Source organism: Klebsiella sp. M041 (assembly GCF_059759695.1).
The window spans coordinates 112,834-163,862 of the sequence record NZ_JCAXWU010000014.1; the positions used below are offsets into that span (position 1 = coordinate 112,834).

Sequence of the window (51,029 nt, forward strand, 5' to 3'; positions counted from 1 at the left end):
TCCGACACTTCCGCCGGCAGGTTGATCTGCTTGATACGCACGTCGACGACTTCAATACCCAGCGCCGCCATACTGTTCGGGTTGATCACCTGCACTTTGCCGTTGGTTTCAGCTTCCACGCGCTCTGCCGCTTTGGCAATCGCGTCGTCAGCTGCCGGCGTGCTAACCTCGTCTTCCGTACCGGCCGACCCTGAGTTCAGCGCATCACGCACTTCCAGCGTCAGACGGCCACGGGAGTCGGTGACGATGTCTTTCACATCCAGACGGCCGATTTCAGAACGCAGACGGTCAGAGAATTTACGCTTCAGCAGCACCTCTGCCTGGGAGACGTCGCCGCCGCCGGTGGCCAGGTAGTAACGGCTGAAGTCGCTGATGCGCCATTTAATATAGGAGTCGACGATCAGGTCTTTCTTCTCTTTGGTGACAAAACGGTCAGCCTGGTTATCCATGGTCTGAATACGCGCATCCAGCATTTTCACCGATTCGATAAACGGGATCTTGAAGTGCAGGCCTGGCGCATATACCAGCGGCTTATTTTCGTCGTCGCGCAGAACTTTACCGAAACGCAGCGTGATACCGCGCTCGCCCTCCTTCACGACAAAGACTGACATGTAAAGCACTACCAGCACGATGACAATGATCGCGATAACAGATTTACGCATCGTTATTCCCCCTGACGCTGGTAGTCGTTACGCTGCGCGTTAGCGCGGCGTTGGTCCATAATGCTACCCCCGGTTGAGCTCGAGGTTGATGAGGTGCTGGCGCTGCCAGTGCTGGATGCAGGCGGCAGACGCAGCAGATCGCTGGCGTCACTGCTATCGCTCTTTGCTGCCGGCGCAGCGGCGCCTTTCAGCATCTGGTCCAGCGGCAGAACCATCAGATTGCCGTTTTTGCTGTCATTAACCAGCACTTTACGGGTGTGGCTCAGCACTTTTTCCATCGTTTCGATGTACAGACGCTCGCGGGTAATCTCCGGCGCGGCTTTGTATTCCGGCAGGATCTTAGCAAAGCGAGCCACTTCACCCTGGGCTTCCAGGACGGTCTGGGTCTTATAGGCGCGTGCCTCTTCGAGGATACGCTGCGCCTGACCATTCGCGCGCGGCTGGACTTCGTTGGTGTATGCCTCCGCTTCACGAATGTACTGCTGTTCGTTCTCACGCGCGGCAATGGCATCGTCAAACGCGGCTTTCACCTCTTCCGGCGGACGTGCCGTCTGGAAGTTGACGTCCAGCAGAGTGATGCCCATGTTGTACGGGCGAATCGTCTCTTCCAGCTCACGCTGAGTATCGCTACGGATCACGGTACGACCTTCGGTCAGAATGCGATCCATGGTGTATTTACCGATCACCCCGCGCAGCGCGCTGTCGGTGGCCTGACGCAGGCTGTCGTCCGCGCTGGTGACGCTAAACAGATAGCGCTCCGGATCGGTGACGCGGTACTGCACGTTCATCTCAACGCGCACCACGTTTTCGTCAGAGGTCAACATGACGCCGGACGCCGCCAGTTCACGTACCGACTCCACGTTTACTGCCTGCACGTTATCGATAAAGGTCGGCTTCCAGTTCAGGCCCGGCTCAACCAGATGGCTGAACTTACCAAAACGGGTGACCACGCCGCGTTCGGCTTCTTTAATAGTATAGAAACCGCTGGCCGCCCAGATAATCACTGCCGCCGCGGCAACGATGCCGACAATACGCCCGCCCATCGGTCCGCGAGGTCCCTGTGCGCTATTGCCGCCGCCCAGTCCGCCCTTGCCGCCGCCGAGCCCGCCAAGTTTTTTACTTAACTTGCGGAAGATATCATCCAGATCCGGCGGCCCCTGCTCGCGACCGCCTTTGTTGCCATTTCCCTCAGAGTTGCCGCCAGGTTTGCTGCTCCCCCACGGGTCGCGGTCCTGTCCGTTATTACCGGGCTGATTCCACGCCATGTATATGCTCCATATTTGTTTTTGATATCCCCACAGGGGTCAATATCTTCAGGCAAGCTGCAAGGTCAAACCACATAGTCAACAAGCGTTGGCTCTTGCTTACAGAGGCGCCGCCAGTCAACGATCGGCATGCGCACCTGCAGACTCACGCTGCCGTCATCCTCCATCCACTCTTTTTCTATCGCCTGAAGCTGATAGAAACGGCTTCTCAGTCGCCCTTCTTTCGGCGGTAAGCGCAGCGTATGCTGGGCCACTTCACCGGAAAGGCGCTCCGTTAACGCCTGAAAAAGCAGTGGTACGCCAACCCCGGTCTGAGCGGAAAGCCAGACCCGAATCGGTTTATTTTCATCGTCGCGATCGATGCGCGGTTCAAAATCGTCCAGCATGTCGATTTTGTTCATCACCAGCAGCGCCGGGATCTCATCGGCCTCAATTTCAGCGAGAACCGTATTTACCGCATCAATGTTTTCCTGCACGCGGACATCCGCCGCGTCAATCACATGCAGCAGCAGCGTCGCCTGACGCGTCTCCTGCAACGTCGCTTTAAACGCGGCCACCAGATCGTGCGGCAGGTGGCGAATAAAGCCGACGGTATCGGCCAGCACCGTTTCGCCGACGTCAGGGACGTCAATGCGGCGCAGCGTCGGGTCCAGGGTCGCGAACAGCTGGTTCGCGGCATAGACCTCGGCGGCGGTGATCTGGTTAAAGAGCGTTGATTTTCCGGCGTTGGTGTAGCCCACCAGCGACACGGTTGGAATATCGGCTTTCGCGCGCGACCGCCGCCCCTGCTCACGCTGCTTTTCGACTTTTTCCAGCCGCGACAGGATCTGCATGATGCGGTTACGCAATAAACGACGGTCAGTTTCGAGCTGGGTTTCACCCGGGCCACGCAAACCGATCCCGCCCTTTTGTCTTTCAAGGTGGGTCCAGCCGCGGACAAGGCGGGTCGCCATATGGCGCAGCTGCGCCAGCTCGACCTGCAGTTTCCCTTCATGGGTGCGCGCGCGCTGAGCGAAAATATCTAAAATAAGACCGGTACGATCGATAACCCGGCATTCGCACAGGCGTTCCAGGTTGCGTTCTTGCGCCGGACTCAGGGCATGATCGAAGAGCACGACCGAAGCGCCGGTCGCTTTAACGGCTTCCGCAATTTCGACTGCCTTACCTTCACCAACAAAATACTTCGGGTGCGGTGCTTTACGGCTACCGGTAATCACCTGCATTGCTTCGACACCGGCGGAAGAGGCCAGAGTTTCAAACTCCTGGAGGTCTTCCATATCTTTGTCTTGCGAAAAATAGATGTGTACCAGTACCGCCTGCTCACCGGCGTCATAACGGTCAAACAAGCGTAAACCCCTTATAAAATACCAGCGGGGAACGCAGAAAACCTGGCTCCCCGGCGTGGAAAAACAGCACTAGCCTTATTCGGCGTCGTCGCTGTCTTGTTGTGGCGCAGAAGAGCCCTGCGCGCTACCACCGTGGTGATAGTTACTGGAACCGCCGCCAGCATTGTTGCTGTGGTGAGACACCGGGCGAGACGGGACAACAGTAGAAATTGCGTGCTTATAGACCATCTGGCTGACCGTGTTCTTCAACAGGATCACGAACTGATCGAAAGACTCAATTTGCCCTTGCAGCTTGATACCATTCACCAAATAAATAGAAACCGGAACGCGTTCCCGACGCAAAGCGTTCAGGAACGGATCTTGTAAAGATTGCCCCTTAGCCATTCTCTCTTTTCCTTATATGTATGCTTGTTTTGTACTCAGAACCTTACGATTCTCAAAAAAAATTACGCACGATACCGTTTAATTGTACACGTTCAGTTCTGGCTCGCACCAACAACCTGTAATACTTTGTTGAGCGCTTGTTCAGGTTGTTCACTGTCTAACCAGTGCACACCTTCCCAACCGCGCAGCCAGGTGACCTGACGTTTGGCTAACTGTCTCGTGGCGCAAACACCTCGATAAACCATCTCATCATATGGGATCTCGCCATTGAGATATGACCACATCTGGCGGTATCCGACACAACGGATGGAAGGCATATCCGTATGCAAATCTCCGCGGGCAAAAAGCGCCCGTACTTCTGCTTCAAAACCTGAAGCTAACATCTGATGAAAACGCTGTTCTATGCGTTGATGGAGCAGTTCACGGCTCGCCGGGGCGATGGCGAACTGATGCACCTGATATGGCAGAGCGTCTCCTGACGTTTGCGTCAGTTCCGTTAAAGTTTTACCCGAAATGAAAAAAACTTCCAGTGCCCGGGAAAGCCTTTGCGGATCATTTGGATGAATACGCGCAGCCGCCACGGGATCGATCTCCTGTAACTGCTGATGTAACGCGTTCCACCCCTGCTCTGCGGCCTGTTGCTCAATCCGCGCTCTGACCTCTGGGTCAGCGGACGGTAAGGGCGACAATCCTTCCAGCAACGCTTTGAAATACAACATCGTCCCGCCGACTAACAGCGGAATTCGCCCGGCGGCGACAATTTCCGCCATCGCCGCCAGCGCATCGCGGCGAAAATCCGCCGCGGAATAGGCCTCTGCAGGATCCAAAATATCCAGCAGCCGGTGCGGCGCGGCGCTCAGCTCTGCGGCATCCGGTTTGGCGGTGCCAATATCCATTCCCCGATAAATGAGGGCGGAATCAACACTAATCAACTCTACTGGCAAAACTTTACGTAAGGCTATCGCCAGCGCGGTTTTGCCGGAGGCCGTCGGGCCCATTAAAAAAATTGCCTTGGGCAGGCTCGCCTCGGTTACATCATTCATCTTTCAGGGCATTCATCGCCGAATGGAGATCTACAGGTTGTAACAGGCCACCCGGCGGCGTTCTCACCAACTGCGGGCAAAGACGCTCAACGTCCGCCAGCAGCGCAATCGCCTGCGCCATATTCCATGACGTCTGTTCGCTCGTCAGATTACGCGCCATCCATTGGGCGATATTGCCGACGTCGAATGCGTTTTGCTGCGCCAGGTAGCCTATCAGTTCAGGAATCAAGATTTGTAAATTTTGTTGTCTTAAGGGTAAAGGGACCGCGCGCACCGTCACGTGCAGGGCATCGGTATGCATATCGATCCCCAGCTGCGTCAGCGCCGACTGCGCGGCGGCCAGCGCCTGTTTTTCCCCTTCCGTCACTTTTAACCGCAGGGGGATCAGCAGCGGCTGGGCACAGACGGCCTCTGCTCCCGGGGTCAACTGCGCCTGGCGCAGCCAGCGCTCGGCAACGGTCAACGACAGCAGCGCCAGTCCGCCCTCGCGCTCGAGCAGCGCGCAGTCGCGGCTCACAATCGTCAGCACTCTGCCAAAGCTCTGGCTGTGACCGGCCAGTTCCGCCGTGCCCGGAGTCTGTAACGCGGGCTTTGGCGCCGTTGGCGTGTCGAGCAACTGACGATAAAGCGCCCCTTGCTGCTTCTGGTAACCCGGCTGCGCGTGCGGCCAGCTCGCGCCGCCCGGCCTGCCGCTGGAGGCCGCAGGCTCACGCGATGGCGTGATGCTGAAACGGGTTGCCGGTTCACGCGCTTCCGACGGCCGCGCAAACTGGTTGCCGCCCGCCGCGATCCGGTTCTCCGGCATCGCACGGGGCGCCGGCGGGTCGTCTTTTTCCGCCAGCGGCGCGTCAAGTTGCTGCTGCAGCACGCTCAGTACGCCCTGGTAGATAAAGTCATGCACCAGGCGCGACTGATGGAAACGCACCTCATGCTTGGCCGGGTGGACGTTCACATCCACCTGATGGGGATCGATCTCCAGATACAGCACAAACGCCGGCTGCTGATCGGCCCCCAGTTTGTCTTCACAGGCCTGGCGGATAGCGTGGTTGATCAGCCGGTCGCGCATCATCCGCCCGTTAACGTAGCAATACTGAATTTCCGCCAGCGCAGGGGTGGTATGCAGCGGATCGGCGACCCAGCCGCGCAGGGTCAGATCGCCATGCTGCCACTCAATCGCCAGGGCATGTTCAAGAAAGGCGGCGCCACAGATGGTTCCCAGCCGCCGCTCCCGTTGGCCATCCTGAGCGACTGCCCGATACTGGCGCATCACCTTGCCGTTATGGCTGAGGTTGATGGTGACGTCGAAGCGCGCCAGCGCAATGCGGCGGACCACCTCGTCAATGTGGCCGAACTCGGTCTTTTCGGTACGCATAAATTTGCGCCGCGCCGGGGTGTTGTAGAACAGATCGAGGACTTCCAGGGTGGTGCCGACCGGGTGCGCCGCCGGCTTCACCGTCACCGCCTGATCGCGGCCTTCGGCATACGCCTGCCAGGCTTCCTGCTGTTCCGCCGTGCGCGAGGTGAGCGTCAGACGCGCCACCGAGCTGATACTGGCCAGCGCTTCGCCGCGAAAACCGAGGCTGATAATGGCTTCGAGATCGTCGAGCGAGGCGATTTTGCTGGTCGCGTGGCGAGCCAGGGCCAGCGCCAGCTCGTCTTTTTTGATGCCGCAGCCGTTATCGCGAATGCGAATGAGCTTCGCGCCGCCGCGTTCGATATCAATATCAATTCGCGTGGCGCCCGCATCAAGGCTGTTTTCAACCAGCTCTTTCACCACCGACGCGGGCCGTTCCACCACTTCGCCGGCGGCAATCTGGTTGGCGAGCTGCGGCGGCAGAACCTGAATCGGCATCCCCTGCTCCTTAGTTAATCAACATCCCGTCTGGCGCTGCGGCGCTGGCGGTCTGCGCCGCCTCGCCGCGAGGCGCCGACTGCAGCGGATGCTGCATAAAGTAGTTGCGCAGACCGTTGTAAATCGCCTCCGCAATCTGCTCCTGGTAATCATCGCTCCCCAGCAGCCGTTCTTCCCCGTTGTTACTGATAAAGCCTGTTTCCACGAGAATCGATGGAATGTCCGGCGAGCGCAGTACGCCGAGGCTGGCATGCTCAGGACGGCGCTTATGCAGATTGCCAATCCGCTGCAGCTGGCTGAGTACGTTGGTCGCCACATCGTAGCCGACGCGCTGGGAGTGACCGAACTGCAGATCCAGCACCGCCTGGCTCAGGTAGGGATCGGCCTGGCTGTTCGCCAGCACATCGCCCGCGCCGCCGAGCAGTTCAGACTGCTTCTCATGCTGCTCCAGCCAGCCGGCCATTTCACTGTTGGCGCGACGGTTCGAGAGCACCCATACCGAGGCGCCGGTGGCATCGCGGTTTGGCGCGGCGTCGGCATGGATTGAGACGAGGAAGTTGGCGTTTTGCTTACGCGCCACATCCGAGCGCCCCATTACCGAAATAAAGTAATCCCCGTCACGGGTCAGCACCGGTTTAAACTGCGGATCGGCGTTCAGCAGCGCCCGCAGCTTGCGCGCGATAGCGATAGTCACGTTCTTCTCTTTGGTGCCATTCGGGCCAATCGCGCCAGGATCCTGACCGCCGTGCCCGGCGTCGATGGCGATAATCACCTTATCCTGCGCCGACACCGTGCGGGCCGCCGGACGGGTCACGGTCTGATTGTTGGTCATCGCCGGCTGAGAGGGGGTCATCACCGTCTGCCGATCGTGGCCCGACGAGCTAAACGGATTGCGTCCCGCCGTCGCCGTCCGGGAAGGCATTACCGGCGGCGGATCGGCCCGTTTCACCACCACAGGAGGCGGCGGCGGTGGCGGCGGCGGCGCGTCGGCGTTGATGGTAAAGACCACCGTGTAATTCGCCCCGTTCTGCTGCTTCACCGCCCGGGTTTTGCCATCTTCCGTCAGATCCACCAGCAGACGCAGCGTCTGCGTATCCTGCGGCGTACCGGCGCGAATACTCTTCACCAGGTTGCTGCCGCTAAATTTCAGCGGCAGTCCCTGCAATACGCCGGTCTGCTTGATATCCAGCGCCACCAGTCGTTTGCCCTGCGGGGTAAAGGAATACTCCGGTTCACCGACAAAGCTAAGAGTAATACGGGCCTGCTGGTCTCCATTGGAGACCTGGATATCGGATAAACTCGCCGCAGTGGCGTGAAGACTCGACAGCATCAGCGCAGCGGCAAGCCAGGTGGTTATGCGATACTTCATCCCGTCATCCTTCAGGCTAAATGGCTAAACGCGCCAGTAAAGAGTCACCCCGTGAGGAGATCGCGGTAATGCGCGCCTCACGCCCTTGTGCCTGGTAATCAAGGTGAATTTCAACGTCCGGGTCAGGCAGGACACCTGCGCCTTGCTGCGGCCATTCCACCAGGCAGATGGCATCGTCGGCAAAATAATCGCGGATCCCCATAAATTCCAGCTCCTCAGGATCCGCCAGGCGGTAGAGATCGAAGTGATACACCATCAGTTTGTCGAGGGTGTACGGCTCCACCAGGGTATAGGTTGGGCTTTTGACATTGCCGCGGTGACCGAGCGCCTGTAAAAAGCCGCGGCTAAAGGTGGTTTTCCCCGCGCCTAAGTCACCATACAGGTAAATCACGGTGGCGCCGGTACAGGCCTGCGCAATACGGTCGCCCAGGGCCAGCGTGGCCTGCTCATCGGGTAAAGGAATCACTCGGTTAATCATGGTCTACGTCAATCACATCCGGGTTAACAACACGCCTGAGCGTGGAAAAGAGATCGGTCGCCAGCATGCCGCGGGTGCCCTCGCGGGCGGCCAGTCGGTCGGCGGCATCGCCATGCGCGACGCACCCGGCACAGGCAGCATCATACGGCGTCAGGTGCTGTCCTAACAATGCGGCGATAATGCCAGTGAGCACATCGCCCATTCCGCCGCTGGCCATCCCGGCATTGCCGGCGTCGATAATGCCCATCGCCCCGCTTTCACTGGCCACCACCGTGCCCGCGCCTTTTAGCACGACCACGCCGCCATACCGTTTTACCAGACGCTGCGCAGAAAGTAAGCGATCGCTTTCAATTTCTGCCACGCTGACGTTCAGCAGACGGGCCGCTTCGCCGGGGTGCGGCGTCAGCACGCGATTGTGACGTTTATCGGGATTGAATGCCAGCAGGTTCAGCGCGTCTGCGTCCCAGACCATCGGTTTGTTAACACTTTCCATCATGCGCAGGGCGCTGCGTCCCCACTCGTTCTGCCCCAGTCCCGGGCCAATCGCCACCACATCCGCCCATTCCAGCGCGGCTTTCAGGGTCTGCGGCGTCAGTTCATCCACCATTAATTCCGGCCGGGCGGTGACAATGGGCGCCACATTCTCAGGGTGAGTGAGCACTCGCACCAACCCTGCGCCAGCGCGTAAAGCCGCTTCACCGCACATGCGAATCGCGCCTGCCGTGCCGCGATCGCCGCCGACGATCGCCAGCTTGCCGTGATCGCCCTTATGGGAGGTAGCCCGGCGCGGCGGCAGCCAGTCGGCAAGGTGGGCGGCGCAAAATCGCGTCAGGGGGGTACTTTGTCCGGCGAGCCAGCGCTCAAGCCCCAGCGCATGATGGTGGAGCTGCCCGACGACATCCCGCGCCTTGCCGGTCAGCAGCCCCGGCTTGAGCGCAATAAACGTCAGCGTATGGTCGGCCTGAATGACCGCCCCCGGCGTCGCGCCGGTCTGCGCATTCAGGCCGGAAGGGATATCCAGAGCCACCACCGGCGCAGGATGGTGGTTCGCCTGGTGGATGAGCGCCGCGATGGATTCGCGCGGCGCACTGCGCAACCCGGTGCCGAGCAGGCCGTCAATAATCAGTGAGATATCGTCTGGCCAGGGGACAGTGTCCGCATGGATCACGCCGCCGGCGTTAAGCCATGCCTCCCGCGCCGCCTGCGCCTCTTCCGGCAGCGGGTTGTCACTCTCCACCGCCAGCAGCGTCACCCGCCGCCCGGCGGCCTGGGCCAGACGCGCGACGACATATCCGTCGCCGCCGTTGTTGCCATGCCCGCAGAGGATCAGCCAGTGCGCGCTGTCAGGAAAAGCGCGGCTGGCCAGCTGGAACGCCGCCTCGCCCGCGCGCTGCATCAGTTCAAACAGCGTCAGTCCCAGGCTGTCCGCCGCCTCTCGTTCGGCCAGGCGCAGCGCCTCCGCAGGCCAAATGTTGTATGGTATACTGTCAGGGTTTTTCGTCATTGTATGGTCCATCATGTCACAGCCCCTCGATCTCGTTCAGTTAGCGCAACAAATCAAACAATGGGGCACAGAGCTCGGGTTCCAGCAGGTCGGTATCGCCGATACCGACCTTAGCGCCAGTGAACCCAAACTGCAGGCATGGCTGGATAAACAATACCACGGCGAAATGGAGTGGATGGCCCGTCACGGTATGATGCGCGCCCGCCCCCACGAACTGCTGCCCGGTACGTTACGCGTCATCAGCGTGCGGATGAACTATCTGCCCGCCAACGCCGCCTTTGCCCGCACCCTGAAAGATCCCGCGCTGGGTTACGTCAGCCGTTATGCCCTTGGGCGTGATTATCATAAGCTGCTACGTAATCGCCTGAAAAAACTGGGTGAGAAGATTCAGGAACAGTGTGCTTCGCTCAATTTTAGACCGTTTGTCGATTCCGCGCCTATCCTGGAGCGGCCCATCGCAGAAAAAGCGGGCCTTGGATGGACAGGTAAGCACTCACTTATCTTAAGCCGCGACGCCGGCTCCTTCTTTTTCCTCGGCGAACTGCTGATTGACCTGCCCCTGCCGGTCGACAGCCCGGTCGCGGAGGAGTGTGGACGCTGCGTCGCCTGCATGACCATCTGCCCCACCGGGGCCATCGTCGAGCCCTATACCGTCGACGCCCGCCGCTGCATCTCCTATCTCACCATCGAACTGGAAGGCGCGATCCCGGAGGAATTCCGTCCGCTCATCGGCAACCGGATCTATGGCTGTGACGACTGCCAGCTCATCTGCCCGTGGAACCGTTTCTCACAGCTCACCGATGAAGAGGATTTCAGTCCGCGCCAGGCGCTGCATGCCCCGCCGCTGGTGGAGCTGTTCGCCTGGAGCGAATCGTGGTTTCTGAAGGTGACCGAAGGGTCGGCGATTCGTCGCATTGGTCACCTGCGCTGGCTGCGTAATATCGCCGTCGCGCTGGGTAATGCGCCCTGGGATGAAGCCCATCTTCGCGCGCTGGAGAGTCGCCTGGGCGAGCACCCGCTTCTCGACGAACACATTGAGTGGGCGATGGCCCAGCAGCTGAAAAAACGGAGCGCCGACGCCGTTGAAGTACAGCTGCCGAAAAAATTACGTCTGGTCAGGGTGGTAGAGAAAGGGCTGCCGCGCGACGCCTGATTCATTCACAGGCTGTGAATAAAATCTAAAACACATTGCGTTTCAAGGCGCAGACCGAGGTCAAGTGATCGGATTAACATTTCGAAATGAAATTTAATTGTTAAATTTCAATTAGATATAAAGATATTATTTACAAAGCGAAGCATTTACGCCGTCAGAGACGAAACGACAACCTGTGGATAACTCTGTTCACAGTATTTCTGCAGACCAAATGAAAATCATCCCCGGCGCTGGATTGCACTGTGGATAAATAAGAGATGGAAGAAAATTTGGAGCGGGAAACGAGACTCGAACTCGCGACCCCGACCTTGGCAAGGTCGTGCTCTACCAACTGAGCTATTCCCGCTTAATCATCGTCATTCAAGCTACTGTGTAGCAACCTGAAAACTGCGACTGGTGTGGTGTGTCATTCAAATTTTGGAGCGGGAAACGAGACTCGAACTCGCGACCCCGACCTTGGCAAGGTCGTGCTCTACCAACTGAGCTATTCCCGCTTAATCTTTGGCTTTCGCCCCGCATCTGCGAGATGAAATCCTTTGATCAGGATGGTGCTTTCAAATTTTGGAGCGGGAAACGAGACTCGAACTCGCGACCCCGACCTTGGCAAGGTCGTGCTCTACCAACTGAGCTATTCCCGCGTTACTGCATTTTTTGCCATATTTTGATGGCGTCGTAATTTGCATTTCTGCGTCGTTACGGGAGGCGCATTATACGAGAATTCGATGCACCTGCAACCCCCTGTTCATCACTTTTTTGCGTTTTTTGTTTAAATGGATATTTTCTCGCCACCTACGCTGCTGAATTGTATAAATAAGCGTCATTTCGGGCAAAATCGCTTTTTCCGCCCGCCTGAATGACGCAAAATCGCTCGCATCATACAGCGGTGGCGCGACGTAAAACGAGGCCACCACGCCGCCAAACAGGGAATTAGCATGAGAAAAGTCCTCACCGTCCTGCTGCTGAGCACGCTGGCCATCGGAACCGCGTCAGCCGAGACGCTCCATTTTGGCACCAGCACGGCCAATCCGCCGTTTGTCACCGCCAACGGCAAAAATCAGCCTGTCGGCTTCGATATCGATCTTGCCCAGGCCCTGTGCCAGCAGATGCAGGCGCAGTGCCAGTTCACGGCGCAGCGTTTCGATACGCTGATCCCGGCTTTACGCTTCAAGAAATTTGACGCGGTGATTGCCGGCATGGAAGTGATCCCGATGCGTGAGAAGCAGGTCGCCTTCAGCCGTCCCTATCGCCAGTCGCTCTCCGGGGTGGTGATCGTCAACAAAGATGTCGCCCATACCTTTGCCGACCTGAAAGCCAAAAAAGTCGGCGTGGTGAAAGGCACACTGCATCAACACTATCTGCGTGATAAACAGAAAGCCGTACAGGCTGTTCCTTACGACGACGTCGGCAGCGCCCTGGCCGCGCTGAAGGCCGGGCAAATAACCGGCGTCATGGGCGACTTCGCCACCCTCGACGCCTGGCAGCAGGAGAACCCTGACTACGCCATCATGGATGAACGGGCCACCGACCCGGCTTATTACGGTAAGCAGTATGCGATTGCGGTGCGCAAAGACGATCCGGAGCTGCTGAATGCGATCAACGATGCCCTGACTGCGGTCATGGCGACGCCTGACTTCCAGCAGATGCAGCAGAAGTGGTTTAAATAACGCAGAAAGGTGTACCGGGCCGAGCACAGGGCCCGGTCGCGGTTTACAGCTTAATGAAATGCTCGCGGTAGTAAGCCAGCTCGGCGACTGATTCGCGGATATCGTCCATCGCCTGATGGGTACCCTGCTTTTTAAAGCCGTCGAGAATTTCCGGCTTCCAGCGACGCGCCAGCTCTTTCAGCGTGCTAACGTCCAGATAGCGATAGTGGAAATAGGCTTCCAGTTGCGGCATGTACTTAAACAGGAAGCGACGATCCTGGCCGATGCTGTTGCCGCAGATCGGCGACTTGCCCGCCGGCACCCACTGCTTAAGAAACTCAATGGTCGCCAGTTCGGCGTCGTGCTCGCTGACGGCGCTGGCCTTCACGCGATCCACCAGCCCGCTGCCGGTATGCGTCCGCACATTCCACTCGTCCATCAGCGCCAGCTGGGCATCCGATTGATGCACCGCGATGGTCGGCCCCTCGGCCAGAATGTTCAGGTTGGCATCGGTCACCAGGGTGGCGATTTCAATAATGCGATCGCGCTCCGGATCCAGCCCTGTCATCTCAAGATCGATCCAAATGAGGTTGTTTTCATTTGCACTCATGCTATTTTCCACCCTTCTTGCGTGACTATATTCATCTAAAATAGCGTGTATCATAGAGGTTTTGCCCCATCAGGGCGACCAGGAGCCAGTTCGATTGAGTAAAAATAAACTCTCCAAAGGCCAGCAGCGCCGCGTCAAAGCCAACCACCAGCGCCGTCTGAAAACCACTGCGGAGAAGGCCGACTACGATGACAACCTGTTTGGCGATACGTCGGAAGGCATTGTCATCAGTCGCTTTGGCATGCATGCCGACGTCGAATCCGCTGACGGCAGCGTGCATCGCTGCAATATCCGCCGGACGATCCGTTCGCTGGTCACCGGCGACCGCGTGGTCTGGCGGCCGGGTAAAGACGCCGCCGACGGCGTAAGCGTCAAAGGGATCGTCGAAGCGGTTCACGATCGCGCCTCCGTCCTGACGCGCCCGGATTTTTACGACGGCGTGAAGCCTATCGCCGCCAATATCGACCAGATCGTGGTGGTTTCCGCGATCCTGCCTGAGCTGTCGCTGAATATTATCGATCGCTATCTGGTGGCCTGCGAGGCGCAGGATATCGAGCCGTTAATCGTCCTGAACAAAATCGATCTGCTGGATGACGATGGCCTGCGCTTCGTCAATGAGCAAATGGACATCTACCGCAACATCGGTTACCGCGTACTGCTGGTCTCCAGCCGTACTCAGGACGGCCTCAAGCCGCTGGAAGCGGCCCTGACCGACCGCATCAGCATCTTCGCCGGGCAGTCCGGGGTGGGTAAATCAAGCCTGCTGAACGCCCTGCTGGGGCTGAATGAGGATCAGATCCTCACCAATGATGTCTCGGACGTTTCCGGCTTAGGCCAGCACACCACCACCGCGGCGCGCCTCTACCACTTCCCGCACGGCGGCGATGTGATTGATTCACCGGGGGTACGTGAGTTCGGCCTGTGGCATCTGGAAGCGGAACAAATCACCAACGGCTTTGTCGAATTCCATGATTATTTAGGCCGTTGCAAATATCGCGACTGTAAACACGATACCGATCCTGGCTGTGCGCTTCGCGAAGCGGTAGAGAGCGGCAAGATCGCCGAAAGCCGTTTCGAGAACTACCACCGCATCCTGGAAAGCATGGCGCAGGTACAGGTAAAAACGCGTAAAAACTTTTCCTCGACCGATGACTGACCATTAAGCTGAGCGTCACGTCAGGCGCTGCCGGGCAGCGGTGATGGCGCGGCTTACGCGGATGCCATTTGGCGAGTTTTACGTATAGAATCGTCCCCTTTTTTCAGGTCCCCGCCCGCAGGCGGGGTCAGGAACGACATATCATGGCCTGGAGGCTACTTTGTTAAACGATCTTAAACTTTCACTGCAATACATTCTGCCTAAACTGTGGCTCACCCGCCTCGCAGGCTGGGGTGCGAGCAAACGCGCAGGTTGGCTGACGAAGCTGGTCATCGATCTGTTCGTGAAATACTACAAGGTCGATATGAAAGAGGCGCAGAAGCCGGATACCGCGGCCTATCGCACCTTCAACGATTTCTTTGTGCGCCCGCTGCGCGACGACGTTCGCCCGCTGAATACCGATCCTAACGTACTGGTGATGCCGGCCGACGGCGTGATCAGCCAGCTTGGTGCCATTGAGAACGATAAAATTCTGCAGGCCAAGGGCCACGACTACAGCCTGGAAGCCTTACTGGCCGGCAACTACCAGATGGCCGACATGTTCCGTAACGGCAGCTTCGCCACCACCTATCTGTCGCCGCGCGACTATCACCGCGTGCACATGCCGTGCAACGGTATCCTGCGCGAAATGATCTACGTTCCTGGCGACCTGTTCTCCGTTAACCATCTGACGGCGCAGAACGTGCCAAACCTGTTCGCCCGTAACGAGCGCGTCATCTGCCTGTTTGATACTGAGTTTGGCCCGATGGCGCAAATTCTGGTGGGCGCGACTATCGTCGGCAGCATCGAGACCGTGTGGTCCGGCACCGTAACCCCGCCGCGCGAAGGCATTATTAAACGCTGGACCTGGCCCGCTGGCGACAGCGAAGGCTCCGTCGCCCTGCTGAAAGGCCAGGAGATGGGCCGCTTCAAACTGGGCTCCACCGTGATCAACCTGTTTGCCCCGGGCCAGGTGAAGCTGGTCGACACGCTGCAAAGCCTGTCCGTGACTAAAATCGGCCAACCGCTGGCGACAACGGTGGAAGCAACCACCGCCGCTGAACCGGCGCCGTTACCGGAAGAAGAGATCCGCGCCGAACATCGCGCCAGCCCGCTGGTTGACGATAAACAAGACCAAGGTTAATTCTTCAGCAAAAGGGTTATGCCGTGCGCCTGATATACACTTTCCTGTTGGCCTTGAGCCTCAGTTTCGGGGCGTACGCTGCGACAGCCCCGGATGCTAAACAGATAACCCAGGAACTGGAACAGGCGAAGGCGGCAAAGCCCGCCCAGCCTGAAACCGTTGAAGTTCTGCAGTCCGCCCTGAACGCGCTTGAGGAGCGAAAATCGTCTCTCGAGCGCGCCCGTCAGTATCAGGACGTTATCGACAATTTCCCCAAACTGTTTCAAAGCCTGCGTGCCCAGCTCAACAATCTGAGCGAAGAGCCGCGCCAGGTGCCAGTCGGCCTGACCGCCGATGCGCTGAACCAGGAGATCCTCCAGGTCAGCAGCCAGCTGCTGGAGTCAAGCCGTCAGGCGCAGCAGGAGCAGGATCGCGCGCGTGAAATCGCCGACTCCCTGAACCAGCTGCCGCAGCAGCAAACCGACGCCCGGCGTCAGCTCAATGAGGTTGAGCGCCGCATCGGCACGCAAACCGGCAACAATGCTCTCGCCCAGGCGCAAAATCTTGCCCTGCAGGCGGAATCGGCGCGCCTGAAGGCGCTGGTGGATGAGCTCGACCTCGCCCAGCTTTCCGCCAATAACCGCCAGGAGCTGTCGCGCGCCCGTTCTGAACTGGCGCAAAAGCAGAGCGAGCAGCTGGATGCCTATCTGCAGGCGCTGCGTAATCTGCAGAACAGCCAGCGCCAGCGTGAGGCGGAAAAAGCACTGGAGAGTACCGAACTGCTGGCGGAGAACAGTGAAAACCTGCCGCCGGACATCACCGCCCAGTTTAAAGTCAACCGCGAACTCTCCCAGGCGCTGAACCAGCAGGCGCAGCGTATGGATCTGGTGGCGTCCCAGCAGCGGCAGGCGACGAATCAAACGCTGCAGGTGCGCCAGGCGTTAAACACCCTGCGCGAGCAGTCGCAGTGGCTGGGCTCCTCTAATCTGCTGGGCGAAGCCCTGCGCGCCCAGGTGGCGCGGCTGCCGGAGCGCCCTCGCCCGCAGCAGCTGGATACGGAGATGGCGCAGCTGCGCGTGCAGCGTCTGCGCTTTGAGGATTTACTCAGTAAGCAGCCGCAGCTGCGGCAGATCCGCCAGGCCGACGGCGAACCGCTGACCAGCGAGCAGAACAAGATCCTGCAGGCGCAGCTACGCACGCAGAACGAGCTGCTGAACTCGCTGCTGCGCGGCGGCGATACCCTGATGCTGGAGCTCACCAAGCTGAAGGTCGCCAACGGCCAGCTGGAAGACGCGCTGAAGGAGATCAACGAAGCCACCCACCGCTATCTGTTCTGGACTTCGGACGTCAGCCCCATCGGCTTCTCCTGGCCGCTGGAGATCGTCCAGGATCTGCGGCGCCTGATCTCCCTGGATACCATCAGCGAGCTGGGTAAAGCCAGCGCGATGATGCTCACCAGCAAAGAGACCCTGCTACCGCTGTTTGCCGCCCTGCTGCTGGTTGGCTTCAGCATCAGCTCCCGGCGCCATTTCACCCGCTTCCTTGAGCGCTCCAGCGCTCGGGTGGGGAAAGTCACCCAGGATCACTTCTGGCTGACGCTGCGCACGGTCTTCTGGTCGATACTGGTGGCTTCGCCGCTGCCGGTGCTGTGGATGACGCTCGGCTATGGTCTGCAGTCCGCCTGGCCCTTCCCGCTGGCGGTGGCGATTGGCGATGGGGTCACCGCGACGGTGCCTCTGCTGTGGGTGGTGATGATCTGCGCCACCTTCGCCCGGCCAAACGGGCTGTTTATCGCCCACTTCGGCTGGCCGCGTAACCGCGTGGCGAAAGCGATGCGCTACTACCTGATGAGCATCGGACTGATTGTGCCGCTGATAATGGCGCTGATCATGTTCGATAATCTTAACGACCGCGAGTTCTCCGCCTCGCTGGGCCGCCTGTGCTTCCTGCTGATCTGCGGCGCGCTGGCGGTGGTCACCCTCAGCCTTAAGCATGCCGGCATCCCGCTCTACCTGGATAAAGAGGGGAATGGCGACAATATGGTGAACCGCCTGCTGTGGAACCTGATGCTTGGCGCCCCGCTGGTGGCCATGCTGGCGGCCGCCGTCGGCTACCTCGCTACCGCTCAGGCGCTGCTGGCACGTCTGGAAACCTCCGTCGCCATCTGGTTCCTGCTGCTGGTGGTCTATCACATTATCCGCCGCTGGATGCTGATCCAGCGGCGCCGACTGGCCTTCGACCGGGCCCGCCATCGTCGCGCGGAAATTCTCGCCCAGCGCGCCCGCGGCGAAGATGAGCCTGTTCACGTCAGCAGCCCGGAAGGGTCGGTGGAGACGGAGGTCAGCGAGGTCGATCTCGATGCCATCAGTACCCAGTCGCTGCGTCTCGTGCGCTCTCTGCTGATGCTGATCGCGCTGCTGTCAGTCATCGTGCTGTGGTCGGAAATTCACTCGGCGTTTGGCTTCCTCGAGAATATCTCGCTGTGGGACGTCACCTCGACGGTGCAGGGGGTGGAAAGCCTCGAGCCCATCACCCTTGGCGCAGTGCTGATTGCCATTCTGGTGCTGATCATCACCACTCAGCTGGTGCGCAACCTGCCGGCGCTGCTGGAGCTGGCGATCCTCCAGCACCTCGATTTAACGCCCGGCACCGGCTACGCCATCACCACCATCACCAAGTATTTGCTGATGCTGATCGGTGGGCTGGTGGGCTTCTCGATGATTGGCATTGAGTGGTCGAAGCTGCAGTGGCTGGTCGCCGCGCTGGGTGTGGGTCTCGGGTTTGGCCTGCAGGAGATCTTCGCTAACTTTATCTCCGGCCTGATTATCCTGTTTGAAAAGCCGATCCGCATCGGCGATACGGTCACCATCCGCGACCTGACGGGCAGCGTCACCCGCATTAATACCCGCGCCACCACCATCAGCGACTGGGACCGGAAAGAGATTATCGTGCCGAACAAGGCGTTCATCACCGAACAGTTTATCAACTGGTCGCTGTCGGACTCGGTCACCCGCGTGGTGTTGACGGTGCCGGCTCCGGTGGACGCCGATACCGAAGAGGTGACCAAGATCCTCATCGCCGCGGCGCATCGCTGTTCGCTGGTTATCGATACCCCGGCGCCGGAGGCGTTTCTCGTCGACCTGCAGCAGGGGATCCAGATTTTCGAGCTGCGTATTTTTGCCGCCGAGATGGGGCACCGCATGCCGCTACGCCATGAGATGCATCAGCTGATCCTGGCGGGCTTCCGCGAGCATGGCATTGATATGCCGTTCCCTCCGTTCCAGATGCGGCTGGAAAGTATCGACGGCAGGCAAAGCAGTAAAACCATGACCTCGGCCGGGAAAACCAGCCGACGTACGGCTGGCAGCCTGTAGGCCATACCCTGCCCGGCGGCGGCGCCGGGCAGGTTTTCTAGCTCGCCATCAGGCGCGGTCGACCGTAAAGGCGATCACTTCGCCGATGCTTTCAGCGCCCAGCGCCAGCATCACCACGCGATCAACACCCAATGCCACGCCGGAGCAGTCCGGCAGACCCGCCTCCAGCGCCGCCAGCAGGTTGTTATCGATGGGCTGCTGCGGGAGGCCGCGCGCGGCCCGCTTGCGGTTGTCCTGCTCAAAGCGCAGGCGCTGCTCATGGGCGTCGGTCAGCTCGTGGAAACCATTCGCCAGCTCAATTCCTTTGTAATAGACCTCGAAGCGCTCAGCGACCCGATGATCTTCCGGGCTGATCTGCGCTAAAGAGGCCTGAGTCGCCGGGAAATGATAAATGAACGTCGGCCGATCTTTGCCGATGTGCGGCTCCACGCCCATGGTGAACAGCAGTTGCAGCAGCGTGTCGCGATCTTCTTCAGTATCGGCGATATTGCTCAGATCCAGCTTCGCCGCGACTTCGCGCAGCTGCGCTTTATCGGCAGAGAGCGGGTCAATATCCAGATGACGCTGAAACGCCTGCTGATAGGAGAGGCTTTCCGCCGGCTGGCACTCAAGCACCTGCTGCAGCAGATCGTCCACCTCGTTGATCAGACGATACATGTCATAGCACGGACGATACCACTCCAGCATGGTGAATTCCGGATTGTGATGCCGCCCCATCTCTTCATTACGGAAGCTGCGGCACAGCTGGAAAACCGGGCCGCAGCCCGCCGCCAGCAGGCGCTTCATATGGTATTCCGGACTGGTCATCAGGTACAGATTGAGTCCCTGTGAGTGCCCCGGGCCGACGAAACGGGTTTCAAACGGGAACAAATGGATATCCGTTACCGTCGCCTGACTCATGCAAGGCGTCTCCACCTCCAGCACGCCGCGATCGGTAAAGAACCGGCGGATTTCCGCCATCACCGCCGCGCGTTTCAACAGATTGGGAATGGGTGCGCTCGGCTGCCAGGTTGCCGTCTCGCTCATGGTACTTTCTCCGATTGCAAACAAGGGCACGAAGTCTACTCGCAACCGGCGAGTGAAACAAATTTTGTGCAATCCCCGGCAGATTACATGCCATTAATCTATCGTTAACCTAAATGCATAAATATCACTGATAAATAACCGCACATATCGATAAAAAAATCGAACACGTCAATTTTCCATACTGACCCTACGGCTATACTCCTGTACCTATAAAGGAGCAGTGATACTTTTTCGCCAGCCCGGCGGCGAAATACACTAAAACTGGAGGAATGTCGTGCACACTTTTCAAGCCGATCTCGCCGTAATTGGCGCCGGCGGGGCAGGCCTTCGCGCCGCTATCGCCGCCGCCCAGGCCAACCCCAATGCCAAAATCGCCCTGATTTCTAAAGTCTATCCGATGCGCAGCCATACGGTCGCTGCAGAAGGGGGGTCCGCAGCCGTTGCCCAGGATCACGATAGCTTTGAGTACCATTTTCACGACACCGTCGCCGGAGGCGACTGGCTGTGTGAGCAGGATGTCGTCGACTATTTCGTTCACCACTGCCCGACGGAAATGACCCAGCTGGAACAGTGGGGATGCCCGTGGAGCCGCCGCCCTGACGGCAGCGTTAACGTCCGGCGCTTCGGTGGCATGAAGATCGAACGTACCTGGTTTGCCGCCGATAAAACCGGCTTCCACATGCTGCATACCCTCTTCCAGACCTCCCTTCAGTTTCCCCAAATTCAACGCTTTGATGAACATTTCGTCCTTGATCTGCTGGTCGATGACGGCCAGGCCCGCGGCCTGGTGGCGATGAATATGATGGAAGGCACGCTGGTGCAGATCCGCGCCAACGCGGTGGTGCTGGCCACCGGCGGCGCCGGACGCGTCTATCGCTACAACACCAACGGCGGCATCGTTACCGGTGACGGGATGGGGATGGCGCTGGGCCACGGCGTGCCGCTGCGCGATATGGAATTCGTGCAGTATCACCCGACCGGCCTGCCGGGCTCCGGGATCCTGATGACCGAAGGCTGCCGCGGTGAAGGCGGGATTCTGGTCAACAAAAACGGCTATCGCTATCTGCAGGATTACGGCATGGGCCCGGAAACCCCGCTCGGCGAACCGAAGAACAAATATATGGAGCTGGGCCCACGCGACAAAGTGTCCCAGGCCTTCTGGCACGAATGGCGGAAAGGGAACACCATTCCCACGCCGCGCGGCGACGTGGTCTACCTCGATCTGCGCCACCTCGGCGAGAAAAAGCTGCTGGAGCGCCTGCCGTTTATCTGTGAGCTGGCGAAAGCCTACGTCGGCGTCGACCCGGTGAAAGAACCGATTCCGGTACGCCCGACCGCGCACTACACCATGGGCGGCATCGAAACCGATCAACAGTGCGAAACCCGCATCAAAGGGCTGTTTGCCGTGGGCGAATGCTCGTCCGTTGGTCTGCACGGCGCCAACCGCCTGGGCTCCAACTCGCTGGCCGAGCTGGTGGTCTTCGGCCGCCTGGCCGGGGAACAGGCCATGCAGCGCGCCGCGCAAGCGGGCGAGACGAACGGCTCCGCCCTCGATGCGCAGGCTGCCGATGTGGAGCGTCGTCTGAAAGATCTCGTCAACCAGGAGGGTAACGAAAACTGGGCGAAAATCCGCGACGAAATGGGGCTCTCGATGGAGGAAGGCTGCGGCATCTACCGGACGCCAGAGCTGATGCAGAAAACTATCGACAAGCTGGCTGAGCTGCAGGAGCGCTTTAAGCGCGTGCGCATTACCGACAACTCCAGCGTATTCAACACCGATCTGCTTTACACCATTGAGCTGGGACACGGTTTAAACGTTGCCGAATGTATGGCTCACTCGGCCATCGCCCGTAAAGAATCGCGCGGGGCGCACCAGCGTCTGGATGAAGGCTGTACCGAACGCGACGACGTCAACTTCCTCAAACATACGCTCGCCTTCCGCGAGGCTGATGGCACCACCCGCCTGGAATATGGCGATGTGAAGATCACCACGCTGCCGCCGGCGAAACGTGTCTATGGCGCTGAAGCGGAAGCGGCTGAGAAGAAGGAGACCACCCATGGCTGAGATGAAAAACCTGAAAGTCGAAGTGGTGCGTTACAACCCGGAGGTCGACACGGCACCGCACAGCGCGTTCTATGACGTGCCTTACGATGAGCAGACCTCGCTGCTGGACGCGCTGGGCTACATCAAAGACAACCTGGCGCCCGACCTGAGCTACCGCTGGTCCTGCCGGATGGCGATCTGCGGCTCCTGCGGCATGATGGTCAATAAGGTACCGAAGCTGGCCTGTAAAACCTTCCTGCGGGATTACACCAAAGGCATCAAAGTTGAGGCGCTGGCCAACTTCCCGATCGAGCGCGATCTGGTGGTGGATATGACCCACTTTATCGAAAGTCTGGAGGCCATTAAGCCGTATATCATCGGCAATAACCGCACCCCGGACCAGGGACCAAACAAGCAGACGCCGGCCCAGATGGCCAAATACCATCAGTTCTCCGGCTGTATCAACTGCGGACTGTGCTATGCCGCCTGTCCGCAGTTCGGCCTGAATCCGGAGTTTATCGGCCCGGCGGCGATCACCCTCGCCCACCGCTATAACGAAGACAGCCGCGACCACGGCAAAAAGGAACGCATGGCGCAGCTTAACGGCCAGAACGGCGTCTGGACCTGTACTTTCGTGGGCTACTGCTCGGAAGTGTGTCCGAAGCACGTCGACCCGGCGGCCGCGATCCAGCAGGGCAAGGTGGAAAGTTCGAAAGACTTTCTTATCGCCACCCTGAAACCACGCTAAGGAGTGCATTATGACGACGAAACGCAAACCCTACGTGCGGCCGATGACCTCCACCTGGTGGAAAAAGCTGCCGTTTTATCGCTTCTACATGGTGCGGGAAGGCACGGCGGTACCGACGGTCTGGTTTAGCATTGTGCTGATTTACGGGCTGTTTGCCCTCAAGCACGGCGCCGAAAGCTGGGCGGGATATATCGGATTCCTGCAAAATCCAGTGGTGGTGATCCTCAATCTGATCACCCTGGCGGCGGCGCTGCTGCACACCAAAACCTGGTTCGAGCTGGCGCCGAAAGCCGCCAACGTCATCATCAAAGGCGAAAAAATGGGGCCAGAGCCGGTGATTAAAGGACTCTGGGTGGTGACGGCGTTGGTCACCGTGGTGATCCTGTTTGTCGCCCTGTTCTGGTAAGGAGGCTGAGATGATTAATCCCAATCCGAAACGTTCCGATGAACCCGTTTTCTGGGGGCTGTTTGGCGCTGGCGGCATGTGGGGCGCGATTGTCGCGCCGGTGATGGTGCTGCTGGTGGGCATTTTGCTGCCGCTGGGGCTCGCCCCGGCCGACGCCTTCAGCTATGAGCGCGTGCTGGCCTTTGCCCAAAGCTTTATCGGCCGCGCGTTCATCTTTCTGATGATTGTCCTGCCGCTGTGGTGTGGGCTGCATCGTATTCACCACGCCATGCACGACCTGAAAATCCATGTGCCAAACGGCAAATGGGTCTTCTACGGTCTGGCGGCGATCCTCAGCGTCATTACTCTCGTTGGCGTACTGTTTATCTGATCCTGCAAGAGCCCGGCAGCAATTCTGCTACCGGGCTCGCTTCATAGAAAAATCTTGCCGCCTTTGCCCTGCCGGACTCTACACTTAGCTTAAAAGCCAGCAAGGAGCATACCATGCGTATCCTGCCGATAATCACCGCGGTCGCCGTCTCGTTCCTGTCTGTCGCCTGCAGCACCCCTGCCCCGCCGCCGGGCGTCACCGTGGTCACCCCCTTCGACGTTCAGCGCTATCTGGGTACCTGGTACGAAATCGCCCGCTTCGACCATCCTTTTGAAAGCGGGCTTGAAAAGGTCACGATCGCCTGGCAGCCGCGCGATGACGGCGGTCTGGACGTGGTCAATAAAGGCTATAACCCCGACCGCGACATGTGGCAGAAAACGGACGGGGTGGCGTATTTTACCGGCGAGCCCAGCCGCGCCGCGCTGAAGATCTCCTTCTTCGGCCCCTTCTATGGCAGCTATAACGTCATTGCGCTGGATAAGGAGTATCGGTACGCGCTGGTCTGCGGCCCCGACCGCGACTATCTCTGGCTACTGGCGCGAGCCCCCACCATCGCCCCGGAAGTCAGGCAGCAGATGCTGGATATTGCCACCCGGCAGGGTTTTGATATCAGCAAACTGGTCTGGGTCAATCAGCGCTACAACTAGTGCGCGCTGATCTTCAGGCCAATGATGCCGACCACGATGCAGACAAGACTGGCGATACGCATAGCGCTGGCGGATTCACCTAACAGTACGATACCGGTCACAGCGGCGCCCACGGCGCCGATCCCCGTCCAGACGGCGTAAGCGGTACCCACCGGCAGGGTTTTCATCGCCCATGAAAGCAGCGCCATGCTGACGACCATCGCGACGATGGTGATGACGCTGGGAACCAGGCGGCTAAAGCCATGGGTATATTTCAGGCCGACGGCCCACACTACTTCCAGCAGGCCAGCGATAAATAAGACTATCCAGGACATAAGGCTCCTTTGCTGGGGCCGTCCCCGGATGAGAAACGCTTACGGGTCGTCCCGTAAGGTGGATGAAAAGTCGTAGTGAGTATATCCAACAGGATGGGGGAAGTGAAGAACGGTACGGCGCAAAACCGTACCGTCGAAGGCTGTTATTGCTGAGCTTTGGTTGCTGCGCCAGAGATTGCGCTGCCGCCCTCTGAAATATCCTGACCCACACCGCGCGTGGTGTTACAAGCGGTCAGTGCTGAAGAGAGGACCAAAACCGTAAAGAACGCTGCAATCGTTTTTTTCACCATAATGTCATCCTTAGTGTCAGTTTTGTTTTCATGCCCTATAAGCATAGACAAACCGTCCACAGATGAAGGGATCTTTGCGTTTTTTAAGAGAAAAGGAGTATTCGTGGAGGAAGCAGGCGCACCGGAAGGCGATCGCGGCAGGCGAAACGGAAGGAAGTCAGCTTACAGCGCGAGAGATGGCGTGACCCAGGCCCTGAATATCTTCACCGAAACCGCGGGCGGTATTGCAGCCAGACAGCAGTGCGCTGCTCAGAAACAGTAACGCCAGGAGTTTTACGCTGCGCTTCATGTGTCGTGCTCGTCGTGCCAGTACAGAAAGAGCGGCGCAGCACAGAGGCTGCGCCAGTCATCATGACGTGAAATTACTTCACGCGGGATACGTATTCGCCAGAGCGAGTATCCACTTTGATTACTTCGCCAATTTGGACGAACAGCGGCACTTTAACCACAGCGCCAGTAGACAGGGTCGCTGGTTTACCACCGGTACCCGCGGTGTCGCCTTTCAGACCTGGGTCGGTTTCAACGATTTCCAGCTCAACGAAGTTCGGCGGGGTGACCGCGATCGGCTGGCCGTTCCACAGGGTCACGATGCACTCAGCCTGATCCAGCAGCCATTTGGCATTGTCACCGATCGCTTTCGCATCAGCAGACAGCTGTTCGAAGGTTTCGTTGTTCATGAAGTGCCAGAACTCACCGTCGTTATACAGGTAAGTCAGGTTCATATCGACAACGTCCGCGCCTTCTGCAGAATCAGTAGATTTGAAGGTTTTCTCAACGCGGGTGCCGGTCAGCAGACGGCGCAGCTTAACGCGCGCAAACGCCTGGCCTTTACCTGGTTTAACGAATTCGCTGGCTTCTACCGCATAAGGTTCGCCATCTAACATGATTTTAAGACCAGCACGAAAATCGTTGCTATAGTAAGTCGCCATAAGGCCCTCTGAAATTGTTTAACTGGTAGCTAAGCCACAAAATGGCGCATATTGTAACCCTAAATACCCCATCCAGAGAAGATTGGATAACGCAACTTGCCAATGTTGTGACCAGTCCTGATGAACTGCTGCGTCTTTTAAATGTAGACGCTGATGAAAAACTGCTCGCCGGACGTGAGGCCAGACGCCTGTTCCCGCTGCGCGTCCCGCGCGCGTTTATTGCCCGAATGGAGAAAGGCAACCCTGACGATCCGCTGCTTCGTCAGGTACTTACCGCCGAAGAGGAGTTTATCGTCGCCCCCGGCTACTCCACCGATCCGCTGGAAGAACAGCACAGCGTCGTGCCCGGCCTGTTACACAAATATCGCAACCGGGCCCTGCTGCTGGTGAAAGGCGGTTGCGCGGTCAATTGCCGTTACTGCTTCCGCCGCCACTTCCCTTATGCCGAAAATCAGGGCACCAGGCGCAACTGGCAGACGGCAATGAACTATATCGCTGAGAATCCGCAGCTTGATGAAATCATCTTCTCCGGCGGCGACCCGTTGATGGCGAAGGACCATGAGCTTGACTGGCTAATGACCCAGCTGGAAGCCATTCCGCACGTTAAGCGTCTGCGTATTCACAGCCGGTTGCCAATCGTGATCCCGGCGCGCATCACCGAGACGCTGGCCAGCCGCTTCCACCGTTCGTCGCTGCAGGTGATCCTGGTTAACCACGTCAACCACGCTAATGAAATTGACGGCGAGTTTCGCGCGGCGATGGCCATGCTGCGTCAGGCGGGCGTCACGCTGCTTAATCAGAGCGTGCTGCTGCGCGGGGTGAACGATAACGCGCAAACCCTGGCCGATCTCAGCAATGCGCTGTTCAATGCCGGGGTAATGCCCTACTACCTGCACGTGCTGGACCGGGTACAAGGGGCGGCACACTTTATGGTCAGCGATGATGAAGCCCGTGAAATCATGCGTGAACTGTTGACCCTCATCTCCGGCTATATGGTGCCGAAGCTGGCGCGAGAGATCGGTGGCGAACCCAGCAAGACGCCGCTGGATTTAGGACTGAAGCAGCGTTAGCTCCCCCTCCTTTGTCTGCCAGGTCGTGCTGGCAGACGTCTTAATATGAATACACCGTCAGGTTGGGACTAAAATACTCGGCAATCCACTTTACCGTTACCTTCTCAATATAAACCCCAATGGCGGCGTATTATCGATGTAACACGATCAGTACGATAACATTAATAACTATCATCACGACAATCAGCGCGATTAACCAGGTGGGAACTTTAAAGGTTATATGTAATCGTTCCGATACTTTCTCTGCCACCTTTACACTATTTTCCCGCTTATCACTCTCCTGGATTGCTAAATTCACTGGTAATGGAAGACTTAATTTATGGTCAGTTTTTCCCGTATCATTGAAAATGATATCAGCAGTTTTACTACTGTGAAAATGCGTTAATCTTTCCCGATTCATATTCTCGCACTCTTCATCCGAGAGCGGGATAACCAAAGTATCCGGGGCGACGCTAAAGCCTTTTTGCCTGACGGTGATAATGATATCCTCAGAGAGTCCGGCTTTGAGCAGCGATTTTCTCAACAAAGAGATATTTTGATAAAATGTATTTTGCGAAACTACCACTCCCCGTGTTTCCCATACAGCCGCCAGAAATTCATCCCGAGAAATCACTTTGCCGCAATTCTGCAATAGCAGCAGCAAGCATCTGGCGGTAGGCGCATTGAGGCTGATGCTCTCCCCATTCCCGGCAAGCGGTCGCAGCTCATTCATATTGGCATTAAATATAATCTCCTGATTAATTATACAGCCATTAAATAATGCAATGTCATCCATATCCTTGCCCCACGCAACCCTATTATCCATAACAAAAATAAATAATCCCAGCTAAACTATGGCGTGAACATTATCGCTTCAGACAGAAGCGGGGTCAGTTCACATTGAACTTCAGCTTTGAGGATACCGCATAAAAAATGACAAGCGATAGTTATCTTATTTAAAAGCCACATTTTCGGATTAAATTTATCTCAACCTAACTCAACATCTCATTAGAAAAGGTCATTATTAAATTCACGCGTACTTCATCAAGAATTCACAAGCATTTTTTGCACCAGACTTTTAAATTACCCCCGCTTCTCCATGGTTCGCTATGGCAAGTGATATTGTAGCGTCGTTCAACAGGAAGGTAGGTCTCAGCACTATATAAGGAATGCTGGCGCTTATTTTCAATATCAATAGGAATGTATACTCCATTCCCATGATAACTGTTATCGATTCTACACAGGACTAAGTATCTATATATGGATTAATTAAATGAAAAAGACAATCGTAGCTGTAATGGTCGCTGCTTCTGCAGTTCTGAGTGCTCAGGTAATGGCAACCAACACCGCTCAGGTAACTGTACTGGGTGAAGTCTCTGATGCAGCTAACTCTTGCGTCGTGACTCCGACGGGTACCCTGAACAACGGTATCGTTCAGCTGATGACCGTGACCACTACCGAAGCGAATGCTGAAGCGGCTGGTGCTCTGTTTAAAACTCAGGACTTCGGTTTTGACGTGAAAGACTGCGCACAGGGTAGCGCCACTCCGGTTACTGCTGTAACCGTCAATGTGACCGGTGCCTCCAGCAACGCTAACATCCTGGACAACACCGCACCTGGCGGCGCTACCGGCATTGGTATCGGTATCCAGCGCGTACGTGATGCACACCGCGTAGGCTTCGACGGTTCTGACCTCATGACCGAAAGCTACACTGCAGCTGGCGGCACTCAGCTGAAGTACACCACTGGTTATGTGAAAGTGAACTCCGCGACTCCGGTTACCGAAGGTCCGGTTAAAGGTGTTGCGACCTTTACTATCGATTATACCCTCTAATTTTTCCCCGAAGGGCTCCGCTTCACAGCGGGCCCTTTTTCGCATTCAGAGAAAAACCATGTTCAGGAACTTATTAAATATCACCGCATCCTGTGCATTACTCCTCAGTAGTATTGCCCATGCTGGTATTGTGATTGAATCCACACGCTACCTCTATAAAGAAGGTGCGCGTGAAATCACCGCGCAAATCGAAAATAAAGATGACATCCCTTATCTGATTAAATCCTGGGTTGAAGCGCCGGCAGGGAAAACGCCCTCTTTTATGGCTACACCTCCGTTATTCCGCCTTGAGGGTAAGCAGCAGAATACCGTGCGTCTATTTTCTACCGGAAACGTCAATGCCCCGAACGACCGGGAATCCATATACTATTTTAACGTGATGGCCATCCCGCCGGCGGACGATGAGAAAGCCAACGCCAATACTATTCAACTGGCGGTCCGCCACCGCATGCGTCTGGTCTATCGTCCAAAAGCACTTTTCGACCTTTCTCCAAACATTGAAGCCAAAAAACTCGAATGGCGGAAATCAGGCACAAAACTGACGATTAAAAATCCTACACCGTTTTTCTTCTATTTCCATAGTGTTCAGATTGGTAGCAAAGAAGTGAAGCCGGAAGTCAACTCGGTCGCTCCAATGACGACCAAAGAAGTGACATTAAAAGAAAATATCAATGCCTCCAGCGTCAACTGGAAAGTAGTTAATGATTATGGCGGAGCAGGATCGCTCTATTCCTCATCGCTGTAATAAGAATTTTATTTTATCATTATAGGGATGTGTCTATGCCAAATAAGAATAATGGATTATTCAAACTATCCGCGGTCTTCCTCGCAATGCTTCCGGCATTGCTTTCTGGTTTGAATAATAAAGCGCAAGCACGTGACTTTTTCGATCCCTCATTCATTAGCTCATTGAATGGTAGCGATCCATCAACCACTCCCGACTTATCTATTTTCCAGACGCAGAACGCACAGGCGCCAGGGGATTATCGGGTAGATATCATGTTTAATGGTCGCTATCTGGATACCAGGACAATGAAGTTTGTTGCGAATAGCCGTGCCACTGGGAATAATCGAGAGCCCGCCCTGGTGCCCTGTTTGAGCCTGAAAACATTGGCAGAGTATGGCGTACGGGTTAAAGCCTTTCCCGAACTGGTCGAGGATAAAAACGGCTGCGCCAATCTTTCAGTCATCCCGGATACCAAAGCGGATTTCGACTTTACCGTCCAGCGCTTGAATATATCCATTCCGCAGGCGGCACTATCTACCACCGCGCAGGGATATATTCCACCGGATCAGTTTGATGACGGCATCAACGCCCTGCTGGTGAACTATCAGTTCAGCGGCTCAAACGACATGCAGGCCAATGACGAATACTACAGCCTGAACCTGCAGTCTGGCCTCAACGTTGGCCCATGGCGTATCCGTAACCTCAGCACCTGGAATAAAAACAACGGCGATGCGGGTGATTGGGACTCAGCCTATCTCTACATGCAGCGCAGCATTCGTCCCATCAACAGTAACCTGGTGATGGGTGAGAGCTCGTCACTCTCAGGCATCTTTGACAGTGTACCGTTTACCGGTATTCAACTGGCCACCGATACATCAATGTTGCCGGAAAGTATGCGCGGCTATGCGCCGATTATCCGTGGTATCGCCAAAACCAACGCCCGTGTCTTCATTAAACAAAACGGCTACCAGGTATACCAGACCTACGTGGCGCCTGGCGCATTTGAAATCACCGATATGTACCCGAGCGGCGGTAGCGGCGACCTTTACGTCACCGTGGAAGAGTCCGACGGTTCTAAGCAGGAGTTCGTCGTACCGTTCGCTACGCTGCCGGTGATGGTCCGTGAAGATCAGCTGGAATATGAAATTACGTCTGGTAAATATCGTCCTTACGATGGCGGAGTCGATGAAACGCCCTTTACGCAAGCTACCGCGACCTACGGTGTCTCCAGCAGCCTGACGCTTTATGGTGGGGTGCAGGCCGCATCGCGCTATCAGGCGCTGTCAACAGGCCTCGGCTATAACCTCGGCGAGCTTGGCGCCGCCTCGGCAGACGTCACCCAGGCCTGGTCAAAAATGAAAGACGACGAAAAGACCTCTGGGCAGTCATGGCGTGTCCGTTACGGGAAAAATATTATCGAAACCGGTACAAACGTGACTATCGCTGGCTACCGCTATTCCACCCGCGGATTTAATACCCTCTCTGAAGTGTTAGATAGCTATTCTAATGATGGCAAGTATACTCCTCGCTCGCTGCGCAACCGCACCAATCTGACGCTGAATCAAAGCCTGGGTAAAGGCCTCGGCAGTCTGTCTATCAGTGGATTGATTGAAGATTACTGGGACGATAAGCGCACCAACAAGTCGATCAGCGTGGGGTACAACGGTGGCTTCCGCAATGTAAACTATTACCTCGGGTACAGCTATAACCGCTATACCTGGAGCGGGAATAACTCCGGGAAAGACGCCCAGGACGATCAGCGTATCTCGCTGACCGTCACGCTGCCGCTGAGCAACTGGCTACCGGGCACCTATACCAGTTATCAGTTAACCAACAGTAATCCGGGGTCTACCGATCAGTCGGTCTCCATCGGTGATAACGCGCTGGATAACGACAGCCTGGAGTGGAGCCTGCAGCAAGGATACAGCAACCGGGAATACTACAGCGGCGATATGCGCGCAACCTATAACGGTGCTCGCGGCAGCGTCAATGCCGGTTACAGCTACGATCGCGGTAGTGAGCGTATAGACTATGGCGCCAACGGCAGCATTCTCGCTCATGCCGATGGGGTCACGCTTGGTCAGGACATCACCGATGCCGCCGTACTGGTTAAGGCCCCAGGTTTGGATAACGTCAAGCTGGCCAACGATAACACCATCACCACCGACTATCGTGGTTACGCCATCGTACCTTATGTCACGCCTTATCGTCGCACCGATATCACCCTCGATAGTACTTCGCTTGGCGAAGATATGGAGCTTCCGGAAACCACGCAGAGCGTCGTTCCGACACGCGGCGCCATCGTACGGGCCAATTATGCCGGTAATATCGGCCAGCGCGCATTTGTCCATCTGAAAACGGCCAGCGGCCAGGACGTACCTTATGGTGCGATGGTGTTACTCGCCGGGAGCAGCCAGGCACAGCCAAGCATCGTCAGCGACGCCGGGATGGTCTATATGTCCGGCCTGCAGCAAACCGGAATACTTAACGTGCAATGGGGCAAAAGCGCGGCGCAGCAGTGCAATGCTTCCTTTACTTTACCGGCCAGGGAAGGCAAAGCGGCTGGCATCAGTCAAATCGAAACAATTTGTCGCTAATATTGACCAAGGACAATAAAGAATGAGAAAAACACTGATTTTTCTATCTATATTATTATGTTGTTGTGAAGCAGCTGCCAAATGCGATTATGATGGTTCCGCTGGGCAAGCAGTATTTAACTTAAGTCCTAAAATCGCAACGGATCCAACAATACCCGTAGGTACAGTTTTGTATACCAAAAAAGTTGGTACCGGACACTATAAAACCTTTGAATGCAGCAAGATAATGGGTGATCAGTATATCATTACCTCATCCGCACCCGAGGTCTCTGGTGTCACGGGTATAATGGGAAAACCGGTCTATGAAACGGGGATTGATGGTATTGGTTTTCAGTTTTCAGATATTCTGGACAGCAAGCATGGTTCAATTAAACCCGCAGTGGCACAATCTACGATTGTGCCAATTTTAGAGTCGAATGATGACTACAAATTTATGACAGTATGGTTAATAAAAACAAAACCTGTCATTGATACATCCGGCGTCAGTACCAATCCAGTATTTAAATTCTCAGCGGGTAACTTAAGCACCAACCCCAGGGCGGCAGATCGTCTGTTAATGACTGCGTCTCTGAAATTCAAGAGTATTTCTTATAAGGCGACCTCGTGTGATATTTCTGTGTCTGGACCGAGCCAAATCACCTTAAATACAATTGAAAAAAACACATTAATGTCAATCCCTCGGGGTGGCACAACCCCATCACAGAAAACTATCACAATGGACGTTTCATGCCCAGCGGGTTCAATTGGTAATAAACTTTACTATTGGTTTAACCCAGTTAGCGGCACCAGTCCTGCGGGGGATGGCATCATCGATAATCTGCTAACAGGAGGCGGAGCAGCAAGCAACGTTGGCATTATCTTCAAAAAAGACAATAGTCCCGTTATATTTTATGACGCAGAGACATACAGTTTTGCCAGCGCTCAAGCATCACAAAAAATTAACTTTACCGCCGATTATTACCGAATGAGCGACAACAGCGCTGAAGTCTCGGCCGGGCATGTAAAAGCGATACTAGAGGTAGTAGTTCAGGAGGAATAAAGAGAACCATAATCTCATAAAAGGTGGATAATGATATCCACCTTTTTTATTTGCCCATACATAATCAAAAGCATTATGATATGTACGTATGAAAGTAACGCACTACAATTTGAATTACACCCATAATAACAGCTTAATTTAACTTGCTAAAATTAATATTACTTTATGAATCTGTAAAATAATTAGATTAGATTCAGAATGAATCTGAAATTTCATCAACAATTCACATTAAGTTGAGTTGATTCATACTACAGCAACGACTATCTTCTCTGCGGACCAACTTCTGGTCTGGATTGAACATATAATTTTAATTTTAGTTAAAGGACTAATCATGCATCAATTAACTGTATTTGAAATGGAAGAGATTTCTGGCGGCGCGCTGACTGATACTCTTACCGATATTATGACCTGGGCTGCTAAAGAAGTAGGCGCCGTCGCTCTGGGCGCCTCTCTGGGGGCGATTTTTGGGACAGCTTTCGCTGGACGTTGGGGCGGGGCTGGTGGTGGTCTTCTCGGCTTTGGCGCAATCGGTCAGGGTGTAGGTATCTTGTTTGGCTTAGTAGCTGGTGGCGTTTGTTTTGGCGTTGCCGCCGGTATCGTTGGCTGGGATATGACTCTGGATTATGCAACAGGTGTAATGGATGCCGTTTATGATGGCACATTAAACTTCTGGAGCAATTAATTTACGCCTCAGCTGGTTGCTCAACGTTTTGTTGACATTCTTTATTAAGTAAATAGGGCCTGAAATATCGGGCCTTTTCATTTCATTATGTAAGTGATAATTATGTTAAGAAAAATCTATCGCAAGGAAGCGATCGAATACAAAAAGCATCACTGGAAAGGAAAGGCTTTGCTGCTAGCAGGGCTTCCGGCATGGCTTATTGCATTACTTTCATTTGCCTTTTTAGCCATTCTAATAACCACCACAATATTTTGTACCTTTACCCAACGCATTGATGTTCGTGGGGAAGTTATTACTTTACCTCATTCTGTCAATGTTTATGCGCCACAGCAAGGGTTTGTTATTTCCCAATATGCAAAAGTCGGTGACCTTGTCGCCAAAGGACAGTCTTTATATGAAATTGACATCTCCCGAAATACAACAACAGGCAACGTCAGTACGGCGCAAATAGAAGTCATTAATGAAAAGATTGCGAACGCTGAAGATATCATCACCAAACTTTCTCATAATAAAGAAGAAACCCGATTATCTTTAGATAAACAGCTAAAAACCATCAATGATTCGTTAAAAGAAACTAACCGCATGCTGGTTAATGCGCAGACTGGTTTAAAGAAAATGCATGATAATCTTTCCAGTTACGATAAATATCTTCGTGATGGCCTTATCACCAAAGATCAGTATAACTATCAGCATTCATTATACTTTCAACAACAGAGTACCTATCAGTCTTTGGTCAGTCAGAAAATGCAACTGGAATCCCAGGTAACCCAGTTAAATAGCGATAAAATCACAAAAACGGCAGATTTTGACAACCAAATATCATCTCAGGAAAACCAGATTAATGATTACAAAAACCAGTTGGTTGAATCAAATGCCAATGGTAATGTCATTATTAAAGCAACCACAGAAGGACGTATTGAATCGCTGGCTGTAACAAAAGGACAAATGGTCGACAAAGGCAGCAGTTTAGCGCAAATCAAACCCACTGGTGATATAGAATATTATCTTATTTTATGGTTACCTAATAATAGCATACCTTATGTCAAACCGGGTGATGTCATTAACATCCGCTATGATGCTTTCCCATCCGATAAATTTGGGCAATTCCCGGGAAAAATACTTTCAATATCTTCGGTCCCGACATCCCGACAGGAACTGTCTGAATACACTAATGTTAATAATGGAACGAATCAGCAGGAACTGGCACTCTATAAAACCATTGTCAAAATTGAAAACAAAACCTTTAATTACAATGGTAAAACGCTTTCGCTTTCGAATGGACTGAAGGCTCAAGCCGTTGTATTTCTCGAAGAGCGCCCACTTTATATGTGGATGTTTACCCCTGTGTATAAGATAACTCAAAGCATTACTGGGCCAATCCATGACTAACGAACTGTTCAAAACCATTGTTGCAAAGCTAAATTTTTCTCTGGTTAACAAAACGCCTGTTATTCTACAGTCAGAATCATCGGAATGTGGAGTTGCCTGTCTGGCGATGGTCTGTGGTTATTATGGGTTAAATATCGATTTATTTAATTTTCGTCAACGATTCGGTAGCCCCTCACAGGGCTCCTCACTGCTGTCTCTAAGCAAAACAGCCGAGCAGGCTGGTTTAAAAAACCGTGCGCTAGCGCTCGACCTCGATGAAATAAAACAGCTTAAGCTTCCCTGCATCATCCACTGGGGAATGAACCACTATGTAGTCCTTACAAAAGTAAAGAAAAACGGATTTGTGATTCACGATCCCGCGCTGGGTAAACGAATCATTGGCATCAGTGAGATGTCAAATAATTTTACCGGCGTTGCGCTTGAACTCTGGCCTGACCATAACTTCCAACAAGAGGAGGCGAAATCCCGTTTACGACTCCTGGATTTAATGCATAAAATTGTTGGTTTAAAATCGGCGCTGATTAAGATCTTTGCTTTCTCTGTTGTGGTAGAAGCGATTGGCCTCCTGTTGCCTATTGGTACACAGTTAGTAACTGACCATGTGATTATGGCGCACGATGAAAGTTTACTCTCTGTTATTTGTATTGGTTTAATATTTTTCACGCTATTCCGCACGTTTATTAGCATGCTCCGAGCATGGACGTCGTTAACGTTGAATACGTTGACAAACATTCAATGGAAAACAACGCTATTCGATCATTTAGCAAGTTTGCCATTATCTTTTTTCGAGAAGAGACACTTAGGTGATATCCAGTCTCGTTTCTCGTCTCTGGATACCATTCGTTCAATTTTTACCAACAGTATCGTCACTGGCATCATCGATTCGATAATGACGATCGGTTTGTTAGTCATGCTGACATTATATGGCGGCTGGTTAGTCTGGGTCGTCATTGGCTTTACCGTCTGCTATGCGATTATGCGCTTCGCTACCTATAGTTTTTATCGGCGCGTAACGGAAGAGCAGGTCGTTAAGGGGGCGCGTGCTAACTCTCACTTTATGGAGTCGCTTTATGGCATTTCCACGATCAAAGCATTAAATTTAAAAGAACGTCGCTCGCAGCATTGGCTGAATCTTAACGTTGATGCCAGTAACGCAGGTATTAAGCAAACTCGCTTTGATATGATGTTTGGTGGGATTAATACCTTTATCACCTCTATCGATCAGGTGGTGGTACTGTGGTTGGGTGCCATTATGGTAATTGATAACGAGATGACGCTCGGTATGTTTATGGCATTTAATGCTTATCGAGGCCAGTTTTCTCAACGTGCATCGAATCTCATTGATTTGGTGATGCAGCTTCGTATGCTCTCGCTTCATAATGAACGTCTATCTGAAATCGCCTTTAGCGAACCGGAAAAAGAACTTCCATCCCGACGTGTGTTTACAGAAAACACCGGCGTGATGCTTGAAGTCAGGAACCTGAGTTATCAATACGATCCTTTTTCACAACCCATTTTTACCAATCTGAATATAACGGTTGCCCCAGGAGAGTCTGTCGCGCTAATTGGCCCATCTGGCGTTGGCAAAACCACGCTGTTGAAAGTCATGTGCGGTTTGCTTTCACCTGACTCCGGCGAAATACTGGCGGATAATCTGGAGATTCAAAAAATTGGTTTAAATAACTATCGTCTCGGTATCGCCTGCGTACTTCAGGAGGATCGTCTCTTTTCAGGTTCACTTATCGATAATATCAGTGGTTTTGATGATAACCCCGATTTGGAATTCGTAATGGAATGTGCCAAACATTGCAACATCCATGATGAAATCATGAAGATGGCGATGGGATACGAAACCATTGTCGGCGAACTGGGGCTGGGCATTTCCGGCGGTCAAAAGCAACGTATCCTGATCGCTCGTGCTTTGTACCGTAAACCGAGTATCCTGTTTATGGACGAGGCCACCAGTCACCTCGACTTAAAAAATGAGTCGGTTATCAACCAATCCATCTCATCATTAAGTATCACCCGAATTATTGTCGCGCACCGGCCATCAACCATTGCATCTGCCGATCGCGTTATTGACCTCTCACAATCGAAGTCGATGGCTACCGCTTAATAAAGGAGAAGATTATGCAAGGAACGTTTATTGGTTTTAATACTGCAGGAATTACTTTTGAAGAGCGTTTCCTGGCGCTGTTACTTAAGGTCAAGAAAGCGAATGATACCTGTGAGATTTTCTATCTTCAGGCACCCGTACTGGCCGACCTGCTTCTGATACTGCAAAGTAGAATGGCCTTAATTTTTCAGCGACTTGAAAATAAAGGCGAGGCTTACAAAGATGAGATTATCGCTTATAACGAAACACTTGTTACCCATATCCCCACGGTAGAAATGGCTGAAATACAACAGCCTTCTCCTGAGCGGCGTATAATGTCTATTACGCTTAAACCTGGCGAAACGCAGTCGACGCTGATCCTGGTATTTCAGGATGAGCAAATTAAGACGTTAACTATTGATGACCGACAGGTTGAAGCCCTGATAATTGGTATTCAACAGGCATTAAAAACAGTCGGCGATCAGGAACTTATCCAGTATTTAAGTTCAAATATGGATTTTTTAATGTGCTATGCCGTGGACTTAACCACCCAGCCAAATATTGATTATCAACAGTATCCGCAGGAAGACTGGAAACTAAACTTGTTTTCCCATTACCTGGGCGTGCTGTACTGCTGCGAGACGGAGGAAGGGAAGAAAATTGTCTCCGGAGCTGTGATCAAAACCAGTGCGCCGCATTTATCGGAACTGGAAAATAACGTCGTGATGCAGCTTATCGAGAAAAGCCCCAAGCTCAAGGCGATGCACACGGCGCTGGCGCCATGCCAAATCTTCAGTACCATTATTCCTTCCCAGCCAGGAAGAATGCTCAGCCTGGAAGAGTGTCTGCGTCCCCTGCATGCCTTCTATCTGGAGAAGAAAGCGGAGCTTAACGCCTGACCCTCTTCTACCGGTCACGCCTCTCTCTACGCTCGCAGAGAGAGGCATCGCGCATCAGTTCGGGCACTTATAAACCTGGCCGTTCATCTCGCTGTCGGTGGGCACAAAGCTCGACAACAGATTTTGCGTCGGGCTGCTGACGCCATAAATCACGTTGCCGCCCATGGCTGCCGCCTGGTTACGCAGGGCGTTAGCCGCACCGCGCATGGAGCCACCCTCATCGCCATTCTGGCCGGAGAGCCAGTTGCTCTGTTTACCCGTCGCGGTCCCTAACAGCTGACACTCTGCGCCCGGCTTCTCCTGCACGAAGCGCACATTCTGGCCGGCAGAGGTTAATTCATTGCTGGAACTGCAACCTGCCAACAGTAAGGCTGCGCCGACAATCCCTGCTAAATATTTTACCTGCATGTTAATCCCCATGATCGATGAGCTGGACGCACTGGCCCGGATGTAAACCTGTCATCCTTCAAACTGCGTCGGCATGAGCCGCTTTCATTCCTTAGCCGGTCGCGCTAGTTAGTCGCTTCCGATACGGAGGTGCTTGCCGCTCTGATGCAGCTTAAATGATTTTTATGTATAAGCCTTATACTAAAAAGCGCGCCAAAAGAAAAACCCCCAGCCATTACTGGCCAGGGGTTTCTGCTTTTTTATGCCGTAGAGCGCACGATTACATCATGCCGCCCATACCGCCCATGCCGCCCATACCGCCAGCAGCACCTAAATCAGGCGCATCGCCTTTCGGCAGGTCGGTCACCATGCACTCGGTGGTGATCATCAGGCCAGCCACGGAAGCCGCGTACTGCAGTGCAGAACGGGTAACTTTGGTTGGGTCCAGGATACCGAAGTCGATCATGTTGCCGTATTCTTCAGTTGCCGCGTTGTAACCGTAGTTACCGTCGCCGGCTTTCACGTTGTTCGCCACAACAGACGGCTCTTCACCGGCGTTGGACACGATCTGACGCAGCGGCGCTTCCATTGCGCGCAGCGCAACTTTGATACCGACGTTCTGATCTTCGTTCTGACCGGTCAGGCCAGCGAGTTTCGCTGCAACGCGAACCAGCGCTACGCCGCCGCCAGCCACCACGCCTTCTTCAACCGCAGCACGAGTGGCGTGCAGGGCATCGTCGACGCGTGCTTTTTTCTCTTTCATTTCAACTTCGGTTGCCGCGCCGACTTTGATTACGGCAACGCCGCCAGCCAGTTTAGCGACACGTTCCTGCAGTTTTTCACGGTCGTAGTCGGAGGTTGCTTCTTCGATCTGCTTACGGATCTGAGCAACGCGGCCCTGGATTGCGGATTCTTCGCCAACGCCATCGATGATGGTGGTGGTGTCTTTGTTGATAACCACACGTTTTGCCTGGCCCAGGTCTTCCAGAGTCGCTTTTTCCAGCTCCATACCGATCTCTTCAGAGATAACGGTACCGCCAGTCAGCGTCGCGATATCCTGCAGCATGGCTTTACGACGGTCGCCGAAGCCCGGCGCTTTCACCGCAGCCACTTTCACGATGCCGCGCATGGTGTTAACCACCAGGGTCGCCAGCGCTTCGCCTTCAACGTCTTCAGCGATGATAACCAGCGGTTTGCCAGCTTTCGCTACGGCTTCCAGAACCGGCAGCATTTCGCGGATGTTGGAGATTTTTTTGTCAGCCAGCAGGATGAACGGGCTTTCCAGCTCAACGGCGCCGGTGTCCGGCTTGTTGATGAAGTACGGAGACAGGTAGCCGCGGTCGAACTGCATACCTTCAACCACGTCCAGTTCGTCTTCCAGACCGGTACCGTCTTCAACGGTGATCACGCCTTCTTTACCAACTTTGTCCATCGCTTCCGCGATCAGTTTACCGACGGTTTCGTCGGAGTTAGCGGAGATGGTACCTACCTGAGCGATAGCTTTGGAGTCAGAGCACGGAACGGACAGCGCTTTCAGTTCTTCAACAGCGGCAACGACAGCTTTGTCGATACCACGTTTCAGATCCATCGGGTTCATGCCTGCAGCAACCGCTTTCAGGCCTTCGTTCACGATAGCCTGCGCCAGCACGGTTGCGGTGGTGGTACCGTCGCCTGCCGCGTCGTTCGCTTTAGAGGCAACTTCTTTCACCATCTGCGCGCCCATGTTTTCGAACTTGTCTTCCAGCTCGATTTCACGTGCAACGGAAACACCATCTTTGGTGATGGTCGGCGCGCCGAAGGATTTGTCCAGAACCACGTTACGGCCTTTCGGGCCCAGGGTCACTTTAACTGCATCTGCCAGTACGTTTACGCCGCGCAGCATTTTTACACGAGCGTCGTTACCGAATTTTACGTCTTTTGCTGCCATTTCTTATATTCCTCAAATTCGTTCAGGGTCGTGCGAATTAAGCTTCAACAATTGCCAGGATGTCGCTTTCGGACATGATCAGCACTTCTTCGTTGTCAATCTTTTCAGTCTTCACGCCGTAGCCATCGTTGAAAATCACGATGTCACCAACTTTAACGTCCAGCGGCTGCACGGTCCCGTTTTCCAGGATGCGGCCTTTACCGACAGCGATGATTTCGCCACGCGTTGACTTAGCTGCTGCAGAACCGGTCAGAACGATGCCGCCCGCAGATTTGGTTTCAACTTCTTTACGTTTGACGATCACACGATCATGTAACGGACGAATACTCATTGATAGCTCTCCTTCGAGAAAGTCATTATCAGTTATGGGTGACGCCGGGCCGAACGCGGTTTACCGGCTAGTGCAGAGAGAGATGGGGATGGCCATTTCCCGCTTCAAGGGCAAAATTAAAAAAAATTTTTACCTTTGCGCTGGCGCGCAAAAAGCGGCGCCACCGGGCAACCGGTCATAAGGAAAAGCGATTGTGATACTCTCTTTCTTTTTACTGGCGCAGGATGGAATCATGAGTGGTTTAAAACAGGAGTTAGGGCTGGGACAGGGAGTCGGGTTGCTTTCCACCTCACTGCTGGGCACCGGCGTTTTCGCCGTTCCGGCGCTGGCGGCGCTGGTCGCTGGCGATAACAGCCTGTGGGCATGGCCGTTGCTTATCCTCCTTGTTTTTCCGATTGCCATCGTCTTCGCCCTGCTGGGCCGCCATTTCCCCAGCGCGGGCGGCGTGGCCCACTTTGTCGATATGGCCTTTGGCCCACATCTGGCCAGCGTCACCGGCTGGCTGTTTTTATCGGTTATCCCGGTCGGGCTCCCCGCCGCCCTGCACATCGCCACCGGCTTCGGCCAGGCGCTGTTCGGCTGGCATGATGCGCAGCTGCTGCTGGCGGAGTTGGGTACCCTGGCCATCGTCTGGTGGGTCGGTTCACGTGACGCCAGCTCCAGCGCCAACCTGCAGACGCTGGTTGCCGTGCTGATCGTGGCGCTGATCGTCGCCGTCTGGTGGCGCGGCGGGATAAGTCCGGCGCAGATCCCCTTCCCCGCCCCGGCGGAGATCGACCGCGGCCAGCTCTTCTCCGCGCTGTCGGTGATGTTCTGGTGCTTTGTCGGCCTGGAAGCCTTTGCCCACCTCGCCTCGGAGTTTAAACACCCCGAGCGCGATTTTCCCCGCGCGCTGATGATAGGCCTGCTGCTTGCCGGTTCGGTCTACTGGGCCTGCACCGTGCTGGTGTTGCACTTCCACGCCTTTGGCGAGGAGATGGCGGCGGCGGCGTCATTACCGAATATCGTGGTCCGCCTGTTCGGCGTCGAAGCGCTGTGGGTGGCCTGCGTCATCGGTTACCTCGCCTGTTTCGCCAGCCTCAACATCTATATTCAGAGCTTCGCCCGCCTGGTCTGGTCGCAGGCGCAGCATAAGCCACAGAGCTACCTCGCGAGGCTGTCGCCGCGGCAGATCCCGCGCAACGCCCTCAACGCCGTGCTGGGCTCCTGCGTGGTCAGCACCTTGTGTATCTATTTTCTCGATATCAATCTGGACGCGCTGATCGTCTATGCCAACGGCATTTTCATCATGATCTATCTGCTGTGCATGCTGGCGGGCTGTCGTTTGTTGCGCGGGCGCTATCGGCTGCTGGCGGCAGTGGGCAGCATTCTCTGTCTGCTGCTGCTGGCGATGGTCGGCTGGAAGAGTCTGTACGCGCTGGTGATGCTGGCGGTGCTGTGGTTGTTTTTACCGAGACGTAAGCTGGCGACAGGAGGCGTATAGGCTCAAAAAGAAAGCGGCCCGGTCGCGTCTGCAGACCGGGCCGATAAACGTTAATCGCGGCGATCGTCCTTGTGGTCCAGACGGTCGCGCTGTTCATCCTTGCGCTGGAATTCCCCTTCGAAGGTCTCTCCGCCGCCAGTCCCGGCGCTAAAGCCGCCGCCCGGCATCCGGCTGAAGCGCAAATGCGGCATCAGCTTCATCGTCAGGTGCTTCTGCACCGGGGGCAAAAGCAGCAGCAGGCCGAGGAAATCGGTAAAGAACCCCGGGATCAACAGCAGCAGGCCAGCGATAATCAGCGAGACGCTCTTGATCATCTCCGCCGCCGGGCTCTCGCCCGCGGCCATCTTCTGCTGCATCAGCAGGAAGTTTTTGAAGCCCTGGTTGCGCACCAGCGACATCCCCACCACCGAGCTAAAGATCACCAGGATCAGCGTCATAAAGACGCCCAGCACGTGCGCGACCTGGATAAAGATCGATATCTCAATGTAAACGTAAAGAAAAAAAGCAATAAACGGAATCCAACGCACCGGCGTCTCCTTCATCGACAGGCGCCGAATTCGGCCCCCGTAGTCATCAATTTGCTGATCGCATCCCACTAAGATGGGGACGCTGAGCGGCTTTTCAATCAGCGGAAATGCTTATTTTTTCCAAGAATAGGAAAGCGGTGACCCATTTCACAGATTAATAAATCTTCTCACACCCGCGATGTAATAAGTGATCAAGCTTACTGATATTCGCTATCATCAGCATATGATCTTGGGCACCGGGCCGGTTAAGGAAATAATCGTCGGCCAGAAAATATACTGAATCCTGGATATTCTGTGTATTTGGTGAATTCATTGGCAGCTTGAAAAGAAGGTTCACATGTTAAACAACATTCGTATCGAAGAAGATCTGTTGGGCACCAGGGAAGTTCCCGCGGACGCTTACTACGGCGTTCATACTCTGCGAGCGATTGAAAACTTCTACATTAGCAACAGCAAAATCAGCGACATACCAGAATTCGTGCGCGGCATGGTGATGGTGAAGAAAGCCGCCGCGCTGGCGAACAAGGAGCTGCAGACCATTCCCAAAAGCGCGGCAAATGCGATTATCGCCGCCTGTGACGAAGTCCTGAATAACGGCAAATGCATGGACCAGTTCCCGGTCGATGTCTTCCAGGGCGGGGCCGGCACCTCCGTAAACATGAACACCAACGAAGTCCTGGCAAACATCGGCCTCGAGCTGATGGGCCACCAGAAAGGCGAATACCAGTACCTGAACCCAAACGATCACGTCAACAAATGCCAGTCCACCAACGATGCCTACCCGACCGGGTTCCGCATTGCGGTGTATGCCTCTATCCTCAAGTTAATCGATGCGATTAAGCAGCTGGGCGAAGGTTTCCAGGCGAAAGCCGAGGAGTTCCAGGACATCCTCAAGATGGGCCGCACCCAGCTGCAGGACGCAGTGCCGATGACCCTCGGTCAGGAGTTCCATGCCTTCAATGTGCTGCTCAATGAAGAGACCAAAAGCATTCTGCGCACCGCGGAGCTGCTGCTGGAAGTGAACCTGGGCGCAACCGCCATCGGCACACGCCTCAACACCCCGGACGGTTATCAACAGCTGGCGGTGCAGAAGCTGGCGGAAGTGAGCAACTTACCGGTCGTTCCGGCGGAAGATCTGATCGAAGCCACCTCGGACTGCGGGGCGTACGTCATGGTTCACAGCTCGCTGAAACGCCTGGCGGTGAAACTGTCCAAGATCTGTAACGACCTGCGCCTGCTCTCTTCCGGACCGCGCGCGGGTCTCAACGAAATTAACCTGCCTGAGCTGCAGGCTGGCTCTTCTATTATGCCGGCGAAGGTTAACCCGGTGGTGCCGGAGGTGGTCAACCAGGTCTGCTTTAAAGTGATCGGCAACGACACCACAGTGACCATGGCCTCCGAAGCCGGGCAGCTGCAGCTGAACGTGATGGAGCCGGTGATCGGCCAGGCGATGTTCGAGTCTATCCACATTCTGACCAACGCCTGCTACAACCTGCTGGAGAAATGCGTCAACGGCATTACCGCCAACAAAGCGGTGTGCGAAGGTTACGTCTATAACTCCATCGGCATCGTCACCTACCTCAACCCGTTTATCGGCCACCACAATGGCGATATCGTCGGCAAGATCTGCGCCGAAACCGGGAAGAGCGTGCGGGAAGTGGTGCTGGAGCGTGGGCTGCTGACGGCGGCAGAGCTGGATGACATTTTCTCCGCGCAAAACCTGATGCATCCCGCTTATAAAGCGAAGCGTTATACCGATGAAAGCGAACAGTAATCTTTCCGGATAGTCATTCAAAGGCATGTCAGCGATGACATGCCTTTTTGCTTTTTAGTTTTACTAAAATACAACAATCCAATATCAACTTGTTAAAAAACAAGGAAGGCATATATGTTTGGTGCAGAACTGGTTATTGTCCTGCTGGCGATTTATCTCGGCGCCCGGCTCGGCGGCATTGGTATCGGCTTTGCCGGTGGCCTTGGCGTCCTTGTCCTGACGCTTATTTTTCAAATTAAACCGGGTGCGATCCCCTTCGACGTTATTGAAATCATTATGGCGGTGATTGCCGCTATCGCCGCCATGCAGGTCGCAGGCGGAATGGATTACCTGGTCAGCCTCGCCGAACGGATGCTGCGTCGCCACCCGAAATATATTACCTTCCTTGCCCCACTGGTGACCTGGTTTATGACCGTGCTCGCCGGCACCGGCCATACCGCCTTCTCCACGCTGCCGGTGATCACCGAAGTGGCCAAAGAGCAAGGCATCCGTCCGTCCCGTCCGCTATCGATTGCGGTGGTGGCCTCCCAGATAGCGATCACCGCTTCGCCCATCTCCGCCGCGGTGGTGTTCTTTGCCGGGATCCTGGAGCCGCTGGGCGTTAGCTACCTGATGCTGCTGGCCATCTGTATTCCGGTCACCCTGCTGGCGGTGATGCTCACCGCTATCGTCTGCAATTTCCTCGGCTGCGAACTGAAAGATGACCCGGTTTACCAGGAGCGGCTGGCCAAGGGTGAGGTCAGACTGCGCGGCAGCCAGGTGTTTGAGCTGAAGCCGCACGCCAAACGTTCTGTTCTGCTGTTTCTGATCGGCATCGTGGCGGTGATGTTCTACGCCACGGCCATCAGCGATACCGTCGGTCTGATCAAAAACCCGGTACTACCGCGTAACGAGGCGATCGTGGTGTTTATGCTGACCATCGCCACGCTGATCAGCATCACCTGCAAAATCGACACCGGCGAAGTGCTCAATGCCAGCACCTTTAAGTCCGGCATGAGCGCCTGCGTCTGCGTGCTCGGCGTCGCCTGGCTGGGGGATACCTTCGTTAAAGCGCATATCAGCGATATCCAGGCCGTGGCCGGCGACCTGCTGCATAACTACCCGTGGCTGCTGGCGGTGGTGCTGTTCTTTGCCGCCACGCTGCTCTACTCGCAGGCGGCCACCACCAAAGCGCTGATGCCCGCCGCGCTGCTGCTGGGCGTGAGCCCTCTCACTGCCATCGCCTCGTTTGCCGCCGTCTCCGCCCTTTTCGTTCTGCCGACCTACCCCACCCTGCTGGCGGCGGTCGAAATGGATGACACCGGCTCCACCCGCATCGGTAAATACGTCTTCAACCACGCCTTCCTGATCCCCGGCGTCATCGCCATTACGCTGTGCGTGATCCTCGGGTTTATTTTTGGCGGCATCATGCTGTAAATCTCTTCAAATTCGGGCCAGATCCTGGCCCGTTTCGTTAATCCTCCCCACCTTGCGTGCTATAGTGCCTCTTTTCGCTGATACGAGGTTCATGATGACTACGCCTGATGCTGTTGTTGTGCTCTGTACCGCGCCGGATGAAGCAACCGCCCAGGATCTGGCGGCAAAAGCGCTGGCCGAAAAGCTGGCCGCCTGCGCCACGCTCCTGCCGGGCGCCACCTCGCTCTATTACTGGGAAGGGAAGCTGGAGCAGGAGTATGAAGTTCAGATGCTGCTCAAAACCGATCTTGCCCATCAGCAGGCGCTGCTGGACTGCCTGAAGTCTCACCACCCGTATCAAACCCCTGAACTGCTGGTTCTGCCCGTCACGTATGGAGACAACGATTACCTCTCATGGCTTACCGCATCTTTACGCTGATCCTGCTGCTGTGCAGCGCGTCAGCCACCGCCGGGTTATTCGACGCGCCGGGGCGCTCGAACTTTGTGCCTGCTGACCAGGCCTTCGCCTTTGACTTTCAGCAGCAACAGCATGACCTCAACCTGAGCTGGCAAATCAAGGATGGTTACTATCTTTATCGTCAACAATTTACCTTCCGCGCCGCCGGGGCGACGATCGCCGAACCGGCGCTGCCGGCGGGCGAGTGGCATGAGGATGAGTTTTACGGCAAAAGCGAGATCTTTCGTCAGCGCCTGACTATCCCGGTCACGGTGAAGCAGGCGGACAAAGACGCCACCCTCACCGTCACCTGGCAGGGCTGCGCCGATGCCGGATTCTGTTATCCGCCGGAGACCAAAGTGATCCCGCTGAGCGCCGTGCTGGCGGCTTCGGCAGATGGCCGGGCGACCACCATTGCCCCTGCGCCGCCGGCGAGCAGCCGTCCGGCGTTCAACCCGCCGCTGCCGGTTGAGCCGCGTCCGGTCCCGGAGGTCGCCACTTCACCTGCGCCTGCCTCAGCGCCGCCCGCTGACGCCCCCGCCCGCCTGCCTTTCACCGCCCTGTGGGCGCTGCTGATAGGCATTGGTATCGCCTTCACCCCCTGCGTGCTGCCGATGTATCCGCTGATTTCCGGCATCGTGCTGGGCGGCAAACAGCGGCTTTCCACCGCGCGCGCCCTGCTGCTGGCCTTTATTTATGTCCAGGGCATGGCCTTAACCTATACCGCGCTGGGGCTGGTGGTGGCCGCCGCCGGGCTGCAGTTCCAGGCGGCCCTGCAGCACCCGTATGTGCTGGTGGGTCTGTCGGCAGTCTTTATACTGCTGGCGCTCTCCATGTTCGGCCTGTTCACGCTACAGCTGCCCTCCACGCTGCAGACCCGACTGGCGCTGCTCAGCAATAAGCGCCAGGGCGGCTCGCCCGGCGGAGTCTTTGCGATGGGCGCTATTGCCGGGCTGATCTGCTCCCCCTGCACCACTGCGCCGCTGAGCGCCATCCTGTTATATATCGCCCAGAGCGGTAATCTGTGGCTGGGCGGCGGCACGCTGTACCTCTACGCGCTGGGTATGGGCCTGCCGTTGATTCTCGTCACCGTGTTTGGCAACCGGCTGCTGCCGAAGAGCGGCCCGTGGATGAGCCATGTGAAGACCGCCTTCGGATTCGTGATCCTGGCTCTGCCCGTTTTCCTGCTGGAGCGCATCCTCGGCGACCAGTGGGGATTACGTCTGTGGTCAATGCTTGGCGTCGCCTTCTTCAGCTGGGCGTTTATCACCTCGCTGGGCGCGACCCGGTCGTGGATGCGGCTGGCGCAAATCATTCTTCTTGCCGCCGCGCTGGTCAGCGCCCGTCCGCTGCAGGACTGGGCGTTTGGCGCCCCGGCGCTCGAGCAGCAGGCGCATCTGGCCTTCACCCGCGTCAGCTCGGTGACCGAGCTTGATCGGGCGCTGGCGCAGGCAAAAGGCCAGCCGGTGATGCTCGATCTCTACGCCGACTGGTGTGTAGCCTGCAAAGAGTTTGAAAAATACACCTTTCGTTCACCTGACGTGCAGCAGGCGCTGAAAGGCGTCGTGTTATTACAGGTTGATGTGACAAAAAACAGTCCGCAAGACGCCGCGCTGCTGAAGCGCCTGCAGGTGCTCGGTCTGCCGACGATCCTGTTCTTCAACGCGCAGGGCCAGGAACAACCCGACCGGCGGGTCACCGGCTTTATGGATGCTGCGGCATTCAGCACCCATTTGCGCGATTGGCTAGCGTGAGCGACACTTTAGGAGGAAAGATGGAGGAGAACACCGTGCTACGTGAAGACGTCCTGGCAGAAGCCATTAAAATTCTTGAAATTGAAGGTATCGCCAACACGTCGCTGGAGATGGTCGCTGAGCGCGTGTCCTGTCCGACGAGCGACCTGAAACGCTTCTGGCCCGATCGCGAAGCGCTGCTCTACGACGCGCTTCGCTATCTGAGCCACCAGGTGGATGCCTGGCGCCGTCAGCTGCTGCTGGACGACACCTTAAGCGCAGAGCAAAAGCTGCTGGCGCGCTATAGCGCGCTTACCACCTGCGTCAGCAACCAGCGCTACCCCGGCTGTTTATTTATCGCCGCCTGCACCTTCTATCCGGATGCCCAGCACCCGATCCACCAGCTGGCGGAACAGCAGAAGCAGGCTTCGCTGGCCTACACCCATGAGCTGCTGACCCAGCTGGAGGTGGATGATCCGGAAATGGTCGCCAAGCAGATGGAGCTGATTGTCGAGGGCTGTCTGAGCCGTCTGCTGATCAAGCGTAGCCAGACGGATGTCGATACGGCGCGGCGGCTGGCAGAAGATATTCTGCGCTTCGCCCAGTGCCGTATGGGCGGGGCCTTAACCTGATTCTGATATCCTAACCGCCACGTCGCGCCTATAATTTCCCCCTCACTGATTGCTGACAGGGATTGATATGCGCGCGTTCTTCTGGGCTGCCTGGCTGGGGCTGTGCTCCACACCTCTGCTGGCGGCGCCCCTGCAAGGTTTTTCCTTTGCGCAAAAAGACTGGGAGCTCGCCTGCGATAACACTGGCACCTGCCGGGCGGCGGGTTACGGCGTCCGCATGGGCGAGGTCAGCGTGCTGTTGACCCGCAACGCCGGCAGCGAACAGCACCTCACCGCCACGGCCACCTTCGCGCAGATCGAACACGATATCCCCGCCGACTCCACCGCCAGCCTGCTGATCGACGACCGGGACCTCGGCTCGCTGGATGCCGTGGATGACAGCCACTTCCGTCTGGACAGCGATCAGACCTCCGCCGTGCTGCAGGCCCTGGCGAACCAGCGCAAAATCGAATTCACGCTTAACGGCCAGCACCTGCCGCTTTCCAGCGCCGGTAGCCGCGAGGTGCTGAGTAAAATGGATGCGTTTCAGCGACGAACCGGCACCGCCGACGCGCTGCTGGATAAAGGCGACGCGGGCGACGATGCCATTTTGCCCGCAGCCCCCGCCCCGGAAATCATCGCCGCGCCGGTGATCCACAACGCGCAACCTGTACCGCTGAGCATGCTCCAGCGCCAGAAGCTGTTGCCCGCCCTGACGCCGCTGCTGAACCAGCGCTGTGAAGACTGGCAGAACCCGGCCATTCCGGCGGCAGAGCGCCAGATCACCCTCACCGCGCTGGATAAAATCCATTCGCTGGCGCAGGCGCTCTGCTGGCGAGCGCCCTATAACGATGGCTATGCCCTGTGGCTGGTCGATAACGCCCAGTTGAGCAAACCGCGGCTGCTCACTACCGAGGCCTCCAGCTACGCCAACGGCACGCTGGTCTTCCTGCACAAAGAGCGGGGCATGGCCGACTGCGTAACCGGCGAGACGCGCGTCTGGGAGGGTAAAACCTTCGTTCCCAGCCTGAAGTACAGCACCGGTATGTGCCGGGAAATCACCCCGGGCGGCACCTGGATGCTGCCGACCTTTGTCAGCCAGGTGATCCCGAAGCAGCAGAAAGAAGCGGATAACCTGGCCCTGCGAACGCTGTACAACGCGGTGCTGAAAGCGCAAAAAAGCGATCCGGAACTGGCGCTGAACCGGGTCGCCGAGCAGTTTCCGTTAACCGGCCATATTACCGACTTCACGCTCACTTACGCCGATGACAGCCTGGTGACGACCAGCAAACCGTCCCCGGATATCAGCGATGACGAGTGGCAGGCGTTTCTGCGCTCCGCAATTAGCGCAGATTCAGAAAACGGTAAAGTCAGCTTTACGCTTATCGACCTCGACGGCGACGGCAAACGCGATCTGATCATCGACAGCTACGTGGGCGGCACCGGGCTCTTCAGCTACACCGGGGTACTCCGGCGCGGCGATGATGATTTTGCCGCCGTCAACGATAGCGACAGTGATAACGGCGATGATTTCGATGCCGGGGTGCCCGGCGCCCTCTTTTCGATCAATGGCCGCGGGGCCAACCAATGGAACCACTGGGTCAAAATCAACGGCCAGGTGTATGCCCTGTGGTACAACGGCCAGTTTGGCGAAGATAATCTCTATCTGCTGCGCCCGTTCAGCACCGCCAGCCAGACGCCCGCGGTGACGGTTCGCTACCGCTATACGCTGAACAGCATCCGCTCCCCGGAGAAAGACCAACCGCTGACCCCCAGCCTGAGCGACAGCGATAAAGCGGATCTGCTGCGCTCGCTGGAGGTGATGCAGGGCAACCTGCTGAAAGACAAACCCGCCAGCGACAACGATGCGCCGATCTGCCCCATTCCGCCCGGCGCCTCCGCCGACGAGGCGGACAACTATTACAGCGGCGTTGCCGTTAACTATATCTATGAGACGGTGGCCTATATTCCGGTCTGGCTGAATGGAAAATGTTATATCGGCACCATTTTCAGCCATCATGGCGCCTATCGTCACGGCGTGGATGCGGAAATTACGCTGAGCTCGCCGCGGGAAGATGAAGAGGTCATTGGTGATTACCTGATCTCCGGGTTGCGCCACGTTATCTCCGTCACCAGCGGCTGGAAAAGCCGTGAAGGCGATAACGGCATGCAGTGATATTGAGTCAAAATGCGCCTTTGAACGCGGAATTGCCGCAAAGATAAGCAATCGACAAGTAATTTAAGAAATTTGGTTGACGGGCTGGGCGGATTACGGTTTAATGCGCCCCGTTGCCCGGATAGCTCAGTCGGTAGAGCAGGGGATTGAAAATCCCCGTGTCCTTGGTTCGATTCCGAGTCCGGGCACCACTATTTAAAGA

At 55.7% G+C, this 51,029-nt stretch carries 46 protein-coding genes and 4 tRNA genes (1 of these 50 running past the window's edge); 27 read left to right on the top strand and 23 right to left on the bottom strand.

What is annotated here, in order from left to right; all coding sequences use genetic code 11:
- The 9 genes from hflC to nnr form a co-directional block, all read right to left on the bottom strand.
- Positions 1–662, bottom strand: partial view of a protease modulator HflC gene (gene hflC, locus AC6CWS_RS18885; RefSeq protein WP_004192484.1) — the 5' portion only. Its footprint begins 343 nt before the window's first position; 662 of the gene's 1,005 nt are visible here — the first part of the coding sequence; the start codon lies at positions 660–662; the stop codon falls past the left edge of the window.
- 2 nt (positions 663–664) lie between these two features.
- Positions 665–1,927 carry an FtsH protease activity modulator HflK gene (gene hflK / locus AC6CWS_RS18890; protein ID WP_004206443.1) on the bottom strand — a complete coding sequence of 421 codons (1,263 nt, stop codon included), beginning with the start codon at positions 1,925–1,927 and terminating at the stop codon, positions 665–667.
- A 65-nt stretch (positions 1,928–1,992) separates the two neighbouring features.
- Positions 1,993–3,273: a ribosome rescue GTPase HflX gene (gene hflX, locus AC6CWS_RS18895; RefSeq protein ID WP_004146725.1), complete on the bottom strand. Its 1,281-nt coding sequence runs from the start codon at positions 3,271–3,273 to the stop codon at positions 1,993–1,995.
- Between the two features lie 75 nt (positions 3,274–3,348).
- Positions 3,349–3,657, bottom strand: coding sequence for an RNA chaperone Hfq (gene hfq, locus AC6CWS_RS18900; protein WP_002885659.1), 309 nt, complete (start codon positions 3,655–3,657; stop codon positions 3,349–3,351).
- A 92-nt stretch (positions 3,658–3,749) separates the two neighbouring features.
- Positions 3,750–4,700 (bottom strand): tRNA (adenosine(37)-N6)-dimethylallyltransferase MiaA, encoded by a 951-nt coding sequence (gene miaA / locus AC6CWS_RS18905; RefSeq protein WP_004206442.1) that lies wholly within the window; start codon positions 4,698–4,700, stop codon positions 3,750–3,752.
- On the bottom strand, positions 4,693–6,552 hold the full coding sequence (gene mutL, locus AC6CWS_RS18910; RefSeq protein ID WP_080901607.1) for a DNA mismatch repair endonuclease MutL: 1,860 nt from the start codon (positions 6,550–6,552) through the stop codon (positions 4,693–4,695). Before mutL ends, miaA begins: the two co-directional genes overlap by 8 nt.
- Before the next feature lie 10 nt (positions 6,553–6,562).
- The gene (amiB, locus tag AC6CWS_RS18915; RefSeq protein ID WP_080901608.1) at positions 6,563–7,921 is read right to left on the bottom strand and encodes an N-acetylmuramoyl-L-alanine amidase AmiB; all 1,359 of its coding nucleotides are present in this window, start codon (positions 7,919–7,921) and stop codon (positions 6,563–6,565) included.
- Positions 7,922–7,937: 16 nt separating this feature from the next.
- Positions 7,938–8,399 (bottom strand): tRNA (adenosine(37)-N6)-threonylcarbamoyltransferase complex ATPase subunit type 1 TsaE, encoded by a 462-nt coding sequence (gene tsaE, locus AC6CWS_RS18920; protein ID WP_023291711.1) that lies wholly within the window; start codon positions 8,397–8,399, stop codon positions 7,938–7,940.
- On the bottom strand, positions 8,392–9,903 hold the full coding sequence (gene nnr / locus AC6CWS_RS18925; RefSeq protein WP_165476248.1) for a bifunctional ADP-dependent NAD(P)H-hydrate dehydratase/NAD(P)H-hydrate epimerase: 1,512 nt from the start codon (positions 9,901–9,903) through the stop codon (positions 8,392–8,394). The genes tsaE and nnr overlap by 8 nt, the downstream gene beginning before the upstream one ends.
- 13 nt (positions 9,904–9,916) lie before the next feature.
- On the opposite strand from nnr, the gene queG reads away from it, so the two are divergent.
- A complete protein-coding gene (queG, locus tag AC6CWS_RS18930; protein ID WP_080901610.1) occupies positions 9,917–11,056 on the top strand; it encodes a tRNA epoxyqueuosine(34) reductase QueG in 1,140 nt (379 codons plus the stop codon).
- Positions 11,057–11,326: 270 nt separating this feature from the next.
- Here the strand turns inward: queG and AC6CWS_RS18935 are convergent.
- From AC6CWS_RS18935 to AC6CWS_RS18945, 3 genes are all read right to left on the bottom strand, one after another.
- A tRNA-Gly gene (locus AC6CWS_RS18935) sits at positions 11,327–11,402 on the bottom strand.
- Positions 11,403–11,474: 72 nt separating this feature from the next.
- Positions 11,475–11,550: transfer RNA gene (locus AC6CWS_RS18940), tRNA-Gly, on the bottom strand.
- A 68-nt stretch (positions 11,551–11,618) separates the two neighbouring features.
- Positions 11,619–11,694: transfer RNA gene (locus AC6CWS_RS18945), tRNA-Gly, on the bottom strand.
- A gap of 294 nt (positions 11,695–11,988) precedes the next feature.
- Here AC6CWS_RS18945 and AC6CWS_RS18950 point away from each other — a divergent pair.
- Positions 11,989–12,720 (top strand): transporter substrate-binding domain-containing protein, encoded by a 732-nt coding sequence (locus AC6CWS_RS18950; protein ID WP_080901611.1) that lies wholly within the window; start codon positions 11,989–11,991, stop codon positions 12,718–12,720.
- Between the two features lie 43 nt (positions 12,721–12,763).
- Here AC6CWS_RS18950 and orn read toward each other — a convergent pair whose 3' ends face one another.
- Positions 12,764–13,309, bottom strand: coding sequence for an oligoribonuclease (orn, locus tag AC6CWS_RS18955; protein ID WP_004206435.1), 546 nt, complete (start codon positions 13,307–13,309; stop codon positions 12,764–12,766).
- Positions 13,310–13,403: 94 nt separating this feature from the next.
- Here orn and rsgA point away from each other — a divergent pair, with 94 nt between their 5' ends.
- From rsgA to mscM, 3 genes are all read left to right on the top strand, one after another.
- On the top strand, positions 13,404–14,465 hold the full coding sequence (rsgA, locus tag AC6CWS_RS18960; protein ID WP_023291707.1) for a small ribosomal subunit biogenesis GTPase RsgA: 1,062 nt from the start codon (positions 13,404–13,406) through the stop codon (positions 14,463–14,465).
- 160 nt (positions 14,466–14,625) lie between these two features.
- Positions 14,626–15,588 carry an archaetidylserine decarboxylase gene (gene asd / locus AC6CWS_RS18965; RefSeq protein WP_080901612.1) on the top strand — a complete coding sequence of 321 codons (963 nt, stop codon included), beginning with the start codon at positions 14,626–14,628 and terminating at the stop codon, positions 15,586–15,588.
- Positions 15,589–15,611: 23 nt separating this feature from the next.
- Positions 15,612–18,941 carry a miniconductance mechanosensitive channel MscM gene (mscM, locus tag AC6CWS_RS18970; protein ID WP_017900929.1) on the top strand — a complete coding sequence of 1,110 codons (3,330 nt, stop codon included), beginning with the start codon at positions 15,612–15,614 and terminating at the stop codon, positions 18,939–18,941.
- Positions 18,942–18,989: 48 nt separating this feature from the next.
- Here mscM and epmA read toward each other — a convergent pair whose 3' ends face one another.
- Entirely contained in the window at positions 18,990–19,967 is a 978-nt protein-coding gene (epmA, locus tag AC6CWS_RS18975; protein WP_004206428.1) for an elongation factor P--(R)-beta-lysine ligase, read from the bottom strand.
- A 274-nt stretch (positions 19,968–20,241) separates the two neighbouring features.
- On the opposite strand from epmA, the gene frdA reads away from it, so the two are divergent.
- From frdA to AC6CWS_RS19000, 5 genes are all read left to right on the top strand, one after another.
- Positions 20,242–22,032, top strand: coding sequence for a fumarate reductase (quinol) flavoprotein subunit (gene frdA, locus AC6CWS_RS18980; RefSeq protein ID WP_032454622.1), 1,791 nt, complete (start codon positions 20,242–20,244; stop codon positions 22,030–22,032).
- Positions 22,025–22,759, top strand: a complete 735-nt coding sequence (gene frdB, locus AC6CWS_RS18985) for a fumarate reductase iron-sulfur protein (RefSeq protein WP_004177729.1) — start codon at positions 22,025–22,027, stop codon at positions 22,757–22,759. Before frdA ends, frdB begins: the two co-directional genes overlap by 8 nt.
- A gap of 10 nt (positions 22,760–22,769) precedes the next feature.
- On the top strand, positions 22,770–23,165 hold the full coding sequence (gene frdC / locus AC6CWS_RS18990) for a fumarate reductase subunit FrdC (protein WP_080901613.1): 396 nt from the start codon (positions 22,770–22,772) through the stop codon (positions 23,163–23,165).
- A 10-nt stretch (positions 23,166–23,175) separates the two neighbouring features.
- A complete protein-coding gene (frdD, locus tag AC6CWS_RS18995; RefSeq protein ID WP_002885526.1) occupies positions 23,176–23,535 on the top strand; it encodes a fumarate reductase subunit FrdD in 360 nt (119 codons plus the stop codon).
- A gap of 113 nt (positions 23,536–23,648) precedes the next feature.
- Entirely contained in the window at positions 23,649–24,182 is a 534-nt protein-coding gene (locus AC6CWS_RS19000; RefSeq protein ID WP_032454621.1) for a lipocalin family protein, read from the top strand.
- Here the strand turns inward: AC6CWS_RS19000 and sugE are convergent.
- From sugE to efp, 4 genes are all read right to left on the bottom strand, one after another.
- Positions 24,179–24,496: a quaternary ammonium compound efflux SMR transporter SugE gene (gene sugE, locus AC6CWS_RS19005; RefSeq protein WP_004206425.1), complete on the bottom strand. Its 318-nt coding sequence runs from the start codon at positions 24,494–24,496 to the stop codon at positions 24,179–24,181. The genes AC6CWS_RS19000 and sugE overlap by 4 nt on opposite strands.
- A gap of 143 nt (positions 24,497–24,639) precedes the next feature.
- Positions 24,640–24,786, bottom strand: coding sequence for a lipoprotein toxin entericidin B (gene ecnB, locus AC6CWS_RS19010; RefSeq protein WP_004206423.1), 147 nt, complete (start codon positions 24,784–24,786; stop codon positions 24,640–24,642).
- A 157-nt stretch (positions 24,787–24,943) separates the two neighbouring features.
- Positions 24,944–25,075, bottom strand: coding sequence for an entericidin A/B family lipoprotein (locus AC6CWS_RS19015; RefSeq protein WP_004206422.1), 132 nt, complete (start codon positions 25,073–25,075; stop codon positions 24,944–24,946).
- A 73-nt stretch (positions 25,076–25,148) separates the two neighbouring features.
- Complete coding sequence (gene efp, locus AC6CWS_RS19020) at positions 25,149–25,715, bottom strand: elongation factor P (RefSeq protein WP_004206421.1); 567 nt, start codon at positions 25,713–25,715, stop codon at positions 25,149–25,151.
- A 41-nt stretch (positions 25,716–25,756) separates the two neighbouring features.
- Between efp and epmB the strand changes: the two genes are divergently transcribed.
- Positions 25,757–26,785, top strand: coding sequence for an EF-P beta-lysylation protein EpmB (epmB, locus tag AC6CWS_RS19025; RefSeq protein WP_080901614.1), 1,029 nt, complete (start codon positions 25,757–25,759; stop codon positions 26,783–26,785).
- Positions 26,786–26,915: 130 nt separating this feature from the next.
- On the opposite strand, the gene AC6CWS_RS19030 is transcribed toward epmB, so the two are convergent.
- The gene (locus AC6CWS_RS19030; protein WP_080901643.1) at positions 26,916–27,560 is read right to left on the bottom strand and encodes a winged helix-turn-helix domain-containing protein; all 645 of its coding nucleotides are present in this window, start codon (positions 27,558–27,560) and stop codon (positions 26,916–26,918) included.
- A 477-nt stretch (positions 27,561–28,037) separates the two neighbouring features.
- Between AC6CWS_RS19030 and AC6CWS_RS19035 the strand changes: the two genes are divergently transcribed.
- The 8 genes from AC6CWS_RS19035 (at position 28,038) to yjeJ (ending at position 38,026) form a co-directional block, all read left to right on the top strand.
- Entirely contained in the window at positions 28,038–28,598 is a 561-nt protein-coding gene (locus AC6CWS_RS19035; protein ID WP_004206418.1) for a fimbrial protein, read from the top strand.
- A gap of 58 nt (positions 28,599–28,656) precedes the next feature.
- The gene (locus AC6CWS_RS19040) at positions 28,657–29,343 is read left to right on the top strand and encodes a fimbrial biogenesis chaperone (RefSeq protein WP_004206417.1); all 687 of its coding nucleotides are present in this window, start codon (positions 28,657–28,659) and stop codon (positions 29,341–29,343) included.
- Between the two features lie 35 nt (positions 29,344–29,378).
- Positions 29,379–31,922, top strand: a complete 2,544-nt coding sequence (locus tag AC6CWS_RS19045) for a fimbria/pilus outer membrane usher protein (protein ID WP_498256431.1) — start codon at positions 29,379–29,381, stop codon at positions 31,920–31,922.
- A gap of 22 nt (positions 31,923–31,944) precedes the next feature.
- Positions 31,945–32,961 carry a fimbrial protein gene (locus AC6CWS_RS19050; protein WP_080901616.1) on the top strand — a complete coding sequence of 339 codons (1,017 nt, stop codon included), beginning with the start codon at positions 31,945–31,947 and terminating at the stop codon, positions 32,959–32,961.
- 331 nt (positions 32,962–33,292) lie between these two features.
- Complete coding sequence (locus tag AC6CWS_RS19055) at positions 33,293–33,643, top strand: hypothetical protein (RefSeq protein WP_080901617.1); 351 nt, start codon at positions 33,293–33,295, stop codon at positions 33,641–33,643.
- Positions 33,644–33,745: 102 nt separating this feature from the next.
- Positions 33,746–35,032, top strand: a complete 1,287-nt coding sequence (locus AC6CWS_RS19060) for an HlyD family secretion protein (RefSeq protein WP_023291696.1) — start codon at positions 33,746–33,748, stop codon at positions 35,030–35,032.
- Positions 35,025–37,148 carry a peptidase domain-containing ABC transporter gene (locus AC6CWS_RS19065; RefSeq protein ID WP_087777365.1) on the top strand — a complete coding sequence of 708 codons (2,124 nt, stop codon included), beginning with the start codon at positions 35,025–35,027 and terminating at the stop codon, positions 37,146–37,148. Before AC6CWS_RS19060 ends, AC6CWS_RS19065 begins: the two co-directional genes overlap by 8 nt.
- A gap of 14 nt (positions 37,149–37,162) precedes the next feature.
- Positions 37,163–38,026 (top strand): YjeJ family protein, encoded by an 864-nt coding sequence (yjeJ, locus tag AC6CWS_RS19070; RefSeq protein ID WP_080901619.1) that lies wholly within the window; start codon positions 37,163–37,165, stop codon positions 38,024–38,026.
- Between the two features lie 54 nt (positions 38,027–38,080).
- On the opposite strand, the gene AC6CWS_RS19075 is transcribed toward yjeJ, so the two are convergent.
- The 3 genes from AC6CWS_RS19075 to AC6CWS_RS19085 form a co-directional block, all read right to left on the bottom strand.
- Complete coding sequence (locus tag AC6CWS_RS19075) at positions 38,081–38,434, bottom strand: DUF4156 domain-containing protein (protein ID WP_004152419.1); 354 nt, start codon at positions 38,432–38,434, stop codon at positions 38,081–38,083.
- 259 nt (positions 38,435–38,693) lie between these two features.
- Entirely contained in the window at positions 38,694–40,340 is a 1,647-nt protein-coding gene (groL, locus tag AC6CWS_RS19080) for a chaperonin GroEL (protein ID WP_023291693.1), read from the bottom strand.
- A gap of 37 nt (positions 40,341–40,377) precedes the next feature.
- Positions 40,378–40,671, bottom strand: a complete 294-nt coding sequence (locus AC6CWS_RS19085) for a co-chaperone GroES (protein ID WP_004152420.1) — start codon at positions 40,669–40,671, stop codon at positions 40,378–40,380.
- Between the two features lie 232 nt (positions 40,672–40,903).
- Here AC6CWS_RS19085 and yjeH point away from each other — a divergent pair, with 232 nt between their 5' ends.
- Positions 40,904–42,154, top strand: a complete 1,251-nt coding sequence (gene yjeH / locus AC6CWS_RS19090) for an L-methionine/branched-chain amino acid transporter (protein WP_102004664.1) — start codon at positions 40,904–40,906, stop codon at positions 42,152–42,154.
- A gap of 50 nt (positions 42,155–42,204) precedes the next feature.
- On the opposite strand, the gene AC6CWS_RS19095 is transcribed toward yjeH, so the two are convergent.
- Positions 42,205–42,681 carry an FxsA family protein gene (locus AC6CWS_RS19095; protein ID WP_004206407.1) on the bottom strand — a complete coding sequence of 159 codons (477 nt, stop codon included), beginning with the start codon at positions 42,679–42,681 and terminating at the stop codon, positions 42,205–42,207.
- Positions 42,682–43,018: 337 nt separating this feature from the next.
- On the opposite strand from AC6CWS_RS19095, the gene aspA reads away from it, so the two are divergent.
- The 7 genes from aspA (at position 43,019) to AC6CWS_RS19130 (ending at position 51,018) form a co-directional block, all read left to right on the top strand.
- The gene (gene aspA / locus AC6CWS_RS19100) at positions 43,019–44,455 is read left to right on the top strand and encodes an aspartate ammonia-lyase (RefSeq protein WP_004177762.1); all 1,437 of its coding nucleotides are present in this window, start codon (positions 43,019–43,021) and stop codon (positions 44,453–44,455) included.
- A gap of 114 nt (positions 44,456–44,569) precedes the next feature.
- Positions 44,570–45,871, top strand: coding sequence for an anaerobic C4-dicarboxylate transporter (locus tag AC6CWS_RS19105; RefSeq protein WP_080901621.1), 1,302 nt, complete (start codon positions 44,570–44,572; stop codon positions 45,869–45,871).
- 94 nt (positions 45,872–45,965) lie between these two features.
- Positions 45,966–46,289: a divalent cation tolerance protein CutA gene (cutA, locus tag AC6CWS_RS19110; protein ID WP_004206404.1), complete on the top strand. Its 324-nt coding sequence runs from the start codon at positions 45,966–45,968 to the stop codon at positions 46,287–46,289.
- Entirely contained in the window at positions 46,265–48,061 is a 1,797-nt protein-coding gene (locus tag AC6CWS_RS19115; protein ID WP_080901622.1) for a protein-disulfide reductase DsbD, read from the top strand. The genes cutA and AC6CWS_RS19115 overlap by 25 nt, the downstream gene beginning before the upstream one ends.
- Before the next feature lie 35 nt (positions 48,062–48,096).
- Positions 48,097–48,672 (top strand): transcriptional regulator, encoded by a 576-nt coding sequence (locus tag AC6CWS_RS19120; RefSeq protein ID WP_032429251.1) that lies wholly within the window; start codon positions 48,097–48,099, stop codon positions 48,670–48,672.
- A 67-nt stretch (positions 48,673–48,739) separates the two neighbouring features.
- Positions 48,740–50,827 (top strand): DUF1176 domain-containing protein, encoded by a 2,088-nt coding sequence (locus AC6CWS_RS19125; RefSeq protein WP_080901623.1) that lies wholly within the window; start codon positions 48,740–48,742, stop codon positions 50,825–50,827.
- Positions 50,828–50,942: 115 nt separating this feature from the next.
- Positions 50,943–51,018, top strand: a tRNA-Phe gene (locus tag AC6CWS_RS19130).
- Positions 51,019–51,029: the final 11 nt, after the last annotated feature.

Excerpts from the sequence above, each read along its gene's own strand:
- hflK (WP_004206443.1), bottom strand. The coding sequence starts at position 1,927 with ATGGCGTGGAATCAGCCCGGTAATAACGGACAGGACCGCGACCCGTGG.
- hfq (WP_002885659.1), bottom strand. The coding sequence starts at position 3,657 with ATGGCTAAGGGGCAATCTTTACAAGATCCGTTCCTGAACGCTTTGCGT.
- miaA (WP_004206442.1), bottom strand. The coding sequence starts at position 4,700 with ATGAATGATGTAACCGAGGCGAGCCTGCCCAAGGCAATTTTTTTAATG.
- mutL (WP_080901607.1), bottom strand. The coding sequence starts at position 6,552 with ATGCCGATTCAGGTTCTGCCGCCGCAGCTCGCCAACCAGATTGCCGCC.
- amiB (WP_080901608.1), bottom strand. The coding sequence starts at position 7,921 with ATGAAGTATCGCATAACCACCTGGCTTGCCGCTGCGCTGATGCTGTCG.
- tsaE (WP_023291711.1), bottom strand. The coding sequence starts at position 8,399 with ATGATTAACCGAGTGATTCCTTTACCCGATGAGCAGGCCACGCTGGCC.
- nnr (WP_165476248.1), bottom strand. The coding sequence starts at position 9,903 with ATGACGAAAAACCCTGACAGTATACCATACAACATTTGGCCTGCGGAG.
- queG (WP_080901610.1), top strand. The coding sequence starts at position 9,917 with ATGTCACAGCCCCTCGATCTCGTTCAGTTAGCGCAACAAATCAAACAA.
- AC6CWS_RS18950 (WP_080901611.1), top strand. The coding sequence starts at position 11,989 with ATGAGAAAAGTCCTCACCGTCCTGCTGCTGAGCACGCTGGCCATCGGA.
- orn (WP_004206435.1), bottom strand. The coding sequence starts at position 13,309 with ATGAGTGCAAATGAAAACAACCTCATTTGGATCGATCTTGAGATGACA.
- epmA (WP_004206428.1), bottom strand. The coding sequence starts at position 19,967 with ATGAGCGAGACGGCAACCTGGCAGCCGAGCGCACCCATTCCCAATCTG.
- frdB (WP_004177729.1), top strand. The coding sequence starts at position 22,025 with ATGGCTGAGATGAAAAACCTGAAAGTCGAAGTGGTGCGTTACAACCCG.
- frdC (WP_080901613.1), top strand. The coding sequence starts at position 22,770 with ATGACGACGAAACGCAAACCCTACGTGCGGCCGATGACCTCCACCTGG.
- frdD (WP_002885526.1), top strand. The coding sequence starts at position 23,176 with ATGATTAATCCCAATCCGAAACGTTCCGATGAACCCGTTTTCTGGGGG.
- AC6CWS_RS19000 (WP_032454621.1), top strand. The coding sequence starts at position 23,649 with ATGCGTATCCTGCCGATAATCACCGCGGTCGCCGTCTCGTTCCTGTCT.
- sugE (WP_004206425.1), bottom strand. The coding sequence starts at position 24,496 with ATGTCCTGGATAGTCTTATTTATCGCTGGCCTGCTGGAAGTAGTGTGG.
- ecnB (WP_004206423.1), bottom strand. The coding sequence starts at position 24,786 with ATGGTGAAAAAAACGATTGCAGCGTTCTTTACGGTTTTGGTCCTCTCT.
- AC6CWS_RS19015 (WP_004206422.1), bottom strand. The coding sequence starts at position 25,075 with ATGAAGCGCAGCGTAAAACTCCTGGCGTTACTGTTTCTGAGCAGCGCA.
- efp (WP_004206421.1), bottom strand. The coding sequence starts at position 25,715 with ATGGCGACTTACTATAGCAACGATTTTCGTGCTGGTCTTAAAATCATG.
- epmB (WP_080901614.1), top strand. The coding sequence starts at position 25,757 with ATGGCGCATATTGTAACCCTAAATACCCCATCCAGAGAAGATTGGATA.
- AC6CWS_RS19030 (WP_080901643.1), bottom strand. The coding sequence starts at position 27,560 with ATGGATGACATTGCATTATTTAATGGCTGTATAATTAATCAGGAGATT.
- AC6CWS_RS19035 (WP_004206418.1), top strand. The coding sequence starts at position 28,038 with ATGAAAAAGACAATCGTAGCTGTAATGGTCGCTGCTTCTGCAGTTCTG.
- AC6CWS_RS19040 (WP_004206417.1), top strand. The coding sequence starts at position 28,657 with ATGTTCAGGAACTTATTAAATATCACCGCATCCTGTGCATTACTCCTC.
- AC6CWS_RS19045 (WP_498256431.1), top strand. The coding sequence starts at position 29,379 with ATGCCAAATAAGAATAATGGATTATTCAAACTATCCGCGGTCTTCCTC.
- AC6CWS_RS19050 (WP_080901616.1), top strand. The coding sequence starts at position 31,945 with ATGAGAAAAACACTGATTTTTCTATCTATATTATTATGTTGTTGTGAA.
- AC6CWS_RS19055 (WP_080901617.1), top strand. The coding sequence starts at position 33,293 with ATGCATCAATTAACTGTATTTGAAATGGAAGAGATTTCTGGCGGCGCG.
- AC6CWS_RS19060 (WP_023291696.1), top strand. The coding sequence starts at position 33,746 with ATGTTAAGAAAAATCTATCGCAAGGAAGCGATCGAATACAAAAAGCAT.
- AC6CWS_RS19065 (WP_087777365.1), top strand. The coding sequence starts at position 35,025 with ATGACTAACGAACTGTTCAAAACCATTGTTGCAAAGCTAAATTTTTCT.
- yjeJ (WP_080901619.1), top strand. The coding sequence starts at position 37,163 with ATGCAAGGAACGTTTATTGGTTTTAATACTGCAGGAATTACTTTTGAA.
- AC6CWS_RS19075 (WP_004152419.1), bottom strand. The coding sequence starts at position 38,434 with ATGCAGGTAAAATATTTAGCAGGGATTGTCGGCGCAGCCTTACTGTTG.
- groL (WP_023291693.1), bottom strand. The coding sequence starts at position 40,340 with ATGGCAGCAAAAGACGTAAAATTCGGTAACGACGCTCGTGTAAAAATG.
- AC6CWS_RS19085 (WP_004152420.1), bottom strand. The coding sequence starts at position 40,671 with ATGAGTATTCGTCCGTTACATGATCGTGTGATCGTCAAACGTAAAGAA.
- yjeH (WP_102004664.1), top strand. The coding sequence starts at position 40,904 with ATGAGTGGTTTAAAACAGGAGTTAGGGCTGGGACAGGGAGTCGGGTTG.
- aspA (WP_004177762.1), top strand. The coding sequence starts at position 43,019 with ATGTTAAACAACATTCGTATCGAAGAAGATCTGTTGGGCACCAGGGAA.
- AC6CWS_RS19105 (WP_080901621.1), top strand. The coding sequence starts at position 44,570 with ATGTTTGGTGCAGAACTGGTTATTGTCCTGCTGGCGATTTATCTCGGC.
- cutA (WP_004206404.1), top strand. The coding sequence starts at position 45,966 with ATGACTACGCCTGATGCTGTTGTTGTGCTCTGTACCGCGCCGGATGAA.
- AC6CWS_RS19115 (WP_080901622.1), top strand. The coding sequence starts at position 46,265 with ATGGCTTACCGCATCTTTACGCTGATCCTGCTGCTGTGCAGCGCGTCA.
- AC6CWS_RS19125 (WP_080901623.1), top strand. The coding sequence starts at position 48,740 with ATGCGCGCGTTCTTCTGGGCTGCCTGGCTGGGGCTGTGCTCCACACCT.